Raw genomic sequence first — 57,671 nt, forward strand, 5'->3', positions numbered from 1 at the left:
CTAAAAACTAAATCTAAAACAAAAAAAGCGTTTTCGACAGTAGCCGCACTAGTCAGAATCCATTTAATCAGTAATCTAGATGTGTTTTGGGTAATCGAAAATAGCAGAAGAACTTATGCAAAACGACTAAAGAAAACAAAACCTCCTAATATTCAAATGCAATTCTTCTGAAATATAGGGAGGTAGGTTTTTTATTTTACAAAATAATCCTAGCATTTACTAGGGTTAAAAGGAATTTATTGCCTAAATCTTAGTTTTGTCGGTCGATAGTGAAAGAATTAACAAACTAGGAATAAGTCGTATTTATGACTTGAATGCCAACCAAATTACGTTCATTCAAAAAAATCATAACCTATCTTAACCCAAAAAGAAGTTTTTGAAAAATATTTGCTTACACAAGCTCCTTTTAATCGACACCACGATCACTTTCGTTTTATTTAACGAAAGTCTTTTTTTTAATTTCTCCCTTTTTCACTTGGGTATAAACTCGGTAAAAGTTCGCTTTGCCAGAATTCCTTCGTGTCAACATCCATAATAGTCAGCGGCCCTTTAAAAGCAGCTCCTGTATCAACATTCCAAACGTTGACCATTTTTACAGGCGTGGTTTTACCAATTCTGGAAACTGGCGTGTGGCCAATGTAGATTTCTTCGTATAAAGTCAAGCGTTTTGGATACAATAAATCACTCTTTTTCATCTTTTTATCCAATGCCAATGCGGTTTCCCACAGCGTTCTGTCCCAATAAAAAAGTTCTGGAAAATATTCATAAATCACACCGTTCATATTGGTAAAACCAGCGTGAATAAACAAACGATTCTTTTCGTCGAGATAATAATCCTGTAACGATTTCAGGAATTTAATGTGTTTGTTGATAGTATCGCCACTGGTTTTGCCATACGCCAAAACGGTCGATTCGCCGCCGTGTTTGTACCACAAAGGATTATCCTTGCTTTCATCGAGCCATTTCAATAATAATTGGTCGTGGTTGCCAAGGATAAAAATGCAATTATGCGTTGTTTTCAATTCGATCAAATAATCAATTACTTGGGGCGATTGACTCCAACCATCAACATAATCTCCCAGAAAAATCAAGGTGTCTTTTGGGGTAACTTTGGCTCTTTCCATAATTTGGTGCAAAGCACGCAAACCACCGTGAATGTCGCCTATAACGAGTGTTCTCATTTCTGTTTTGTCTTAAAATAGTTAAACTATGCACTACCCATTTTTCAGTATCTTTGTGGGTTGTCTTTTTATTTTGATACTATTTTCCAATATCCGGTTTTATCGCTTCCTATACGTTCTATTAAGCCTAATTTTTTAAGTTCTTGAATATGTCGTTTTATTGTTGCTACGGAATACCCTGCTTTCGCTGCTAGTTCAGCGTAATTTGAATTTGATTTTTGCTGTAATTGTTGTAAGACACTAACTTTTACAGGGTCATTTACTTCTTTTACAGGGTCATTTACTTCTTTTACAGGGTCATTTTGTGTGTTTTTAGGTTCAATGTAATGAACATGCATCTGTCGATTTTGTAAGGTGTTTTTTTCGCCAAGCATTAGGTTTCCCATAAAAAGAAGCAAAAATTCATTTGTAGCATGAATACCCTTTGTGTGATTTTTGTAATTGGCTCTAACCAAGGAATTGCGAAAATACCACGAATATCGCTCGAACAGTTCATTATTTACTGTAAAGCCGAATGTGCGTAAATATTTGATTAAAAATAGGGCAGTAGTTCGTGTATTTCCCTCTCCAAAAACATGAATTTGCCATAAGTACGTGATGAATTGTGCAATGTGGTCTATCGTTTCTTGTTGGCTTAACCCTTTGTAACTAAACTGTTTTTCTTGCTCAAAATCGTATTCTAACGTAGCTTTTAAACTCTCGGCACTCCCATACAAAACGGTTTCTCCATTTAGAACCCATTCTTGTTTAGTAATATTATAATCACGTATTTTACCTGCAAATTTGTAAATGCCCTGAAACAATCTTCGATGAATATTTAAGTATTCTACTGGTGAAAATGTAAATGTTTGTTCGCCCAACATCTCGGCAATACGTGCCGAAACTTTATCGGCTTCTTCGGTGCGGTCTTCGTTTGTTTGGGTTGGTTGTAGTTTGTAGTAACTGTCTATACGTTGTTTTACCTCTTCAATGGTAATATCGCCTTCAATGTTTTGCTTGGCAGTTTCAATAAGATAGTCAGAGGTCTTTAATCCATCAATTTGTTGCAAACCGATAGCCGTTTTCCAAACTTTTGCTTTTTCGGCTTTGTTTGGTTCACCCTGTCTTACATATTCATCAAAATTATCCATTAGCTATTGCTTTTGTATTGTATGTAGGGTTTATGTTATGGTTTTTTTGGCGATTTTGACTAGTGTTCTCATTGTGTTTTTTTATTGTAAAGTAATAATTTAAATTGTAGTTAAAGGGAGTTTTTTTAATTTTATTCCTAATATAATTCCACTTATTAAAGTTGGTATAAATCCAAAAAATAAAATCCAGAATATTGGTTTAATATAATAGTCAAACAATTCTTTTTTTAAATCATATTCATAACCATTTGGAAGTCCTTCTTTTAAAAAACCTACAGTTGAGCCAATTAAAGCACCAAAAATTAAAATTGCAAAAACCACTAATATTCCTTGAAATAAAGAGAATTTTTTATTCGAATTTTGAATTTTATATAAATTCTGTCCAATCAAATATCCAATGCAATAGAGACCAATTATTCCAATTAATAAATTTATAAAAAGACTAAAAACGAATTTGAAAAATTCCTGTAAGTCAAAGTCGATTATAGATAAAAAGATTAAAGATGCAATAATCAAATTTATTCCAATTGTGATAAAAATTAATTTTGTTGGGGTTTTTAGTTTCATTTTATAAGTCATCAGTAACTATAAATTCACGAATAAACGTTGGTACTTCTACTGCACATCATACTTCATCTTCCTCAAAATCCGTAGTGCTTCTTTAAACGACAAATATACAGAAGTGAAAGGTTTCAAAAGTGATTTTGCGTCAATCAATTTTTGCTTGGCATCTTCAAATCCGTTGAGGTAACAAATCATAAATGTCGATGGCAAATTCTCTAAATCTTTCTGTTCCCGCTCGGTCAAAGAAATTCCTTTTTGAAGTTTGTTGAGCAAAGAAATGTTCGAATTATAAATATGAAACAACATTTTTCGGTTGAATTCCGGTGGTTGAAAAAGGATTTCTCGGTCAATTTTATAATAGCCATTATCGTGAAAATGAAGAGTTTGTTTTTCCAATGGATAATAGCTTGTTTTGTCATTTAAACCTAAAGGAACGTATTCGATAATCGTAAAAGAATCTTCGTCAAAAGTTATTGTCACCACATCCTGAGCGGAATAAAACAGTTTAATTTGCTCGTTTATCAGTTCAATATCAACTCGAGATAGGAAAGTTTTGTCTCGAGATTTTTTTGGAACACCAGCCCAGCAAATGACAAATAATTCCTTGAAAACCTTGTATTTTGGCATCATATCTTTGTGCCGAAAATTCATAAAATCAATCACGCCATCGAGTGTGTATCCAATACTATTTCTGGAATTATTTTCAATACCAATGACGGTTTCCGTATTTTGATAATTTTTCTCAATTTCCCCTTCAACGGGAACGGTATTGCTGCCACGACGAATAAAAACACCTTTGGCTGGAATCGTGTGGATTCCTTTTTTGAAATGCGACGTCTTGCTTTTGGCTTTTATAGTAACTAATCCGATAACTTTATCTTTGGGCAAATTTGGAAAAGGCACGTTTTCGTACTGAATTTTCGGTGGGTTTTCGAGATAAGCATTTACCAAATTTTGAATGTGACTATCATCAAAAAAATCGTCGCCTACAATTTCGTTATCATGATCTTCAACCCCAACAACGATATAGGAGTTATTCGCTGGATTCGAATTGGATAAGGCACAAATATGCTTCAAAAACTTCGCTTTTCCCTCACGAGTATGCAAATTCAACTGCCGTTTTTTGTCATAAAAGCTGCTCTCATCATTGTGAGCCAAAAGGTTTTTAATTAAAAGACGTTTATTGATCATTTTTTATAAATCTGAAATCTTTTAAGGAATTGGATTCCCCGCACTTTCCGTCCAAAAAGCAAACCAATCTTCTAATTCCAGATTAACTTCTGTGGCTTTCATTAAATTAGCAATTCTGTTTTTGTCGGCTGTACCAAAAACGGGTAAAATTCCAGCCGGATGTTTCAAAATCCACGCTAGGAGCAAAACATCAATTTCGACATTGTATTTTGTTGAAAGTTTCGTTGCCAGTTTTTTAACTCGAACAGATTTTTCGTCGATTTTTTTAAAAACAGTTCCCAATGGAGACCAGCACATTGGTTTAACATTATGCGTTTGCATGTGGTCTAAACTTCCGTCGAGCATCGGTTCAAAATGGGTAGTGGAGAACTCAATTTGGTTGTAATTTACTTTCAATTTTGTCTGAATTAAATCAGTTTGGCCCGGAGTAAAGTTAGAAACGCCAAAATCCAGAATTTTACCTTCGGCTTTAAGTTTTTCAATCGCTTCGGCAATCTCGTCGACTTGCATCAGCGGACTTGGCCGGTGCAATAAAAGCAAATCCAGATAATCCGTTTTCAAATTTTTAAGCGATTGTTCTGCTGACCAAATGATGTGAGATTTCGAATAATTATAATGGTGAATTTTAGTGTTTCTATTTTCTGACGGTAATTGTATTCCACATTTCGAAATCAGTTGTATTTTTTTTCTGTCGATTTTGCTTTCGCCAAAAGCGTTGCCAAAAGCAGCTTCGGTGGTATAACCGCCATAAATATCGGCGTGATCAAATGTGGTAATTCCGGTTTCAAGACAGGAATTCATCAGTTCAATCATTTGGTTTTTGTCTAGATTTTTGCCCCAATAACCCCAAGTCATCGTGCCGGCAATTATTTTGGAAAAAGGTGTTTTTTTCATGATTTCATTTTGTTGTTTCATATTCGAGAATCTTCAATTTTAAGGCGTATTTATAAGAAACTTTAAAATTATGAAAATACTATCACAAATCATCCTTAAAATTCAGTGTTTGTGAGAAGTTTTAACCATTTTTTAACATCGTACCTCTAAAAAAAAATTCAATTTGCACCGTCAAAAATAATGAACACAACTTATAGTAATTAAAATACGAAAATGGAAGAAAATACAACGACTTTGGATATTAGGGCAATCAATGAAAAAATAGAAAGAGAAAGTGCTTTTATCGATTTGCTTACTATGGAAATGAATAAGGTAATCGTGGGTCAAAAACATATGATTGAGCGATTATTAATTGGACTTTTAGGACAAGGACACATTTTACTTGAAGGAGTTCCGGGATTGGCAAAAACTTTAGCGATAAACACTTTGTCGCAAGCCGTTCACGGTTCATTCAGCAGAATTCAGTTTACTCCGGATTTATTGCCTGCCGATGTTGTGGGAACAATGATTTACAATATTAAAGCGAATGAATTTTCGATAAAAAAAGGGCCTATTTTCGCTAATTTTGTTCTTGCAGATGAGATAAATCGTGCTCCTGCCAAAGTGCAATCCGCATTATTGGAAGCGATGCAGGAAAAACAAGTTACCATTGGCGACACCACTTTTAAATTAGACAAACCGTTTTTAGTTTTAGCGACTCAAAACCCTATCGAACAAGAAGGAACTTATCCCTTGCCAGAAGCGCAAGTCGATCGTTTTATGTTGAAAACCGTAATTGATTATCCAAAAATGGAAGATGAGAGAATGGTCGTGCGTCAAAACCTAAAAGGAAATTATGAAAAAGTAAATCCAGTAGTTTCAGTAGACCAAATATTGCGTGCGCAAGAAGCGGTTCGTGAAGTTTATATGGACGAAAAAATCGAAAAATACATTCTTGATATCATTTTTGCTACCCGTTATCCTGAAAAATATAAATTGGCTGATTTGAAACCGCTAATCAGTTTCGGAGCTTCGCCACGTGGAAGTATCAATCTTGCCAATGCGGCAAAATGTTATGCTTTTATCAAACGTCGTGGTTATGTAATTCCGGAAGATGTTCGCGCCGTGGTTCACGATGTATTGCGTCACAGAATTGGACTTACTTATGAGGCTGAAGCCGAAAATATTACTTCGGTTGATATTATCAACAAAATCGTAAACGAGATTGAAGTACCGTAAATCAGTTAGTAGATAGCAGATGATAGATGGCAGGACGGCTTGTTAAATGCGACTCTATTTCTGCAATCTGAAACCTGCAATCTGAAACCTGCAATCTGAATCAATGGAAACAAAAGACTTACTCAAAAAAGTACGAAAAATAGAAATCAAAACCCGAAGATTGAGTGATCATATCTTTTCGGGTGAATATCATACGTCGTTCAAAGGGCGCGGAATGACTTTTAGCGAGGTGCGTCCGTATCAATATGGCGACGACATTCGTGCCATTGACTGGAATGTGACAGCCCGTTATAACGAAGCTCACGTCAAAGTCTTCGAGGAAGAACGCGAATTGACGATGATGTTGATGGTCGACATTTCGGGTTCAGAAAGTTTTGGTTCTAAAAACCAATTCAAAAAAGACATCGTGACCGAAATTGCAGCAACAATGGCATTTTCGGCAACTCAAAACAATGATAAAATTGGCTTGATTTTGTTTTCGGACCAAATCGAATTGTACATTCCACCCAAAAAAGGACGTTCACACGTTTTGCGAATCATTCGTGAATTGATAGAATTCGAACCTAAAAGCCACAAAACAGATATTGCCCAAGCCTTAAAATTCTTGTCAAGCACTCAAAAAAAGAAAGCTATCGTGTTTGTAATTTCTGATTTCATTTCTGAAGATTACGAGCATACATTAAAAATAGCTTCGAAAAAACACGATATTACCGGCATTCGAGTCTATGACATTCGCGAAGAAAAAATGCCGAATTTGGGAATGGTTTCCATGCTTGACGCAGAAACAGGTGAAACACAATTAATTAATACAGGTTCAAAATCAGTGCGAATCAATTATGAGAAATACTATCACGAAAAAATGAAATATTTCAAGGAAACATTTAGTAAATCGGGAGCTGGAGTAGTTAATACAAGGGTTGACGAAAGTTATGTAACAAAATTATTGGGCTATTTTAAATCCCGTTAAACTAAACCCGTCAGGTTTTAAACTTTGACGTGTTTAATAGAAAACAAATGAAAATTAAACTTTATTTATTATTACTGCTGCTTACCACCGCTATTTTTGCTCAACAAAAACAAGTGACAACAAGCATTGATACTACCAAAAATAAAATTGGTGCCGAGTTCAAACTGACTTTGAAAACCAATGTCGATACGTTGTCAAAAGTGGTTTTTCCGAAGGCGAAAAGCTTTGGTGCTCTTGAAGTAATTCAGTCGTACCCAATTGACACCATCAGAAAAAATGACCGTTATGAATTAATCAAAAAATACGGTTTGACCCAATTCGATTCTGGAAAATACACGATTCCAAGTATAAAGATTTTAATCAACAATAAAGCATTTTTATCAGATTCGCTTAAAGTTGAGGTTGCAAATATTACTGTGGACACGTTGAAACAAAAAATGTACGACATCAAGGATATTGTTCCGGCAAATGAAGGTATTGGTGATTGGTGGAAATATCTTTTGGTTTTATTGTTGATTGCCGGTTTTGGAGCATTGGTTTATTGGTACATCAAAAAAAGGCAAAAGGAGAAAATAGAAGAAGAAATTTATAAAACTCCAATAGAAAAAGCAACTAGTTTGCTGAACAATTTGGAGAAAAAAGAACTTTGGCAACACGGCGAAGTCAAAGCATATTATAGTGAATTGACCGATATTGTTAGAAATTATATCGAAGAAGCCATTGATATTCCGGCAATGGAAAGCACCACTTCGGAACTGATTGAAGGGTTGAAAACGGCTTCCCAGAAAAAGAAAATGAAACTTTCTAAAGAAACAATTGACAGCCTTTTCGTGGTTTTAAAACAAGCCGATTTAGTGAAATTTGCCAAATCAAAACCATTGGATTTCGAAATTACCGAAGACCGAAAAAAAATAGAAAGAGCAATTGTAACCTTGGATAAATCCATTCCGGTAGTAGTTGAAAATGCAGATGAAATGTTGCTCAACGAAATGCAACGTCAGGAACAATTGAAACGGGAATTAAAAAAACGACGCAACAAACGAATCCTTATTACGGCTGTTTCGGTATTTCTGTTGCTTTTCACAACGACGAGTTATTTCATTATTACCAAAGGATTCGATTATGTAATTGATAATGTTTTTGGAAATTCGTCTAAAGAATTATTGGAAGGCGAATGGATAAAAAGTGAATACGGAAATCCGAGTGTGAGAGTTGAAACACCAAAAGTGCTCAAAAGGGTAGATTTAACCAAAACTCTTCCTAAAAACGGAATGGCATTGATTAAGGAAATGCAATCTTTTGCTTACGGAAGCTTGAGCAGTAATTTTTACATTATGGTTTCTACCTTACAATACAAACAGGAAACACAAATTGATTTATCAAAATCATTGGATGGAGCGTTGCAATCTATGGAATCTCAAGGCGCACAAAATATGATTGTAAAACAAGAAGATTTTGAAACCAAAGAAGGAATCAAAGGGATCAAGGGATATGGAACTTTCTCTAAAATTGATGGTGAAAATAAAAACAGCACTAAATTATATTATGAAGTTTTAATCTTTAGTCAGGAAGGCGGATTGCAGCAAATAATTATAGTTCACGAAGAAGGCGATAAATATGCCAATGAAATTTCAGATCGAATTTTAAGCTCTGTCGAACTTCAAAATACCAAACAATAATGGGAAAATTAAGTTTTTTAAATCCAGAGTTTTTTTGGCTGTTTCTTCTGATTCCAATCGCTGGTGCTTGGTTATTTTGGAAAAGAAACCAACAATCAGCAAGCTTGAAAATAAGTTCAATCCAAGGATTTAAGGATTCAAATTCGCTTTTGGCAAGACTAAAACCGCTTTTGAATGTTTTGAGATTATTGGCGCTAAGCTCGTTAATTGTTGCGATGGCAAGGCCAAGAACAGTCGATGTAAGCAATCAAACTAAAACCACCAGAGGAATTGATATTGTTATGGCAATAGACGTTTCGGGAAGTATGCTTGCTAAAGATTTGAAACCAAATAGAATGGAAGCGCTTAAAGAAGTTGCTGCTAATTTCGTTGAAGAAAGACCAAATGACAGGATTGGATTGGTACTTTATGCTTCGGAAGCCTATACAAAAACTCCCGTAACGAGTGACAAAGCAGTTGTGCTCGAAGCTATAAAAGACATAAAATATGATACCGTTTTGCAAGACGGAACAGGAATAGGAATGGGATTGGCAACAGCCGTAAACAGATTAAAAGACAGTAAAGCCAAAAGCAAAGTGATTATTTTAATGACCGATGGTGTAAATAATGCTGGTTTTATCGAGCCAGAAACCGCTGCAGATATTGCCAAACAATACGGAATAAAAGTATATACTATAGGAATTGGCACAAACGGAATGGCAGATTTTCCATACCAAATGACGCCTAGCGGACAGATTTTATTCCAAATGATGAAGGTAGAAATTGATGAACAATTATTAAAAACCATAGCCAGAAAAACCGATGGACAATATTTCAGAGCAACCAGCAACAGCAAATTAGCCGAAATTTATGCTTCTATCAATAAACTGGAAACCTCAGAAATCAAAGAATTAAGATTTTATGATTATGACGAAAAATTCAGACCGTTTGTATGGTTGGCAGGATTTTTAATTTTGGTTGAATTAGGATTACGAAACACGGTTTACAGAAGTTTTATTTAGACTTAAACACAAAGGGCACAGGGAATCCGCAAAGATCACAAAGGAAACCATATAAAAATCAAAAACAATATGAGCGAGAATGATATATCAAGAATTGTTTTTGAAAGTGCTTTAAAAGTTCATCAAATTTTGGGTCCGGGTTTATTAGAAAGTGCTTATGAAGAGTGCTTATTTTATGAATTAAAAAAATATGAGTTAAAAATTGAAAAACAAAAACTATTGCCTCTGGTTTATGAAGAAATGAAGTTAGACGCAGGTTATAGAATAGATATAATTATAGAAGACAAATTTATTGTTGAGATTAAATCAGTTGAAGCCTTGAACGATGTTCATCTGGCACAACTGTTAACATACTTGAGATTATCAAATTGTAAATTAGGATTGTTAATTAATTTCAATGTTAATTTATTAAAAAATGGTGTTAAAAGAGTAATAAACGGAACTTTATAAATACAGTTTACAATTAACTTTGTGGACTTAGTAAAAAAACTTAGTAACCTTCGTGGTTAAATAAAAATGGAATTAGACGAATCAAAATATTTATACCTTCTTTTTATAGTGCCATTTTTTGTGCTGCTTTTTCTATACAATCAATATTGGAAAAGAAGAAAACAGCGAGAATTTGGTGATTTAGAAATGGTAAAGAAATTAAGCCCTGAAAAATCAGTTTTCAAACCTATTTTGAAGTTGGTGGTAATGCTTTTGGCATTGGTTGGGCTGATTTTCGGATTGGTAAATCCAAAAATTGGAACCAAAATGGAAACCGTGAAACGAGAAGGTATCGACATCGTTTTTGCAATGGACGTTTCTAAAAGTATGCTTGCAGAAGATGTTGCGCCAAACCGATTGGAGAAAAGCAAACAAATAGTATCACAACTTATCAATCAACTGGGCAATGACAGAATAGGAATCGTGGCTTATGCCGGAAGCGCATTCCCGGTTTTACCGATAACGACGGATTACAGCGTGGCAAAAATGTTCCTTCAAAGTATGAATACGGATATCGTTTCTTCGCAAGGAACTTCTCTGGATGATGCTATAAAACTATCGGCAACTTATTTTGACGACAAAAGTAAAACCAGCAAATTATTGATTATGATTTCTGATGGTGAAGACCATTCAGAAGGTGCTGAGGAAGCCGCCGAAGAGGCAAATAAGTTGGGAATGAAAATTATCACCGTTGGTGTTGGAACAGAAAAAGGGGGCACAATTCCTCTGAGAGTAAATGGTATTATCGAAAGTTTTAAAAGAGACAACAACAATGAAGTGGTTATTACAAAGCTAAACAAGGAAGGATTAACCACCATTGCAAAAGCCACAAAAGGAGGATATGTAAACGGGAATAATACCAAAGAAGTGCTGGATTACATAAAAAATGCACTCAATAATATCCAAAAAACTGAATTTGAATCTACGCAAATGGCGGATTTTCAATCGCAATTTCAATGGTTCTTGGGTTTTGCTTTTGCCTTTTTATTTTTGGATATTTTCTTATTGGAAAGAAAGACAAAATGGGTTCAAAAGATGAATTTATTTAACGAAAAAGAATAATGAAAAATTTTATTTTATATATGTTGCTAACACTTTCTTTTGCAGTTTCCGCTCAAGAGAAAGACAAAACTTTGCCAAAAGCGAACGAGGAATTTGCTCAAAAGAAGTTTGTTGATGCCGAAGCCAATTTCAGAATTTCACACTCAAAATTTCCCAAAAGAACTGTTGCTCCTTATAATTTAGGTAATGCAATTTACAAACAAAACCAGATTGCAGAAGCTAGATTTGCTTATGCAACAGCATTGGCCAACACAAAATCAAGATCACAGAAGCATAAAATATACCACAATTTGGGGAATGTTTTTATGAAGGAAAAAAATTATACTAATGCGGTTGAAGCCTATAAAAATGCTTTGCGCAACAAACCTTCGGATGAAGAAACACGATATAATTATGCTTTGGCTAAACAAAAATTAAAAGAAAATCCGCCAAAAAACGATAAGAATAAAGACAAAAATAAGGATAAGGACAAAGAAAAAAAGGATAAGGACAAAAAAGACAAGGACAAAAAAGACGGAAAAAAAGATAAGAAAGACGATAAAGGCGACAAAGACAAGGATAAAAAAGACGAAAAACCAAAGGATGAAGGAAAACCAAAACCAATGCCTGGAGGAATTTCTAAGCAAAGAACAGAAAATCTTTTGGATGCCGTAAACAATGAAGAGAAGAAGATTCAAGACAAAGTAAATGCCCAAAAAGTAAAAGGAAAACCAGTTCAGACAGAAAAAGATTGGTAATTCAATTAGAATAAAACACAATGAAAAAATTTATATTAGCGATAGTTTTAATAGCGTGTAACTCACTTTTGGCTCAAGTACAATTTGAAGCCAAAGTCAGCAAAACAACACTTGGATTAAACGAAAGACTTCGCATAGATTTCGTAATGAATATTGACGGCGACAATTTTAACCAACCGTCTTTTGAAGGATTTAAGATTATTGCCGGACCAAGCCAGCAAGTGAGTCAATCATGGGTAAATGGAAAGAGCTCTTTCGAAAAAATCTATTCCTATTATCTTTTACCAACCCAAAAAGGAAATCTGATTATCAGACAAGCCTCAATTGAATATAATGGTCAAATTTATAAAACATCTCCAATAAAAATCAATGTTACAGCGGCGGTAGAACAGCCAAAAGACCCGAACGACACGCAGATTTCTGCCGATGACAATATTTATCTTGTTGCTGATATTTCTAAAACAAATCCTTATATCAATGAACCCATTACGGTGGTTTACAAGCTGTATTTCAGCTACAATATTGGAATCACGAATTGGAGAGAATTGGACAAACCTAAATACAACGATTTTTGGAGTCAAAATATTGACATCAAACAACTTGTTGGCGAAGAAGGAATGTTTAAAGGCGAAAAATATCGTTTTGTGGTGCTCAGAAAAACAGTTTTATATCCACAAAAATCAGGCAAATTGGTTATCGAACCCTTATCCTTAGATATTGATGTGCAATTGCCAACGAATCGTAGAGATATTTTTGGGCGAGTTGTTGTCACCAATGGTAATAAAAGGGTTTCGGCTGGAGCCAAAACGATTGCGGTTAAAGCACTTCCTGAAGCTGGAAAACCAGCCGATTTTTCGGGAGCTGTAGGAAAATTTGATTTTAAAGTAACGCCATCAAAAACGAATTTAAAAAGCGGGGAAAGTCTTGATTTAGTGGTTAGCGTGTCAGGAAGCGGAAATATGAAATTATTCAATTTACCAAAACCGGTGGTTCCAAATTCATTGGAAATGTACGATGCCGTTCATAACGAAAAAGTAAACACAACTTTATCAGGAATGTCCGGAAAAATCTCGGATAGTTACACGATTATTCCACAATTTAAAGGGGATTATCCAATAAAACCATTGCAATTCTCCTATTTTGATTTGGGTTCAGGAACTTATAAAACCATAAGTTCGCCGGAAATAATGATTAATGTTCTTGAAGGTCCTTTGGCCAATGATCAAGTAGCTTCAACAACACCGGGAAACTCCAAAAATGTAATTTCAAGCAGCGAACAATTCAAATTCATTAAGTTAAAAAGTGATCTTAAATCAATGAATAATGATGATTTCTTAGGGTCGAATTTGTTTTATGGCTTGCTATTTTTGCCATTTTTAATTCTTCCGGCGATTGTGTTATTCAAAAAGAAAAAAGACGCTATTGACAGCGATGTTTTTGGAAACAGAATTAAAATGAACAACAGATTGGCAAAGAAATATTTGTCCGAAGCCAAAAAACAAATCAACAATAAAGAACCATTTTATGTGGCGTTAGAAAAAGCGATGCATAATTTTCTTAAAGCCAAATTGCACATCGAAACATCAGAAATGAGCAAAAGCAACATTCAGGAACTTTTAATATCCAGAAATGCAAGTCCAGAAACAGTAATTGATTTTATAAATCTTACAGAAAACTGTGAAGTAGCTCGTTTTGCACAATCATCAAGTGCAGCAATTCAGCAGGATTTTGATAAAGCGGTATTGATAATTTCGGATTTGGAGAAACAGATTTAAACACACATAACTAACATTGTTATCCGTGTTCCAAAAAAAAATAAATAATGAAAAAGATAATTTTTATATTGCTACTGACAACCCAAGTTTTCTTTGCCCAAAACGGCTTTGAAAAAGGGAATTATTTGTACCAAAAAGGAAGATATGAACAAGCAATTTCTGAATATGAAAGCGTTCTGGCGACAAAAAATCATTCGGCTGAATTGTATTTTAACCTCGGAAACTGCTATTATAAATTGAACAAAGTTGCCCCGGCAATTTACAATTATGAAAAAGCATTAGTGCTCAATCCGGACGATGCCGAAATACAAAACAACTTGAAATTTGCCCAAAAAATGACTATTGATGAAGTAAAAGATATTCCAAAAGTAGGCTTTTCAAAAATGATTCACGATCTAACTTCGACCTTTAATTACAATACTTGGGCGTGGATTTCAGTTGCATTTTCTACCCTATTTTTACTTTTCTTTATTGGATATTATTTTTCTCAAATAGCTTTGTACAAAAGAATATTTTTCTTTGGAATGTTTGGCTTTCTTTTTCTGCTTTTGATTAGTGTTTCTGCTGGAATTTCTGAAAGAAGTGATTTCGAAAATGAAAGACCTGCGATTGTTTTTGCCGAAATGGTTTTGGTAAAAAGTGAACCACAAAAGGCAAGTACAACGGTTTTTACACTTCATGAAGGAACCAAGGTTTTTGTTCAGGAAACTTTAGAAAATTGGAAAAAAATTCAGTTGACTGACGGAACCGAAGGTTGGATTGAGAAATCTGCAATTAAAGAAATTAAATAGGTCCCAGATTTCAGACTGCTATCTGCCATCTGAAGTCTGCTTGCTTTTTTTAAGGTCTTCATACCATTTTTCAATTGAAGGATAAATAAAACCAGCCGTTTTTTGGATTGGACGATAAAACAACGACTTGTCCAATGTTTCTTTTTTGGCAAAGGTATTATTGAAATTTACTTTTTCGAAAAGGTTTAAAAAGATACTGATTATCAATATCGTTTTTAAAAGTCTAAAAAACCCACCGCCTAGTTTGTTTATCACGCCTAATTGCGCAAAATTAGCAACCCTGGTCAGTACTTTTGCCATAATGGAAATCACAATAACAACTAGGAGAAAGGTAATTATAAAGGCTGCTATTTGAATTGTTTTTGGGTTCCAATGAACAATTCCAGAAATAATTTCTGCTGTCAAAATCGAAAATTTCACTGCAAAATAGATCCCCAATAACAAGGAAATCAATGAAGCCAACTCTACAAAAAGTCCATTTCTTAAGCCTTTAAAAATACTAATGGCTAGCAAACAACCCAAAACAATGTCTAAAAAACTCATATAAAAAGAAATAAAGGAAAAGAATAAAGGGCAAAGATAAAAGAATTATGTTGGTATCTTTGCCGAAATGGCTTTTGTGTTTTTATGAACCCATAATTCATAATTCATAATTCATAACTCAATAAAATGTCAAGAGATATACTACTTAAAGAACGCTGGGAACAGCTTGTCAATATACTTTCAAACCAATTTTCACAGGGTGAAGACTTGGATTTGGACGCCATCATTTATTTAATTGGAGTTCAAGAACTTGGGAAAGTGCATAATACTTTCGAAAAAGACGAAAAGCTAAACCTGATGCACATCGCAATTTGCCGATTATTGGAACCTTATGGGTTTTATGAATTTGAATTTTTCGATGAGGAAGGTTGGCCTCATTACAAGGTGAAAGAGGAATTACCGGCACTAAAAGCAGGAGAACAATCGGTTTTAATGAAAGAAGCCATCGTTAATTATTTTATCGAAAAGGAACTAATTGATTGATGATTGTAGATTAACGATTGTAGATGTAAGATTTACTTCAAAAACTTATAACTTACAACCTATAACTTACAACTTTTTCCTAAATTTGCACTCTCAATTATTGGATAAAAATGATAGATAAGATAAAAGAATATATTGGTGAAGCACAAGCTTTTTCGACACAAAATAAGGAAGAACTCGAAGCATTCCGAATCAAATTTCTTGGAAGTAAAGGACTTTTAAAAGACTTTTTTGCTGAATTCAAAAATGTTCCAAACGATCAAAAAAAAGAATTTGGACAGGTAATCAATTTGCTAAAATCCTCAGCGGAGGAAAAAGTAAAATCAATTCAGGAATCTTTGGAAAGTAAAGAAGAAATCAAAGGATTTTACGGTGATTTAACGCGTTCTGCCGAACCTGTAATTATTGGCTCTCGCCATCCGATATCATTGGTTAAAAACCAAATTATCGACATATTTTCGAACGTTGGTTTCAATGTTTCCGAAGGCCCGGAAATCGAAGATGATTGGCATAATTTTACCGCATTAAACCTGCCAGAATATCATCCGGCACGCGATATGCAAGACACGTTTTTCATTCAAACCAATCCCGATATTTTGTTGCGCACCCATACTTCATCCGTGCAAGTGCGTTATATGGAGAACAATAAACCGCCTATTCGTACCATTTCTCCGGGAAGAGTTTTCCGTAATGAAGCCGTTTCGTCGCGTTCGCATTGTATTTTTCACCAAGTCGAAGGATTGTACATTGACAAAGACGTTTCCTTTGCGGATTTGAAACAAACGCTTTTATATTTCACAAAAGAAATGTTCGGAAAATCGAAAATCCGTCTTCGTCCTTCCTATTTTCCGTTTACGGAACCGAGCGCCGAAATAGATATTTATTGGGGTTTAAAAACTGAAACCGATTATAGAATTACCAAAGGAACCGGTTGGTTAGAAATTGGTGGTTGCGGAATGGTCGATCCAAATGTTTTGAAAAATTGCAACATCAATCCAGATGATTACACAGGTTTTGCCTTTGGAATGGGAATCGAAAGAATCGCAATGTTGCTATATCAAATAGGCGATATTCGAATGTTTTACGAGAATGACGTTCGTTTCTTGGAACAATTCAAGGCGAGTATTTAAAAATTTAAGATTGCAGATTTAAACATCTGAAATCAAAAGTCGTTAATCTGAATTCAAAAATCAAATAATGAAATCCGACATCAACATACCCGAAGTAGAAAATGTTTTCATAGCCGCAGTCCAGGAATGGAGTGATGATTTTATGGAAAAAGTTTGGTATGCCTATTTAGTAAACGACAGCGATTATAATCTTGATGGGGTAATGATTGTTTCCAAAGCCTTCGGTACACTTAATGGTGAGATGAAAAAAACATCCCTTTTGCGTCACGCTTATGTAGAAGTTCCTGCGGTTTCAGTGGTAAAAATCGAAATGTTGGAAAAAAGTGTTTTGGCACTCAACAACGAGTTTATGCTAACTTTTTTTAAGGAAGACAAATTATACGATAGAAAATTTATTTTCAGAGCAAATACTATAACTCCGGATTATGTTGAGGAAGTTCCAATTTTGTTTGTGGATGGTGTGATTGTGAGGTAAAAGCCCTTGAATTTACCAATAATGACATTATTAATCCAACTTTTCCGTTAATCTTTCAAATACCTTTTTCGCCGATTTTCCTTCGTATAAAACTTCGTAAACTGCATCTATGATTGGCGTTTTCGCACCATAACCAAGATTGAGATCGTAAGCACTTTTGGTTGCATAATACCCTTCGGCAACCATACTCATTTCCATTTGCGCCGATTTTACGGTATAGCCTTTCCCAATCATATTACCGAACATTCTGTTTCTCGAAAAAACAGAATACCCCGTTACCAATAAATCCCCTAAATAGGCAGAATCATTGATATTTCGCTTCATTTTATGGACTTTTTTGATGAATTTTTTCATCTCTCGGATTCCGTTACTCATCAACACTGATTGAAAATTATCGCCATAACCCAAACCGTGGGCGATTCCGGCTGCAATGGCATAGATATTTTTAAGCATTGCGGCATATTCCGTACCAATAATATCGTCTGAAATCTTAGTTTTAATATAATTACTGGACAAATTTTTGGCAACTATTTTTGCTTTTTCGGCATCGCCACAAGCTATTGTTAGGTAGGATAAACGTTCCAATGCTACTTCTTCGGCGTGACAAGGACCAGTGATTACACCAATATTTTTAAAAGGAATTCCATAAGTTTTATTAAAATGTTCGCCAACAATCAAACTCGTTTCGGGAACGATTCCTTTGATTGCCGAAAAAATAACTTTGTCTTTCAATGAAACCGTTAATTTTTTCAATTCTTCACCCAAAAAAGCGGAAGGAATGGCAAATATGATATAATCAGCATAAGCTACTGCTTCATTTATATCACTTGTGAGTTTAAGTTTTTTAATTTCAAATTCAACAGAACTTAGATAATTTAAGTTGTGATGATGGACTTTTAGATGTTCAATCGCATCTTCATTTCGCATATACCAAGCAATTTCTTTTAGGTTTACACATAGCATTTTAGTAATTGCTGTAGCCCAACTTCCGCCGCCAATTACCGCAAATTTTAAATTATCATTATCGGCCATTTCTTTATTAGATTTAACCAAAAGTACTTAAAAATATACTAATAAAGCAACAAATAGATCACAGAAATTTATTTCAAAACTATCAAAAAAAAATATTTAATTTTTTTATTTCTACACAATATATTTTTTTATTATACGTTGTAATTTATTGGTAAATAGTTTTTTATGAATGGGTAAGAGGATTGAATTAGTTAGTTTTGTTTTAGTATTTTTGTAAAAGGCGTTCTTAAAGGTATTTTAGGGACGCCTTTCTATTTTTTTCTAATTCAATTAATTATTATTTTGACTTCAATTGTTGCAATAATTTTTCTGCAACTAATTTAGAGGATGCTGGGTTTTGACCCGTAATCAATAACCCATCTTCAACGGCATAAGGATGCCAATCGCTCACTTTTGAATACGTTGCGCCATTTTTCTGTAAAACATCTTCCAATAAAAAAGGAACAATATTGGTTAAACCAACAGCTTCTTCTTCAGTATTTGAAAAGCCAGTCACTTTTTTCCCTTTCACTAAAAATTCGCCATTAATTTTTACATTTTTAAGAACACCTGGAGCGTGACAAACAAATCCAACAGGTTTGTTGTTTGTATAAAACGCTTCAATTAATGCGGCTGAATTTGCATCTTCGGCTAAATCCCAAAGCGGACCGTGACCTCCAGGATAAAAAACCGCATCATAATCAGCTTGGTTGATGTCTTTTAATTTCAATGTGTGTTTTAGTTTTTCAAGAAGTACCGTGTCGCTGTCAAATCTTTTTGTGTCTTCTGTCGCTGCCGATGGATCTTCACTCTTTGGATCAATTGGTGGTTGACCTCCCAGCGGCGTTGCAATATCAATTTCAACTCCTTGATCTGCCAAAGCATAATATGGCGCTGCTAATTCTTCTGTCCAAAATCCTGTTTTTTCTCCCGTGTTGCCCAATTTATCGTGACTGGTAACAACAAATAATACTTTTTTCATATCTTTTTTATTTTGTTTTTGTGCAATTGCAATACTACAATTTGCCGTTAATGCTATTATGATAAAGGATGCAATTTTTTTCATAACTGATTTTATTTATGCAAATTTAGGTTGAATATGCTATTTGTAAAAATAATTTAAATTATGTTTGTGATAAATATATTTATAGCATGGTTAATCTAGAATGGTATCGAACCTTCAAATCGGTATACAAAAACGGAAATTTTTCTCTGGCAGCCAAAGAATTATTTATTAGTCAACCAGCAGTAAGCCAACAAATAGCTATGTTGGAAGCGCATGTAGGTTACAAGCTTTTTAATAGAAAGTCCAAGGGGGTGGAACCAACAGAATATGCTAAGTTACTCAATAATTTAATCATCGAAGCCTTAGACCGCTTAGAAAATGTTGAGAATGGATTTCGGGACAAAGCTTTCAATGCCAACAGATTGATTTCGGTTGGGATTTCTAAACATTTAATGAGCATTTTAGGAAGTGCGCTGCTATCCAAGTTTGAATTTATTGATTTTTCCTTCTATGAAAACGACCAGCTTTTTGAATTAGTAGATTCTAAAAAACTAGATTTTGCCATTGTTACCAAACGATATGACACTTTTGATACGATTCAAAAAAAGCTTGGAGATATTAAACAAATCATCGTGGGTTCGAATGCAATTGATACCTCGGAACTGAAATTAAACATTAAAAACAGAGATTTTCTAGCAGTTGAAAATTGGTTAAATAACCAAAAATGGTTCAGTCACGATGCTGGGATTCCGCATATAAAATTGTTTTGGTTACACGTTTTTAATAAAAAAAGACCATCTATGGTTCCTAATTATATTATTCCATCTGAATATGAAATGCTTGAAATTCTTTCGAAAAATAATGGGATTGCTGTTGTTTGGAACATCAATGCGAAAGATTTATTAAAAGAAAAAAAAGTGCAATTAATATGGGATTGCAAGCAAATGCCAAGCACCGATGTCTTTTTATTGTCCGGAAAAAAGGTAGATATAAGTGCTATTTTTGAAAAAATCGAACAGGAGTTAAAAATAATTCTGCTATAATTACTTCTTATAAAAATTATTGTGGTCGATATATTCCCAAACTTTTTCAGGCAAAAGCGGGCGAACATTCTTCTTGTTTTTGATGTTTTCACGAATAAAAGTCGATGAAATTTCTACAATTGGCGCATCAATAATGTGAATCTTTGGATTGTTTTTGAACTCCGAATTTTGTAATTCCGATGAAATGCGGGGATACACATAAATCTCGTGATTTTGCAAAATTATCTCGTGATTTTTCCATTTATGCAACGACTTCAAATTGTCTTCGCCCATAATTAATGAAAAGATATGTTGTGGGTATTTTTCCTGTAAATGTGCCAATGTATTCACAGTGTAATTGGGCTGCGGCAATTTGAACTCAATATCCGAAGGTCTTATTTTTGGATAATCTTCAGTAGCTAGGAAAACCAATTGCAGCCGTTGATAATCATCAAGTAAAGTATCTTTATTTTTCAAAGGATTGTGCGGCGTCACGACCATCCAGATTTGGTCTAAACCAGAATATTCCGCAAAGTGATTGGCAATAATCAAGTGCCCAATATGAATGGGGTTGAATGTTCCGAAATACAATCCTACTTTCATAAACTGAATTTAAATGCAGTAAACTTAATCCTTCAAAAATTCTTTGACCAATTGATAAGCATCTTCTTTGGCGGTATCTAAATCGTAATTCTTGATAATTTTGTCAAATTGCGGAGCGGTTGCCAGTTCTACCGAAGCTTTTGCAATACGCATATTTATTTTATCATCACTTTCGGTAGAGCGTTTTTTAAGTCGAATTTTTAGCTCGTCAATACTGGGTGGTTTCACGAAAACAGCCAATGTTTCTTCCGGAAATTTGTGTTTAATTCGCAATCCACCTGAAACGTCAATATCAAAAATCACATTTTTTCCTTTGGCCCAAATGCGTTCCACTTCGCTTTTTAGTGTTCCGTAAAAATTATCGCGATACACTTCTTCCCATTCTACAAAATCGTCGTTTTTGATGTGCTTTTTAAACTCTTCCAAAGACATAAAGTAATAATCTTTTCCATTCACTTCTTCGCCACGAGCTGGTCGTGTTGCTGCCGAAATCGAAAACTCCAAATTCAAGTCTTCTTTTCCTAATAAATGCCTAACGATGGTGGTTTTTCCCGATCCTGATGGTGCCGAAAACACGATTAATTTTCCTTTTTTCATGGTGTAAAAATGCTATTTTTCAAATAAAGCGACTTGGCTCGATTTGTATCTAATGGTTCATCAAATGGAATTTCTAAAAAATAATCTAGTTGCCATTTTTGTGTTTTTTTAGCCTGTTTGCTTTCCGTCAAATCCCAAATAGGATAGACCCTGACGGCTCGTTTGCCTTCTTTTTTGTCGGTAATAATTCCCCGTTCAACAAGAACCGATTTTGGGAACACAAATTGTCCAAAATTGGCTTCGGTTTTTACGTTTATTACAAACAAGTCAATATCGTCAGAAATTTCGAAAGGCTCAATTTCACTTTTTTCATTTTTCCGTTTCCACAGAGTTACAAATTGCCCTGTTTTTGTTGGAGTAATTTTAGCAGAACGAAACAGAATTTTTAGTTCGTCAATTTCAAATCGATGCGCACAATATTCTGAACTTTCTTTTTCGATTTCAATATTGGTTAACTCAAAATCGCATTTGTCAAACAACAATTCTTTGGTCTCGGACACTATTTTATTCATCGATTTTCCAAATTCTACAACACGTTCAAAACCTGTTCCTTAATTTTCTCCAATTCATCTTTCATCATCACGACCAGTTTTTGCATTTGGGCGTGATTCGATTTGGAACCCATTGTGTTGATTTCGCGTCCCATTTCTTGGGTAATGAAACCTAGTTTTCGACCATTGGCTTCCGTTCCGTTAATGGTTTCTAGGAAATAATCCAGGTGATTTGTCAAACGTACTTTTTCTTCGGTAATGTCTAATTTTTCTAAGTAATAAATCAATTCTTGTTCAAAACGATTTTCGTCCACGTTCACTTTTAACTCAGCAATGGCGGTTTGTAAACGGTCTTTTATAGCCTGGATGCGTTCTGGATCCAGTGCCAAAGCGTCGTTCATATATTGGCGTATGTTGCCAATTCTCAGTTGAAATTCTTTCTCTAATGAAGCACCTTCATCTCTGCGAAAATTTAATATGTTTTGCAAAGCTTCCTCGACAACGGTTTGAATTTGAACCCAGTCATTTTCGTCGATTTCTTCCCGCTCAGTTTTCATTGTATCGGGCATTCTGACAGCCATTTTCATCAATTCGGTTTCATCGGCATCAGCATAAACTTCGCGCAATTGATTGATGTAGGCTTTCACAATTGGCACGTTCACTTTCGTCGAAGTTTGTTCGGCGGTGCTTTCGATAAAAATGGAGAAATCTACTTTTCCTCTTTCGAGTTTTAAAGCGATTTGGTTGCGTAAACCCAATTCCATTTCGCGATAAGTCGAAGGCATTCGCACGCTTAAATCCAAACCCTTACTGTTGAGGGATTTTACTTCTACGGTTATTTTTTTGGTTGGCAATTGCAAAGTAGCTTTGCCAAATCCGGTCATTGATTGTATCATATCATTTTCTAAAAGAGTTCAAAGATAATTAAAAAGAGTTCAGTATTCAGTCGCAGCATTCAGTTATTATCGACCAAAACTTATAAAACTTTCATCACCTGAAGCATATTTTGCTGGCTGTTGCCAATGTAAATTTTGCCGTCAATAATAAAAACCGGCCGACTCAGGAAGGTGTAATGTTCCAGAATGTAGTTCTTGAAATCCGCTTCGGTCAAGGATTTATTTTTTAAATCCATCGATTTGTAAAGTTGTGCTTTTTTACTGAAAAGTGCTTCGTAACTTCCTGAAAGTTCTCGCATTTCTTCTAATTCTTCAACGGTAATTGGGTCTTGTTTGATGTCGTGAAAAACCAAATTATGATCTTTTGGCAACGATTTTATAATTTTTCGACACGTATCGCAGGAAGCGAGATAATATATTTTGTTCATAAACTGAAATTTCTTTGTGCAAAGAAAATCCATTTGCTATGGAAAATGATTATTTTTATCAAAAATTTAAAAAAATGCAACAGACATTTGATATTACCAACACAAGCAGAAAAATAGTTTTCCAGTTTCTGGGGAATCACACTTTAGAACAACTCAACAAAATTCCTGAAGGTTACAGCAATAATCTTATTTGGAATATTGCGCATATCGTTGTGACACAACAATTGTTAGTTTATAAATTATCCGGTTTGCCTATGATGGTTTCTGACGAATTGATACAAAAATATATGAAAGGGACAAAACCGGAACACAATGCCACACAAGCCGAAGTTGACGAAATCAAGTCTTTATTATTCAAGACTATCGATCAAACCAAGGAAGATTTCGACAATAAAGTTTTCAAAAACTATCAGGAATACCCAACTTCAACTGGTTTTGTTTTAAAAAATGCTGAGGATGCAATGATTTTCAACAATTTTCACGAAGGGCTTCATATAGGTATTATGTTGTGTCTTAGAAAATTTTTATAATATCCGATAAAGCTACCAGCCTTCCAAAGTCTGGAAGCTTTAAAAAATTATCTTTACAAAAAAATATTCCAAATGAATTTCAACACTAAAACCATACACGGCGGGCAACATCACGATCCAAGCACTGGAGCAGTAATGCCTCCGGTTTATCAAACGTCAACTTTTGCACAAACAAGTCCCGGAAAACCAATAAATCCCGATTACGAATACAGCAGAGCTTCAAATCCTACACGAACAGCATTGGAAAACGCATTTGCAAGTATCGAAAACGGAACTCGTGCCTTAGCTTTTTCGTCAGGATTAGCGGCCACGGATTGTATTTTGCGCTGTTTCAAATCAGGAGATGAAATCATTGCGATGGACGATTTATATGGAGGAACGTATAGAATGTTTACGCGCATTTATAAAGATTCCGGAATAAAATTCCATTTTGTTGATATGAATGATTTGGAAAAATTCCATTCTTTAATCAACGAAAACACCAAATTAGTTTGGGTAGAAACTCCAACAAACCCGTTGATGAAATTGGCCGATATTCAGGAAATTGCCAAAATTACCAAACAAAGAAATATTCTTTTTGCTGTTGACAATACTTTTGCAACACCTTATTTACAAAAGCCCTTGGATTTGGGTGCAGATATTGTGATGCATTCAGCAACGAAATATCTTGGAGGACATTCTGATGTAATTGCCGGAGCGTTGATTGTAAAAGATGAAGCCTTAGGCGAACAGTTGCATTTTCAACAATTTGCCACTGGAGCCACGTTAGGACCAATGGACAGTTTTTTAGTTTTAAGAGGAATAAAAACATTGCATCTTAGAGTGCAAAGACATTGCGAAAATGGAGAAAAAGTGGTGGGATTTTTAAGTCAACATCCAAAAATAAAAACGGTCTATTATCCTGGATTGCCAAGCCATCCGTATCACGAAATTGCCAAAAAACAAATGAGCGGTTTTGGCGGAATGGTTTCCTTTACTTTTGTTTCGGGTAAAAAAGAAGATTCTATTCGGTTTTTGGAGAAACTAAAAGTTTTTACTTTGGCAGAATCTCTTGGTGGAGTTGAATCTTTGGCAAACCATCCAGCCTTAATGACGCACGCATCGATTCCGGAAGACAAACGAAAAGAAGTGGGAATCACGGATGATTTAGTTCGATTGAGCGTAGGTATTGAAGACATCGAGGATTTGATCGAGGATTTAAAACAAGCATTGGAATAAAAACAAAAGCCCGATTTTATCAAATCGGGCTTTTGTTTTTTAGTTGTATTTCTACTATTGCAGGTAATAAATATAGCCTACATTGAACCAAACTAGCCAGTCGTTTGACTTATTTTCTTTATAAAGGGCGGGATTTGGTTTTAGGCCATCAACCCAATCAGAAAAATAATACTGTAATCTTAAATCCACCATTAAATCCGATAATGGAGCCAATTTATAACGAGTTCCAACACTTGAAACTATTGACCAAACTGCCCCACTTTCGGTGGAAAATCCATAAGGGCGATCATCTGTCGGCGTTAAATATTTAGGAAAAGTTGTTAGTGGTGTTCCCAAAGGCCCTATTGTAGACGAAGCTTTTGCATTGTAAAAACTAAATTGTCCTCCAAGACTTATAAATGGAGCCCAACTTTCTATTGTTTCAGTAAAGTCGCGAATACTCCAAGGAAAAAATTCAAGTTGCATTCCTATATTGGTAACTGAGGTACTTCCGTGCATTGCTTTTAATTGTTCTTTGCCTAGGGAATTTTTACCTTCTATCCATCGGCCAAAATGATCTAACTTCGTTTTATTATATGACAATTCGCTTCTTAATTTGAAGTGATCATTAAAATAAGTATCAGGGGTATAACAATTACATTCGGCTTTATAAGAAAAATTTAAATAGTGAATAATCCCAATTCCATATCCTGTATTACCTGCGTTTGTAGACAAGTCGTGTCGCTCACCATAATCGGACTGGAAAGCTACAGGGCCGGCAATGGCGCCAATTTCGTGTGAAAATCCAAATTGAGCAATAGCTACATTCGAAATCCCAAAAAAGAAAAGGCAGAAAAATGTAATAGATTTTGGAACCATTATAATAGATTACTTTTTTTACAAATATATAAAAACATCAATCATTCCGAATATTATCTAAACAAATATATAATAACGTCAAACATTCTGAATATTATATAAACAATATATAAGGTTTTTTATGTTTTCCCATTAATAGTTTTAATTTTAAATAAAATCATTTCAACATTTACAAAAAGAATAAAAATATGTGAAGAAAACCCAATTTTAGATATAAATATTCTTATATAATGTATATTTGCACACAATTGCGAAATCGTTTTCTTAAAATTATTTTTTGGTTAAGCAAGCGATTAATATTAACCTAGATTGAATAATATATTTCAAAATGGAAGAAAAAATAAATAATTTTATGGCTCAAGTTGAGGCCAAAAATCCAAATGAGCCTGAATTTATTCAAGCTGTTAGAGAATTTGCTGAAACGGTTATTCCTTTTATTGCCGCGGAAAGAAAGTATGACGGCAAGCATTTGCTTCTTAGAATTACAGAACCTGAAAGAACGATAACCTTTCGTGTAACTTGGGTTGATGATAAAGGGGAAATCAGAGTCAATAGAGGGTTTAGAATTCAGATGAATTCAGCAATTGGACCTTATAAAGGAGGAATTAGATTTCATAATTCGGTTAACTTATCAGTACTTAAATTCCTAGCTTTTGAGCAGGTATTCAAAAATAGTTTAACTACACTTCCTATGGGAGGTGGAAAAGGAGGTTCTGATTTTGATCCTCAGGGTAAATCAGATGCAGAAGTAATGCGTTTTTGCCAATCTTTTATGACAGAATTATGTCGACACATAGGGCCGGAAATTGATGTTCCTGCTGGTGATATTGGTGTTGGTTCAAGAGAAATAGGATACCTATTTGGTCAATACAAAAGAATTAGAAATGAATTCACAGGAGTTTTAACAGGAAAAGGAATTGCTTATGGTGGTTCATTAATAAGACCTGAAGCAACTGGATATGGAGTGGTTTATTTCACAGAACAAATGCTTAGGACAATAGGACAGGAAATCAAAGGAAAAACTGTTGCTATTTCTGGATTTGGAAATGTAGCTTGGGGTGTAGCGTTAAAGATAAATGAATTAGGAGGAAAGATTTTGACTATTTCAGGACCAGACGGATATATTTATGATGCTGACGGAATTTCTGGCGAAAAAGTTGATTATATGCTTGAAATGAGAGCTAGTGGAGACAATAGAGCCGAAATGTATGTTGAGAAATATCCAAATGCTGTTTTTCACAAAGGGAAAAGTGTTTGGGAAGTAAAAGCTGATATTGCTATTCCTTGTGCTACACAAAATGAATTGCATGAAGCCGATGCTAAAAAATTAATTGAAAATGGGACTATTTGTATTACCGAGGCAGCTAATATGCCTTGTACTTTAGATGCCATTAAATATATATTGAGCAAAAAAGTTCTATATGCACCAGGAAAAGCGGCTAACGCAGGCGGTGTTGCGGCTTCTGGATTAGAAATGACACAAAACTCAATTCGTTTAAACTGGTCAAGCGAAGAAGTGGATCATAGATTAAAAGATATTATGGTTGGAATTCATAACCAATGCAAAAAATACGGAACTGACGAAACTGGATTTGTTGATTACGTAAAAGGGGCAAACATCGCCGGATTTGTAAAAGTGGCTGACGCAATGCTAGCTCAAGGAGTGGTTTAAATCCTTTTTAATAAATACCAAAATGCCTTCTTTCGAACCTGAGTTATCAGGATTAGATTGAAGGCATTTTTTTTGTGTGTAACAAAATTTCATTACTTTCGTTTGTACTATATTTGTGAACCAATATTTATACAAATAATGAAAAAAAGGGTTTTATATATTTTGCTTCTGATTTTTATGCAAACGGGATTTTCCCAAAACAATTTGTTGTGGCAAGGCTATTTTTCCTATAATGATATTAGGGATGTTTCTCAATCACCCACAACCATTTTTGCAGCTTCTGAAAACGCATTGTTTTCAAAAAACACAAGCACAAACCAACTTAAAACCACCAACACAATTGATGGGCTTTCAGGTCAAACAATATCGGCATTATATTACAGCGTTACATCCAATAAAACTCTTGTAGGCTATGAAAACGGGTTGATGGTTGTAATCAACGAAGCCGATGGCAGTATGCTGAATATTGTAGATATTATCAATAAGCAACTTCCTTCGGACATAAAAAAAATCAATCATTTTATGGAATATAAAGGGATTGTTTATGTTTCCTGTGATTTTGGAATCGTTCAATTCAATTTAGCCACAATGCTCTTTGGCGATACTTATTTTATTGGTAATAACGGAGCTGAAACAATCGTTACGCAAACCACGATCTTTAATGGCTATATTTATGCATCTACAAATGATGGTATCAGAAGAGCAGACATTGCCAATAAAAATTTAATTGATTTTAACCAGTGGATAAAAATTGCCTCAGGAAGTTGGTCATGTATAGAAACTTTCGATACCGAATTAATTGCAATAAATGCCTCAGGATATATTCATAAATACGATTTAGGCTCAAATTCTTTCATAGGATATTTACAACTTTCGCAAGCTGCTGTTGATATGAGAGAGAGTAATAATTATTTGATAGTCACTACAGCAAGCAGTGTATATATTTATAATAAACAATTGGCACTTGTTCGTCAAATAAACAGCAATCAAATATTGGGAAGTATTTCAACTTTCACTTGTGCGACGAGTATTGGAGATGTAATATATATTGGCACGAAAGAAACAGGATTGGTAAATACCACTATTTCTGTTACTTCAGCTTTTGAAAACAGCACTCCCATTGGCCCTTCCAGAAATAATGTATTTGCGCTTCAAGCCACAACTGATGTGCTTTGGGCAGTTTATGGGGACTATTCGGGCAGTTATAATCCATATCCTTTAGATAGTTATGGTATTAGTAAATATAGCGCAACAGGATGGTTGAATATTCCTTATGAAAAAGTTTTTGGAGCCAAATCGATATCCAGAGTTACGGTGAATCCAAATAATGAAAACGAAGTTTATGCCAGTTCTTATTTTTCGGGTTTGCTAAAAATTTTAAATGATGAGCCCAAAACGCTATACAATCAAACGAATAGCGGATTAGAATCTATAACTTTTCTGGGACCTAGCTATATTGATGTTAGAATAAACGGTGCTGCATTCGATAAATCCGGAAATCTTTGGCTGAATAACAGTCTTATTCAAAAGGGATTAAAGGTCTTTAAAACGGATGGACAATGGCAAAGTTTTTCATTGGATGGAATTTTGGATAAAAGCATTGATGCCAGTATGGGTAGAATGATAATAGATAAAAACAGCACCAAATGGTGGTGTACTAATACGGATGGTTTGATAAGTTATAATGAATCTATTAATAAATTTAAAAAAATATCATTCGGCTCAGATAAAGGAAATTTACCAACTACAGATGTCAGAGCAATTGCGGTTGATAATAGAAACCAACTTTGGATAGGAACCACAAAAGGGTTGAGAATATTGTCCAATGTAGGTAGTTTTCAAACCGATGAGCAAATGACTACAAAACCCATCATTATTATAGATAATAATTTAGCCCAAGAATTGATGTATGGTCAATTTATTACTGATATTGTTGTTGATGGAGCCAATAATAAATGGATTGGAACATTAGATTCCGGAGTGTTTTTAGTTTCGCCAAACGGGCAGGAAACCAAGTATCATTTTACTATAAATAATTCTCCACTGCCCAGCAATGCAATAAATGACATTGACATAAACAGTACGACAGGTGAAGTTTTTATAGCCACAGATAAAGGATTAGTTTCCTTCAAAGGAACCGCAACCATAGCTAATGAAGATCTGAATAATGTATATGTGTATCCAAATCCAGTGCGCCCTGAATATGAAGGAACCGTAAAAATAGCAGGATTATTAGATAAAGCCAATGTTAAAATTACCGATATTGAAGGTAATCTTGTCTACGAAACAACTTCCGAAGGTGGAACTATAGAATGGGATACCACTGCTTTTGGAAAATATAAAGTAGCTTCCGGAGTTTATCTGATTTTTGTTGCTGCCCAAGACGGCATAGAAACTAAAGTTAAAAAAGTAATGATTGTTAGGTAAAAATTGGTTGTTGTTTTGAGTTGATGGTTTGTTATTACAACCTACAACTTTAAGCTTTAAACTTTAAACTAAAAAATGCAAATTAAAACCAAAGCCATCGTCATATCTTCCCTCAAATACCAAGATAAAAGCTTGATTGTAAAATGCTTTACGCAATCTAATGGTTTAAAAACCTATTTTGTTCGCGATGCTTTTTCCTCCCGAAAATCAAACCAAAAAATAGCTTATTTCCAGCCGCTGACCATTCTTGAAATCGAGGCCGTTCACAAAAACAAAGGGACATTAGAAAATTTCAAGGAAATCAAAATTGCGACCCCATTTCAAACCCTACATTCGGACATTTTCAAGAGCACGATTGTCATGTTTATTTCTGAAATCTTGCACCATTCCATTCACGAAGAAGAAAAAAATGAACACCTTTTTGCTTTTTTGGAAACGGCGCTGTTTTGGCTCGACAATCACGACGAAACGGCTAATTTCCATTTGATTCTAATGCTCGAAATAACAAAATATCTCGGTTTTTACCCCGATATTTCCGAAATGGAATTTCCTTTTTTCGATGCTAACGAAGGTGTTTTTACTCCTTTTCACAGCATCGGTTCACTCACCGAAAACGAAACGAATTTGTTCAAAAAACTCATTCCGCTAAAATTCGACAACAATCAGAAAACCTTCCACGTGATCGAAAGGCAAATCGTTTTAAAAATCCTGATTGATTACTATACTTTTCATCTCGACGGTTTCAGAAAACCAAAATCCTTGGAGGTTTTAGCAGCCGTTTTTTCTTAAAAAATTCAGCCACGAAGGCACTAAGTAACAAAGATTTAATGCAATTTTTATTCTAAATTAGAAAAGTGTTTTTCTTTTTAAGAAACTTTGCATCCTTGTGCCATTCTGGCAAACAAAAACTCATCACTCATCACTCATAATTCATAACTATTTATTACTTTCGCACCACGATTTAAGAAAAGGATAAAATGAGCATAAAATTTACTGAATACAAAGGACTTAACTTGCCTACAGTCGCATCAGAAGTACTTGATTTTTGGAAAAAAGAAAACATATTCGAGAAGAGTGTAACCACTCGCGAAGGCAACCCACCATTCGTGTTTTTTGAAGGCCCGCCTTCGGCAAATGGACTGCCGGGAATTCACCACGTGATGGCACGTGCGATTAAAGATATATTTTGCCGTTATAAAACCCAAAAAGGGTTCCAAGTAAAGCGTAAAGCAGGTTGGGATACTCACGGTTTGCCTGTGGAATTAGGAACCGAAGCGGCATTAGGCATTACCAAAGAGGATATTGGAAAAACAATTTCCGTAGAAGAATACAACGAAGCTTGCAAAAAAACCGTGATGCGTTACACCGATGTGTGGAACGATTTGACCGAAAAAATGGGCTATTGGGTAGATATGGAAGATCCGTACATCACCTATAAATCCAAGTACATGGAAACCGTTTGGTGGATTTTGAAACAAATCTACAACAAGGATTTGATGTACAAAGGCTACACCATCCAGCCGTATTCGCCAAAAGCGGGAACAGGATTATCTTCACACGAAGTCAACCAACCGGGGAGTTACCGTGATGTTACGGATACAACTGTTGTGGCGCAATTCAAAGCAAAAAATGAAACTTTGCCAAGCGTTCTTCAAGGTTTTGGAGATATTCATATCTTGGCTTGGACGACAACCCCTTGGACTTTACCAAGTAATACAGCTTTGACCGTTGGGTCAAAAATTGATTATGTTTTAGTAGAAACTTTCAATCAATATACTTTTCGACCAACAAAAGTAATTTTGGCCAAAAATCTGGTTGCGAAACAATTTGGAAAAGGATTTTTTGCAAGTACAGAAGCTTCGGATTTTGAAAATTTCAAAGAAGGTGACAACCTGCCTGCCGGCAAGGCAGGAAAAATTCCATACCAAATTATTGCCGAATGTAAAGGTGCTGATTTAGTTGGAATTCGTTACGAACAATTATTGCCATTTACTTTGCCATACCAAAACCCAGAAAATGCTTTCCGAGTAATTTCAGGAGATTTTGTAACTACGGAAGACGGAACAGGAATTGTACATACCGCACCAACTTTTGGTGCTGATGATGCGAAAGTAGCCAAGGAAGCTGTTCCAGAAGTTCCGCCAATGCTGGTTTTGGACGAAAATGGTAATCCAGTTCCATTAGTCAATTTGCAAGGTAAATTCATCGATGGTTTAGGAACTTATTCTGGAAAGTATGTTAAAAATGAATATTACACCGAAGGTGATGCGCCAGAACGCTCAATGGATGTGGAAATTGCCATCCAGTTAAAAGAAGAAAATAAAGCTTTCAAAGTCGAGAAATACGTGCACAGTTATCCACATTGCTGGAGAACGGACACGCCTATTTTATATTATCCGCTGGATTCCTGGTTTATAGAAATTACCAAAGTTCGAGACAGAATGTTCGATTTGAACGAAACTATCAACTGGAAACCAAAATCAACCGGAGAAGGCCGTTTTGGGAATTGGTTGAAAAACGCCAACGACTGGAATTTATCGCGTTCTCGTTTTTGGGGAATTCCGTTGCCGATTTGGCGAAACGAAGAAGGAACAGAGGAGATTTTGGTTGGTTCTGTTGAAGAATTATACAACGAAATCGAAAAGTCTATCGCCGCAGGTTTCCAAAAAGAAAACCCTTTCAAAGGTTTCGAAATTGGAAATATGGACGAAGCAAATTATGATTTGGTTGATTTGCATAAAAATGTGGTCGACGAAATTACCTTGGTTTCTGCTTCCGGAAAACCAATGAAACGGGAATCCGATTTGATTGACGTTTGGTTTGATTCCGGTTCAATGCCTTATGCGCAATGGCATTATCCCTTTGAAAACAAAGATAAAATTGACGAAAATAAAGATTTCCCTGCTGATTTCATTGCCGAAGGTGTCGATCAAACCCGTGGTTGGTTTTACACTTTACACGCAATTTCGACTTTGGTTTTTGACAAAGTAGCTTATAAAAATGTAGTTTCAAATGGTTTGGTTTTGGACAAAAACGGACAAAAAATGTCTAAACGTCTAGGAAATGCCGCTGATCCATTCGAAACATTAAATGAATATGGTCCTGATGCCACGCGTTGGTACATGATTTCCAATGCGAATCCTTGGGACAACTTGAAGTTTGATTTGGAAGGAATTGCGGAGGTTCGTCGTAAATTCTTTGGAACATTGTACAACACTTATTCTTTCTTTGCGCTGTATGCCAACATCGATAAATTCACGTATGCCGAAGCAGAAATTCCGTTAAACGAAAGACCGGAAATCGATCAGTGGATTATTTCCGAATTGAATACCTTGGTAAAAGTGGTTGATGAGGCGTATGCAGATTATGAACCGACGAAAGCTGCTCGTGCCATTTCAGAATTTGTGGGGGAAAACTTGAGTAATTGGTACGTTCGTTTGTGTCGTCGTCGTTTCTGGAAAGGCGAATATGCACAAGACAAAATTGCGGCTTATCAAACCTTATATACGTGTTTATTGACTATAAGCAAACTGGGTGCGCCAATCGCTCCATTCTTTATGGACAAGCTTTACAGAGATTTAACATTGGCAACACTATCGGAAAAATTTGACTCTGTACATTTGGCAGAATTTCCAAAATATGTTGGAAACTTTGTTGATAAATTGTTGGAGAGCAAAATGCAGAAAGCACAGACCATTTCATCACTCGTTTTATCTCTTCGAAAAAAGGAAATGATAAAGGTGCGTCAGCCATTGCAAAAGATAATGATTCCGGTACTTGACAAGGGTTTTAGAGCTGAAATTGAAGCTGTTACTGACCTCATAAAAGCTGAAGTAAACGTCAAAGAAATCGTGCTTTTGGATGATGCTTCGGGGATTTTGGTGAAACAAATTAAACCTAATTTTAAAGCACTTGGACCCCGCTTTGGAAAAGATATTGGATTGATTTCCAAAGAGATACAGAGTTTATCTCAAGAACAAATCAGTCTGTTAGACAAGGCAGGAAGTATAGATATTGTTATTTCGGGAAATAGCATAACTTTATCATTGGAAGATGTAGAGATTTCTTCCCAGGATATTGAGGGCTGGCTGGTTGCCAACTCGAACGGAATAACGGTTGCGCTGGATATTACGATTTCTGAGGAATTAAAAGAAGAAGGAATTGCCAGAGAATTGGTAAACAGAATTCAGAACATAAGAAAAGATTCGGGATTTGAAGTTACAGATAAAATTAAAGTACATTTGAAAAAGAATTCCGAGTTGGAAAAAGCTGTGAAGGCAAATGAAGCATATATTAAATCAGAAACATTAACTGAAACATTACTATTTGAAGATTTCATAATTGACGGAATTGAAATAGAATTCGACGAGATAAAAACCAAAATATCAATTACAAAATAACCAGAAAATGACAGATGAAATTGCAAGATACTCAGACGCTGACTTAGCCGAGTTCAAGGAATTAATACTTAAAAAAATACAAAAAGCGCAAGCAGACCTGGATTTGATAAAGAGTGCTTATATGAACGATTTAAATAATGGAACTGATGACACTTCGCCTACTTTCAAAGCATTTGAAGAAGGAAGTGAAACCATGTCCAAGGAAGCTAATTCACAGTTGGCAATCCGTCAGGAGAAGTTTATTCGTGACTTGAAAAATGCCCTTTTCCGTGTAGAAAACAAAACTTACGGGACTTGTAAAGTAACAGGTAAACTAATCAGCAAAGAAAGATTATTGATAGTTCCTCACGCCACAATGAGCATCGAAGCAAAAAACCTGCAACGATAATTCATAAATCATAAAGCAATTAACGCTCCGTTTGGAGCGTTTTTTTTAGAAAATAGCATTACTTTTGCAGCATTAAAATTTACAAAATGACATTACGAAAAGCGTATCTGATAGTTTTTATCATCTTACTAGTTGATCAACTTTCTAAAATATACATCAAAACTAATTTTATTTACGGCGAAAGCGGACAAATCGACGTCACCGGTTGGTTCAAAATCATATTGATAGAAAACGAAGGAATGGCTTGGGGAACAGTGATTCCGGGGATTTACGGAAAATTGTTTCTTACTATTTTTCGTCTCGTTGCCGTTACGGGAATAGGCTATTGGCTTTGGGATTCTGTCGAAAGAAAACACAGTTCAAATTATTTGATTATAGCAATTTCTCTGATTCTTGCAGGTGCTTTTGGCAACATTATCGACTCTGTTTTTTATGGGGTAATTTTCGATGACAGCTATGGTCATTTGGCTACTTTATTCACGGACAAACCTTATGGAACTTGGTTTCACGGAAAAGTGGTTGATATGTTGTACTTCCCATTATTCGAAGGAAACTGGCCAGAATGGTTCCCAATTTGGGGTGGACAACACTTTAAATTCTTCAATGCGATTTTCAACATTGCCGATATGGCGATTTCTACAGGCGTTGGTATTTTAATTGTATTCAACAGAAAAGCATTTCATCATCAGCATTAGGAGCTTTTTCCTGCTTTACACTCTATCTTTTTCTTTTTAAAGGAAAAAGAAAAAGGATGCCGTTTCAATCAGGGCTAGGAGATTGGGATAACTTATAGAAATTGACTAAAAATAGCTTGATTAATTTTCTATTTTTTATATTCAACAAAATAGACTACGACTGTCATTATTGGAATTAAAAAAGGAAGTCCACACGAAAACCAAAAACCACAATTAAATAAACGTTTTCTGAATTTTTCACTATTATTTTTATTAAAGTTTTTGTCTGACCAATGTCCAAGATTATAAAAAGTATTAGCAATTCCAATCATCATTAAAAAGCCAATCGCTTGAAATAAAATTGTAAAAAGTGTTATTTCATATTCCTTGTTATAAGGTAAGATTAAGAACTCTCCTAAAATTGCATAACAAATAAATGAAAGAATACCGGAAATCATTAATCCTTTATTGTATTTAATTCTTTGTTTTGCCCACCATTCTATACTTGGCAAACTTGTTTTATCTAACATTAACTTAAGGTATTTGGTTATTATTTAACGAATATAATTTAAAACCTATAAACCTCATTCGGAGTCACGCAATAATCCAACTTCACATCGTTTTCAAAAACATCTTCAATCAGTTCTTCGGGTTCAAAGAAAGAAAGCCCAATTTTGATGGTTTCGGGTTTGCATTCGGTTAAGAATTTATCATAAAACCCTTTGCCGTAACCTGCGCGATGTCCCGTTTTATCAAAAGCCAAGAGAGGCACAAAAACCACATCGATTTTGCCGGTTGGAACTTCCAAGCCATCAATAGGTTCTGGAATATTGTATTCGTTTTTCTTGATTTTGGTATTGTCCGTCAAAAGAAAGTGAGTCAAATTGCATGTTCCGAAATCACATTTTGAAATCACGATTTCTTTGTCTTTTCCAGAAAGCAAATGCAAAATAAATTCGGTATTAACTTCTTTATGTTCTGTAATAGGTAGAAAAATATGGAAATAAATTTTCTCCCAAATAGGCAACGTCAACACTTTATTGGCAATAGCCAAACTCAAATCGTCGATTTCAGCATCGCTCAACTCTTGCCTTTTGCCTTTATACTTTTGCCTTAACTCTTTTTTAAGCATTGATAGTTGCTTTCAACTCGTTTATAAATGAAGTCAAATGTTGCACTTCTACGTGATCCATTAGCACAACTTTGTACCATTTATTATTTTTATTGTGTTGCTCGGGAACCAAATCAAATTTTACGGCAATTTCTTCCGGGATATATTCAGAATGGATGGTTACAATATTCATAAAAGGTTCTCTGAAATATTTGATGTTCAATTCGTCTAGTTCGTGGCACAAAAACTGGGTTCGCATTTGCAAAACACTCACTTTTTCGAACCATCCAAAAGGCCCATAGGTAAACAAAATCATCCAAACCGCAACAGCATTGGCGCCAGAACGACTTCCGCAAAGGGTTAAATCCATTCCTTCAATATATTCAGCTTCCTTGGTCAAAACGTTTTCAATGAGTCCTTTTCGGCAAATAAAAACCCCAGTTCCATAAGGTGATTGCAACATTTTATGAGCGTCAATCGTGATGGAACTTATCTTTGGATTACTGAAATTAATGGTCGATTTCTGGTTGCTAAACGGATAAACAAAACCGCCGTAAGCACCGTCAATATGGAGTTTGTACTCGGCATTGAGTTTTTCTAAAATCGAAGTATAATCTTCGGGATTGTCGACTGAGCCAAACATTGTCGTTCCCATATTGGCAATGGCAATAAAATATTTTTTTCCGTTTTGTTTCGCTTTGATAATTTCATTTTCCAATGCCTTTTTGTCAATTTCTCTTTTTTCGAAAGAAACAGGGATTTTCAACCAATCCAGCATCAAAACATTGGCTCCTTTCGGAATGGAATAATGGGTGTCTTCGGAAGCTAAGATGGCGATTTCATCTAATTTTGCACCTTTTTGATGCATAAAAAAATTGCGATACATCCACATAGCTTGAATGTTTGCTTCGGTTCCGCCAGGCGAAATATAGCCGTCAAATGAATCAGGTTCCGCCTTGAATATATCAACTGCAATGACGTTCAAAACTTCGCGTTCCATTTCTTGGGTTCCCTTAAAAGCTTTCTCGGAAGTCCCCAAAGTGTGACAACCAATATGATTGGGGTTTGCCACATAGGTTTTCAAGGTTGGCGCATCTTGCAAAAAAGGCGCATCGTCATAAAATACTTTTCCATCCAGTTTGGAGGCCGGATAACCAAGGGAAGCATCTTTGGAGAAATTTACATTTTCTGCCAAGGCTCTTTCTATTCTATTTTTTCGTTCTTCTTGCGAGAGTTTTTTCCAGTAAATCATATAAAAAATATTTTTCACAAATATAATTTTATAAATCTTCATAAATGTGAAAATCTGTAGGTTTTCTGAATTTGGAACTTGAAGTTTTTCAGTTAACTTTGTTAAATGAACAACCCAACTCTCGAACTTCAAATTCAAACCTTGCCTGACGGTCCCGGTGTGTATCAATATTATGATAAGGAAGGGAAAATTTTATATGTGGGCAAAGCCAAAAACCTAAAAAAGAGAGTTTCTTCTTATTTTAATAAAATTCACGATACGGCCAAAACGAATGTGCTGGTCAAGAAGATTGTAACCATAAAACACATCGTTGTTCCTACCGAAACTGATGCGCTTTTATTGGAAAATAATCTTATAAAGACGCTCCAACCAAGATATAATGTTTTGTTGCGGGACGACAAAAGTTATCCTTGGATTTGCATCAAAAAAGAACCTTTTTCGAGAATATTTTCCACCCGAAGATTGGTCAAAGATGGCTCGGAATATTTTGGTCCTTATACGAGTTTTAAGACGGTTCATACTATTTTAGATTTAATAAAAGAATTGTATCCACTGCGGACTTGCAATTATGATTTGTCCAAATCGAATATCGAAAGCGGGAAATTCAAGGTTTGTCTGGAATATCATATTGGCAATTGCAAAGGTCCTTGCGAAGGTTTTGAATCTTTAGAAAATTACCAAAAACAAGTGGATGCTATTCGGGAAATTCTCAAAGGAAATTTCAAAGAATCAATGAAGGATTTCAAAAAAGTGATGACCGATTTAGCAAGTAAAATGCACTTTGAAGAAGCCCAAAAAATAAAAGAAAAAATTGAAGTGCTCGAAAATTATCAATCGCGTTCGACGATTGTAAACCCAAAAATCACCAATATCGATGTGTTTTCGATCGTCTCTGACGAAAGCGCCGCCTTTGTGAATTTTCTTCAAATTTCCCACGGTTCGATTATTCGTTCGCACACCATGGAAATTAAAAAAAAATTGGACGAAACCGATGATGAGTTATTGGAGTTGGCGATTATTGAACTCAGGGAGCGTTTTCATTTATTGTCGAAAGAAATAATAGTTCCGTTTGCTGTTGAAGTTGGTGAAAACATAAAAGTTACTGTTCCACAATTAGGTGACAAAAAGCAAATTCTGGATTTATCCATTCGCAACGCCAAGTTTTACCGAATAGAACAATTGAAACAACTGCAAATTGTGGATCCGGATCGTCACGCCAACCGAATTATGGCACAAATGCAAAAGGATTTACGATTGCCGGTTGAACCTCGACACATTGAATGTTTTGACAACTCGAATATACAAGGAACCAATCCCGTAGCGGCTTGTGTGGTTTTTAAAGATGGAAAGCCCAGTAAAAAGGACTACCGACATTTCAATATTAAAACGGTCGAAGGACCGGATGATTTTGCTTCGATGACCGAAGTGGTCTACAGAAGATACAAGCGATTATTGGATGAAAATGAACCTTTGCCACAGCTCATTATTATTGATGGAGGGAAAGGACAATTGTCATCAGCTTTGAAAAGTATTGATGAATTGGGGTTGCGCGGAAAAATCACTATAATTGGCATTGCCAAAAGATTGGAAGAATTATTTTATCCGGGCGATTCGATTCCGTTGTATTTGGACAAAAAATCGGAAACTTTGAAAGTCATTCAGCAATTGCGAAATGAAGCGCACCGTTTTGGGATTACTTTTCATAGGGATAAAAGAAGTAAAGCGGCGCTTAATTCTTCGATAGAAAGCATCCCGGGAATTGGCGAAAAAACGATGCTGGCGTTAATTCAACATTTCAAAAGTGTTAAAAGATTAAAACTAGCCACCGAAAAAGAAATTTCGGACGTTATAGGTATGTCGAAAGCCAAAAAAATTACGGACTTTTACAAAATGAACAGCGAATCAAAATGAAAAATTTTATAGTATTCTTTTTTCTTGTTTTCACATTTCTCCCGTCTTTTTCGCAAGACACCATCAAAAGACCAAAAATTGGATTGGTTCTTAGTGGTGGCGGTGCAAAAGGATTTGCACATATTGGTGTTCTTAAAGTATTGGAAGAGGCAGGAATAAAAATTGATTTTATTGGTGGAACTAGTATGGGAGCTGTTGTTGGCGGACTTTATGCTTCTGGATATAATGCAACTCAAATAGATTCAATTGTTACGGTGACTAATTTCGACAACTTATTAATTGATTATGTTCCGCGTTCTTCTAAAAGTTTTTATGAAAAAAGGAATGATGAGTTATATGCTTTGATACTTCCGTTTAATAAATTTAAAATTGAAATACCACAATCGCTTTCAAAAGGGATGTTTAACTACAATTTATTTAACAGGCTAACTTTGCATGTAAGGCATTTAAGAGATTTTAACCAATTGCCAATTCCTTTTTTATGTATCGCCACTGACATTGAATTGGGGAAGGAAGTGGTTTTAAATAAAGGAGTTTTGGCGCAAGCTTTATTTGCCAGTTCAGCATTGCCATCTGTATTTTCGCCAGTAGTAATCGACGGGAAACTTTTAGTTGATGGCGGTGTTATCAATAATTATCCAATTGAAGAGATTAGGAAACTTGGAGCGGACATCATCATTGGTGTTGATGTACAAAGCGGACTGCGGGACAGGGCACAACTTAAAGATGCCACAAAGATTTTATTTCAAATCACGAATCTTCAGATGATTGAAAAAATGAAGATGAATTCGATAAAAACAGATATTTACATAAAACCGGACATTAAGGATTTTGGGGTAGTATCTTTTGAAAAAGCGAAAGAAATTATTTTAAGGGGAGAAGACGCCGCATTCTCTGTTTACGAAGAGATTGATAAATTATCGGATAAGTCAAATCCGTATAAAAAACCAAAATTAAAAATTGAATCGGATAGTTTACACATTGTAAACGTTGTTTGTGATAATTTAGACAATTATTCAAAAGCTTATATCGAAGGGAAATTAAAATTCAAATCAGGAGCTAAAATCAGGTACAAAGATTTAGAAAAAGGAATCAATAATCTTGATGCAACACATAATTTTGGAACAGTAACGTATTCATTGGAACAAAATGGATTGGGAGACGACTTGATTCTTAACTTGATTGAAAACCCTGTAAAAACCTATTTAAAATTTGGACTACATTATGACGGACTCTATAAAAGTGCGGTTTTGGCAAATATCACGAATAAAAAGATGCTTTTTAAAAACGATGTTGCTTCGTTCGATTTAATAATTGGTGATAATGTGCGATATAATTTAGACTATTATATTGATAATGGATATAATTTGAGTGTTGGGTTTAAATCACAGCTGAATCAGTTCAATAAAAATGTTACCAAACAAATCAGTAATTTGCCTCTTACCCAATTAGTAGATGTGAATTCTATAAATATTAATTTTCTGGACTTAACAAATCAGCTTTATTTCCAATCTATCTTTGCCCAAAAATTTCTAATAGGTGCGGGTTTTGAACATAAATATCTGAATATAAATTCCGAAACCCTTGCTTCCGCAAACCCAGTATTTGACATAAGTAATTACGGCAGTGTTTTTGCTTATATGAAATACGACTCTTTTGACAATCAATACTTCCCTACAAAAGGATGGTATCTTACAAGTGACATACATAATTATTTGTTTTCTTCTAATTATACCGGAAAGTTCAATCCTTTTTCAATTGTTAAAGCTGATGCAGGATTTGCAGTCAAAATTTTAAAAAAAGCCACATTCAAGTTTCAAACGGAAGCGGGTTTCTCCATTGGAGACCAAAGCGTTCCTTTTTTTAACTTTGTTTTGGGCGGTTATGGGTTTATCCCTATAAATAATTTCAGACCTTTTTATGGATATGATTTTTTGAGTCTTGCCGGCAATAGTTATTTAAAATCCTCTGCAACGGTTGACTACGAAATTTTTAAGAAAAATCATTTGAACTTTACCGCTAATTATGCAAACATAGAAAACAATTTTTTTAATTCTCTTGACTGGATTTCCCTGCCAAAATATTCAGGATATGCAGTAGGTTATGGTATGGAAACAATAATTGGACCTTTGGAAATTAAATATACTTGGTCTCCGGAAACCAATAAAGGATATACTTTGTTTAGCATTGGGTTTTGGTTTTAATTTAGAATTTGAAACTCTTTTAACCCAAAACGATGAAATAAAAATTACGAAGAAGGTTGAAAAAGCAGTTTTTTTTTATACAATATGAAAAAATAACCAACAAACAGTATTTGTCTTTGCATGCAATGTGTTAAACTTTATTTTTTTTTAAAACATTCTTGATTTATAAAATACCTTTGCACTCGCAAAAAGGGAAGGGGTGGTTTCCTTCCTGATTTCGTATAAATTTCATAATTTATATTTTTTGGTTAGTTAATAGCATGAATTCTCAGTCATTATTTGACTGAGTTTTTTTGTTTTAATATATTTGGAACAAAATTTGCTTTTGCAGTTATAAATAGTCCAAATAGAACAATGAAAAAAATAATTTTATTATTAATATTTATTACTGCTGTAAGCTTTAAATCTCCAAAAGAAGATTCATATACCGTTGGCGAATGGTTTAGATTTCGAATACATTATGGGTTTGTAAATGCTGGTTACGCCACTTTGGAAGTTAGAGACGCCAGTATAAACGACAAAAATGTTTTTCATGTTATTGGCCGGGGGTACACTACTGGAGTGTCCAAACTTTTTTTTAATGTAAATGACTTATATGAAAGTTACATTGATAAGGAAACAGGGAATCCATATCAGTTTGTCAGAAAAATCAACGAAGGAGGCTACACAAAAAATCAAGAAGGATTTTTTAATCATTCAGAAAACAATATTCTCGTAAAAGATTATAAACACGCTACAGAAAAAACTGTTTCGATCCCCAAAAACAGTCAGGACATTCTGTCGTCTTTTTATTATTTGCGAAATTATCAAAATATTGACAAAATGAAACCGGGAGAATTCGTGGCAATTGATATGTTTTTGGATGATACAATCACTAAATTTAGGTTAAAGTTTATAGGACGTGAGGATATTACAACTAAATTTGGGCTTATTTCAACAATGATTTTTAGACCATTGGTTCAAACCGGGCGCATTTTCAAAGAAGAAGAAAGTTTAACTGTTTGGATTTCAGACGATGACAATAAATTACCTATAAGAATAAAAGCAAATCTTCTTGTGGGTTCAATTAAGGCAGATTTAGAAGCTTTCAAAGGATTAAAATACACTTTTAAAGTAAAAATAAAATAATAACAATTGATATTCGGTATTCATTTTAACCGTAAAAGAGTTTGAATGGCAACTATAATTCATTCAAAAATTGTGACTGTATGAAAAGAAAAATAATTGAATAATATATCCAATTTGAAAAAAGTATTTCTATTTATTATTGTTTCATTTTCAGTGTTTTCTTGTAAACAATCTGATTCAGTAAGCATAATTCCAGATCAAAAACCACTTCCTGAAATTAATAATTTTGGGTTTAATCTCAATGATTTTAATGTTTTTCACGATACCGTTCAAAGAGGTGATACCTTTGGGAGTATAATACAAAATCAAAATCTTGGAGACAAACAGGTTTATGATATTATCGAAAAAGTAAAAGACAGTTTTGATGTAAGAATTGTTAGAGTTGGAAAACCATTTACTTTTTTAAGGTCAAAAGACCGATATAAAAAACTAGAGGCATTCGTTTATCAGCCTGATAGAGGAAGTTATTATGTTATTGATTTAAGGGACTCGGTTACAGTCTACAAAAAAACCAGGCCTATCAGAACCAAACAAAGAACAATCACCGGAAAATTAGAGGGTTCCTTGTCAGAAGCATTAAGCAAGCAAGGTGTTGATGTGGCTTTGGCCAATAGATTGACCAAAGTGTATGCCTGGTCAATTGACTTTTTCAAGTTAAAAAAAGGAGATAAATTTGGCATCACTTTTACAGAAAGATATATTGATGACACCATTTACGATGGTGTTGATAGTTTAAAAGCTGCATTTTTTGAATATAAAGGGAAATTAATATACGCCTTTCCATTTGCTCAAAATCCAAATTCAGAAAAATTGGATTATTATGATGATGAAGGAAAAGCACTTAAGAATTTTTTCCTAAAAGCACCACTCAAATTTGTGAATATTACATCTCATTTTACGCAACATAGGTTTCATCCCGTACAAATGATATGGAAAGCGCACAAAGGAACCGATTATGCTGCGCCAACTGGAACGCCAATTATGACAACTGCTGCCGGAATTGTGGAACAAACGGGTTATACGGCAGGAAACGGAAACTTTGTTAAAGTAAAACACGATAAAACTTATTCTACGCAATATTTGCATATGTCAAGGATATTGGTTCGTAAAGGACAAAGAGTTGCTCAGGGAAGCATTATCGGGAAAGTAGGAAGCACAGGTCTGGCAACGGGGCCTCATGTTTGTTACCGATTTTGGAAAAACGGAGTTCAAGTGGATGCGCTAAAATTAAAATTGCCCAATTCTCAACCTATGGACAGGAAAAACTTACCCCGATTCATGTCGCAAATGCAACCTTTAAAAAGAGAATTAGACAGCATCGCCAATTTATAATTCTAAAAACAGTTATTTAACTGCTTTCAACGAAATAAAATAGCATTGTTTATTTTACAAACTAAATAGTGTAAATTTGCACCTTCAAAAATAAAATTAACAATGGCATTACAAAATACAAACCCCACTACCACATTAGCTTGGCAAAAACTTCAGAAACATTTTAACGAAATGCAAAATGCTTCTATGTCAGTAATGTTTAATGAAGACAATACAAGAACATCACAATTTCATTTGCTATGGAATGATTTTTTAGTAGATTATTCTAAGAATATCATCAACAAGGAGACGATGGATTTGTTACTTGAATTAGCAAACGAAACACAGTTAAAAGACGCAATTGCTAAATATTTTGATGGTGATATCATCAATCAAACCGAAAACAGGGCAGTTTTACATACTGCATTGCGCGCTAAGGAAACTTCAATTATAAAAGTTGACGGAGAAAATGTAATTCCAGAAGTTTTCGAAGTTAAAAACAAAATTAAAACTTTTACAAATGAAGTTTTAATCGGAGACAGAAAAGGATATACAGGAAAACCATTTACGGATATCGTTAATATTGGTATTGGCGGTTCAGATCTAGGTCCGGTGATGGTTGTAGAAGCTTTAGAATATTATAAAAATCATTTAAACGTTCATTTTGTGTCAAATGTAGATGGTGATCACGTAAATGAAGTCATTAAAAAACTTAATCCAGAAACTACACTTTTTGTTATTGTTTCCAAAACATTTACAACTCAGGAAACATTGACTAATTCTGAAACCATTAGAGAGTGGTTTTTGAAATCAGCAAAACAGGAAGATGTTGCGAAACATTTTGTTGCGGTTTCAACCAATATTCAGAAAGTAACCGAATTTGGAATTAATCCTGAGAATGTTTTTCCAATGTGGGATTGGGTTGGTGGACGATTTTCATTGTGGAGCGCCGTTGGACTTTCCATAAGTTTGGCTGTTGGGTTTGATAATTTTGATAATTTATTAGCTGGTGCAAATGAAATGGATGAACATTTCAAAACTGCCGATTTCGATAAAAACATTCCTGTAGTTTTGGCCTTGTTGAGTATTTGGTACAACAATTTTTTCGGATCTGAAAGTGAAGCGTTGATTCCATACACACAATATTTACAAAAATTGGCTCCTTATTTACAGCAAGGAACTATGGAAAGCAATGGAAAAAGTATAGGGCGTGACGGAAAACCTGTCGATTATCAAACAGGAACTATTATTTGGGGCGAACCAGGCACTAATGCGCAACATGCGTTCTTTCAATTGATTCATCAAGGAACCAAGCTGATCCCAACGGATTTTATTGGATTTGTAAAGCCATTGTATGGAAATGAAGACCATCACAGCAAATTGATGTCGAACTTTTTTGCACAAACCGAAGCATTAATGAATGGTAAAACAAAGGAAAAAGTTCAAGCTGAATTCGACAAACAGGGACTTACTGAAGAAAAAGCAAAATTTCTTTTACCATTTAAAGTCTTCAGCGGAAACAAACCAACGAATACAATTCTAATACAAAAATTGACTCCAAAGACTTTGGGTTCTTTGGTTGCATTATATGAACATAAGATTTTTGTTCAGGGAATTGTTTGGAACATTTTTAGTTATGATCAATGGGGAGTTGAACTTGGCAAGCAATTGGCCAATTCAATTCTTGATGAAATACAGTCTAAAAGGGTAAATTCCCATGATAGTTCAACAGCGTTTTTATTGAACCACTTTTTGAAGAATAAATAATCAGTATTTTTGATTTATTGTTTTGGATATTGCCCTGATTTTTTATAAATCGGGGTTTTTTTATGTTAAAAATTGTGAAAAAGTTTAGTTTTGCTTCATTAATCTTGATTTACATGGCTTGTATCTCTTTGTAAGTTTATAAAATTAACAACTAAAATTATATTAAATCATTTTATTTATTATTTTTTTATGAAATAATTATAAAATTCTTTTTTAAAAAGCAAGTCTCTAAAAAGTACCTATCCTTAACGTTATCTTAACTTTTTGTAGAAGGAATGTTATACTTTTGCAAAAATAAATTAACTAAACAAAAAACAAAAATGAAAAAAGTTACATTCCTTTTTATTTTTTTTCTGTCCGTTGTTAGTTATTCCCAAGTTACAACTTCAGGAATTTCTGGAACGGTAAAGTCAAATTCAGGAGAAAGACTCGTTGGCGCAAGTGTTGAAGCAATTCACCAACCAACAGGTACAAAGTATTTTGCCACAACTGATGGAAAAGGTGGATTTTCAATCCCAGCCATTAAACCAGGGGGACCTTATGTTGTTAAGGTAACTTATGTGGGATTTAAACGCACTGAAATTACAGATATTAATGCTCCATTGGGGAACGATGTGAATTTAAATGTTGTTGCTGAAAGCGAATCAAGTGAACTAAAAGAAGTTGTTGTTAATAAAACAAATTCCAATAGTATTATTTCAAAAGATAAGTCGGGGGCATCGCAACAATTCTCTAACAGACAAATCAATTCGATTCCGGTGTTAGGATCTAGATCTATCAATTCGATCACGAAATACAATGCAAATGCAGGCGCTGGAGGATCTTTTGGAGGTCAGGATTCCAGATTAAACAATTTTACAATTGATGGATCTGTATTTAACAATGGCTTTGGTTTAGGTAATGATGCACAAGCTGGAGGAAGGACAGGATCAACTGCCATTTCCCTTGATGCAATAGATCAACTACAGGTAAATGTAGCTCCTTTTGATGTGCGTCAATCTGGTTTTACAGGTTCTGGAATCAATGCCGTAACAAGAAGTGGAACAAATGAATTTGAAGGATCGGTATATAATTCATTTCGTAATAACGGAAAAAATTATGTAGGGACTAGAGCTGGCGATGTGACAATTAAACCATCAAATTTTAGCGAAAAAATTTGGGGAGCTCGATTCGGAGCGCCAATTATTAAAAACAAATTATTCTTCTTTGGAAATTTTGAAAATGTAGACGGTGTGAAGCCTGCCCATACTTGGACTTCAACTGGCTCTGCTCAACCATCAGGACAAATTTCTGCACCTACATTTGCTCAATTACAAGACCTTTCTGATTTTGTGCAACAAAAACTAAATTATACTACTGGTCCATGGGAAAATTATGATGCCGTAAATACATCGAGAAAATACTTGGTTAGATTAGACTGGAATATCAATGATAATAATAAATTATCTGTTAGATATGTACACCATGATTCTTCGGCAGACCAAGTAATTTCTAATTCGTATGTTGGGAATAGTCTTGGAAACAGGATTGGAGTAAATGCACTTGCATACAAAAATAGTGGTTATGTTATTCAAGATAATACTCGTTCAGCTGTTGTAGAATTAAATAGTAAATTATCCGAAAAATGGCATAATAATTTTATTGGAGGTTATGATAAACAGCTTGAAAATAGAGGTTTACAAGGAACTTTATTTCCTACTATTGACATCAAATCTTCTGCGGCAAGCACAAATGATTTTATCACTTTAGGTTTAGATCCTTTTACGCAAGGAAACAAATTAGATTATTCTACTTTACACTTTACGGATAATATTACAGGTTTTTTTGGTAAACATACTCTTGTTTTTGGTGCTAATTTTGAAAATTTCAAATCTAACAATTCTTTTTTCCCAGGATCTAACGGAGCTTATACTTTTAACTCAATAGCTGAATTTAAGGCTGCTGTGAACGAATCAGTAGCGAATAATTTTAAGCCAACCACCACTAATTTGCCGGCTGCTTTTCAATTTAGATATTCAGCATTGCCGGGAAATGCAGAGCCACTTCAAATATTAAAAACTACTAAGGTAGATGCGTATGCACAGGACAACATTAAAGTAAGTGATAAATTAAAAGTAACTGTAGGAATTCGTGCCTCAAGAGTTTCTTTTGAAAACACGGCACTTGAAAACCCTGTGGTAAATGCATTAACTTTCGCTGGTGGAGAGAAACTAAGCACAGGAACGATAGCAAAAACTCAAATTTTGCTTGAGCCAAGAGTTGGTTTTAATTTAGACTTAAAAGGAGATGCTTCAACTCTAATTCGTGGAGGATCAGGTATTTTTACAGGTCGCCCTCCTTTTGTATTCCTCTCTAATGCTATTGGTAACAATGGGGTTCTTACAGGTTTTATTGATGCAAGAAATACTGGAGCAATTACAACAGGTAATGGAACGATTCCTTATGGATTTACTCCAAATCCAGGACAATATTTTACACCTGCAACAGCAACTTTGCCAACAACATTGGATTTAGCGTTTACAGATAGGAATTTTAAATTTCCACAGGTTTGGAAAACAGATTTAGCTGTAGACCAAAAACTACCTTTTGGTTTTGTGGGTACTATTGAAGGGATTTATAGTCAAAACTTAAATGCGATTAATTACCGTAACGCTAATCTAGATGTACCAGTAGCAGCTTCAACATTTATAGGTGCAGATCAAAGACCAATATATGCCAGAACTGATAATGGAGTTCGTGTTAATGATAATGTCTCTAACGCAATCGTACTTGATAACACTAATAAAGGTTATTTTTATTCAGCAACTTTTAAATTAGAATATCCTTATAAAAATGGAATTTGGGGTTCAATTGCATATACGCATTCTGGAGCTTATGATTTATTGTCAGCAGGATCTGTTGCCGCAAGTTCTTGGACAGCTGCAAGATCTGTAAATGGTAATAATGATCTTCCGTTAACCGCTTCTAATAACAATACACCTAATAGGTTAGTTGGAATTATAGGTTACAAAATTAAATATGGAGGAACTTATGGTGGTGCAACTTCAATTAATCTGGGTTATATAGGAGAACAAACAGGAACTTTTTCTTATGCCTATAGTGGAGACTTGAATGGAGATAGAGTGTCTAATAATGATTTGCTTTATGTGCCTAATACGAGCACTGAAACTAGATTTCAGCCACTTACGGTTGTTAGTAAAGGAGTAACTACAGTTTATACCGAGTTGCAACAACAACAAGCCTTTGATGCTTACATCAATCAAGACAAATATTTATCAACAAGGAGAGGTCAATATGTCGAAAGAAACGGTGCAATACTACCAATATTACACAAAATAGACCTTTCGATAACGCAAGATTTTTTCATTAAAATCAAAGGGAAAAACAACAGCTTTCAATTTAGAGCTGATATACTAAACTTTACAAATTTAATAAATAAAGATTGGGGAGTTTCTCAAAGAGCTACTAATTCTAACGTGTTGAATTTTAGAACAGTAACTGCTAACGTTCCTTATTTTCAATTGGCAACTCAAACTGATGCCTCAGGAAATGCTTTCTTAATAAAAGATACATTCCAAAAAAATGCTTCTGTATTTGATGTTTGGCAAGCACAATTTACGTTAAGATATATTTTTGGTAAATAATTTAATAAGTTATTAGCTATTCAAAAACCTCACTTGATTTTGTCAAGTTGAGGTTTTTTTTATGCCTTTTTTTATTTATATTTGTTGAAACAAAAAAATATTTTATGTACGAAATCATTCAAAAATTGCATTCTGGCTGGGCCTATATGGCCTTTTTATTATTAGTAATTGCGGTAGTCAATTCATTCATTGCTTTATTTTCCAAAAAAGAGTTTACTGAAAAAGACCGAAAAATTGCACTATTTGGTTTGGCAGCAATACACACTCAATTGTTGATTGGTATAATTGTTTATTTTGTTTCTCCATTAGGCTTTGCTTCTCTTGGTCAAATGAATGATGCAGCGCTTAGGTTAACTTCGTTAGAACATCCATTAATGAATATAATTGGGATTACTTTGATTACTATTGGTTGGATGAAACATAAAAAATTGACAACAAGCGAATCAAAATTCAAGACTTTTTCTATTTATTACGGTCTAGGATTAGTGATAATTTTGAGTAAAATTCCTTGGGGATTGTGGTTTTAAAAAACAAAGAGAAGTCCTGAAAAGGACTTTTTTTATCTAGGTATGGTTTTTGCTAAATGGAGTTTAACTAAAAGTTTAAAATGAAATCGAAGATTATTCCATCCGTTCCCTTTTAGGCTCGGGTTACGAATACCACAAAAAAATTTTAAAATTGTGAGTAAAAAATTAACAACACTTTTTCTTTCAATAACCATTGCTGGTTTAGCAATAAGTCAAACCGTGGTTTCAGATAGGCATAAATCTTCTATCCAAAAGGACAGCATTAAAAAAAGCAAAATTCTTGTTGAACAAGAGATTGTTTCTGATACTTTAGTTATTGAAACCGGAAAGTTTAAATTCTACAAAAAAGGCGCTCATGCCTCTTATTATGCTGATAAATTTAACGGTAAAAGAACAACAAGTGGAAAAAGATTCGATAATAACAAATATACTGCGGCGCACAAAAAATTCCCTTTTGGAACGAAATTGAGAATTACTAACGAAGCCAATGGGAAATCAGTAATTGTAGAAGTAATCGATAGAGGACCTTTTGTAAGATCAAGAGAAATTGACCTTTCAAAACGTGCTTTTATGGAAATTGCAAACAATAGATCATCTGGAGCAATAATGGTGACAATGGAGGTGCTTCAAAAATAATTATTTCCAATTCATAAAAGGATTCTTGCTCAAATATGAATTATAGTATCTATTGTCATTAGTGACTTCTTTGCCTAGCCAAGAAGGTTTTTCAAAAGTTTCAGTTTCTGAGCCAAGTTCGACTTCGGCAACGGTTAATCCTTCATTTTCTCCATAAAACTCATCAACTTCAAAGATGTGACTTCCTATTTTAACCTCAAAACGGGTTTTGTCGATAACACCTTTTTCGCACAACAGCATTAATTTTTGTGCTTCATCAACCGGAATTTCCTTTTCCCATTCAAAACGCGAAATGCCGGACTCATTAGAAGCTCCTTTTATGGTCAGAAATCCTTTATCTCCTTTTATTCGAACTCTAACAGTGCGTTCAGGAATTGAGTTCAAATAACCTTGTGTAATTCGGCTTTTTGCAAAAGCTTCTTTTTTATAATCTTCAGATGCGACTAAAAACTTTCTTTCTATTTCTATCATTTTGTCATTGCGATGAACGAAGCAATCTTTTGAAGATTTTCGTCTGATTTATTTTTATTATTCACGACATCAAATGTATAAAAAAATCTTCGGGTATCTTTGAGTAATAGTTTTTACATAAATTTGCCTTATGTCAGAAATGAATCCAAATAGAAAAATCATCCACATTGATATGGACGCTTTCTTTGCCTCAGTTGAACAAATGGATAATCCTGCTTTGCGGGAAAAACCAATTGCCGTGGGTGGTGCCGAAAATCGTGGTGTAGTTGCAGCGGCAAGTTATGAAGCCCGAAAATTTGGAGTTCGAAGCGCCATAAGCGGTGTTTTGGCCAAAAAGTATTGTCCTGATTTGATTTTTGTGAAACCCAGATTTGAACGTTACAATGAAATTTCTAATAAAATTCGAAAAATATTTAACGAATACACGGATTTGGTTGAGCCACTTTCGCTTGATGAAGCATATCTTGATGTCACTGTAAACAAAAAAGGTAATCCAAGCGCAACTTTATTGGCACAAGAAATCAGATTACGCATTCTCAACGAGGTGGGTTTAACTGCTTCGGCAGGGATATCAGTCAATAAATTTGTGGCAAAAATTGCCAGTGATTTCAACAAACCTAACGGTCAGAAAACGGTAAATCCAGGTGAAGTTATTCCATTTTTGGAAGAATTGCCTATCCGCAAGTTTTATGGCGTGGGGAAAGTCACCACCGAAAAAATGTATCAATTGGGGATTTTCACGGGATTGGAATTAAAAAGCAAATCCTTGGAATTTTTGGAGAAACATTTCGGGAAATCGGGTAATTTCTATTACAATGTGGTGAGAGGCATTCACAACAGTGAAGTGAAATCGGACAGAATTACAAAATCAGTGGCGGCAGAACATACTTTTGACATTAATTTGTCGTCCGAAATTTTTATGATGGTACAATTGGAAAACATCGCAACTTCTTTGGAAAAACGCTTAAAAAAATACAATATAGCTGGAAAAACGGTTACTTTAAAAATAAAATACAGCAATTTTACCCAACAAACCCGTAGTAAAACCTTGCCTTATTTTATTTCCGACAAAGGATTGATTCTAGAATCAGTGAAGGAATTGTTGTATCAAGAACGGATGAAAGACTCGGTTAGATTGCTTGGAATTTCTTTGAGCAATTTAAACACCGAAGAGAAAAAGACGGTTGTGGTTCAGTTGAAATTTGCATTTTAGAACTGGTATGAAAATTAGTTTTTAAACAATTACCCCCGCTCCCGCACGAATCCTTTCGTGTGGTTTGTGATTTGAATAAAAAAACCACGCTGAAAAGCGTGGTTATAAGACTTAAAAAGTTTTTAATTTATTTTCGGCTGTTTAGTTTAGATAACAATCTCAAAAACTCAATGTACAACCATACCAAGGTTATCATTAAACCCATCGCCCCAAACCATTCCATATATTTGGGCATTTTTTGTTCCACTCCTTTTTCGATTCGGTCAAAATCCAAAAACAGATTTAATGCAGCTATTACAATCACAAAAACACTGATACCGATGCTCATCATCGAATTGCCGTAATGAACAGGGACAAAACTGGTAAATATGGAGAACAGCCAAGAAATCAGGTAATAGGTGGCAATAGCTAGCGTTGCCGCTACAACAACCGATTTAAACTGCTCCGTAACTTTTACGATTTTAAATTTGTACAATCCTAAACAGACAGCAAATGTTACAAATGTGGCGCCAACGGCTTGAATCACAATTCCTGGGTATTTAGTTTCGAAAATGGCCGAAACTCCCCCAATAAATAAACCTTCAAACAAGGCATATCCCGGTGCTAAAATTGGTGAATATTGAGGTTTAAAAGAAGCAATTACAACTAAAATTAATCCCACTATTGCGCCTCCAAAAGCCGGAACTATAGGGTTCATTCCGTTAAAAGTCATCCACCAAATAACGATTGCAGATGCTGAAAGCAATAAAAACAAGATTAAAGTTTTATTGATTGTTCCAGACAAAGTCATTTCTTGGTTGTAATCAATAAGTGTTGCGTGATGCACTTCGTCATTTTTCGAAGCTGTTGTAGCTGAAAAAGATTTATTGTTTAAAAACGGATTATTCGATTTGAAAGCCATACTATTTTAGATTTGTTTTTACCAAAGATATAGTAAAAAACAAAATAAGTCCAAAAAAAAAATCCGCCTTGTTTAATTTCTAAACAGGCGGATTTGTTTGGGTATAGAAATTTTACTATAAAATTTCGGAAACTCTCAATGTGTTTACCATTCCTTTGTCCTTTAATGGCATTGCTGCTAAATTAATTAGAAATTCACCTTTGGTAACATATCCTTTTTCTCTTGCGATTTCATTAACATCAGCAATGGTTTCATCAGTGCTTTTCATCTTATCATAAAAATAAGATTTTACACCCCATAATAAATTGAGTTGTGTAAGGATTCTTTTATTGGAAGTAAAAACAAGAATATGGGCTGATGGTCTCCAAGCCGAAATCTGGAACGCAGTATAACCACTATTAGTCAATGTACAAATGGCTTTTGCTTCGATAATATTTGCCATAGTTGCTGCATGATGACAAATCGTTTTTGTGATAAAACGGTTTGTTCTTACTTGAGGGGTATTCTGTGGCACTTTAATAAGTGGAGAATCTTCAACAGCTTCAATGATTTGAGTCATTTTTTCAATAACCTGAACAGGGTAAAGACCAGTAGCTGTTTCTCCTGAAAGCATAACGGCATCTGCGCCATCCATTACAGAGTTTGCAACATCATTTACTTCGGCACGTGTTGGTGTCAGGCTGGTAATCATGGTTTCCATCATTTGTGTGGCAACAATTACCGGAATTCGAGCAGTTTTTGCTCTAAGAATTAATTCTTTTTGTACAAGCGGAACTTCTTGCGCTGGAAGTTCAACACCTAAATCACCACGAGCAACCATCAAAGCATCACAATATGCGACAATTTTATCGATATTCTCTAGTGCTTCCGGCATTTCAATTTTAGCAATAATAGGAATTTTATGTTCGGAATGTTTTGCAATTAATTCTTGTAAATCCTGAAGATCTCTTGGTGTTTTTACAAATGAAAGTGCGATCCAGTCTACATTTTGCCCAATAGCAAAAATAGCATCGGCAATATCTTTCTCTGTCAAAGCAGGAAGTGATATTTTTGTATTCGGAAGATTTACCCCTTTTTTAGATTTTAATTCACCACCTTGAATTACTCTGGCAATAACTTCTGTTTTTTTGTCGGTTTCAACAATTTCGAAAATAAGTTTTCCGTCATCGAGCAAAATACGTTCTCCAGGATTTACATCGTTTGGAAAATTTTGGTATTTCATAAAGACTTTTTTGGCAGTTCCAATGATCTCTTCGGCAGTTGTAAACGTAATTAAATCGCCATCATTTACGGTCACACCATCTTCCATAATGCCTACACGCAGTTTTGGGCCTTGTAAATCACCAAGAATTGCAGTGGTATAGCCAAACTCCTCATTGAGTCCTCTGATAAGAGCAATTTTTGTTTTTACATCATCATAATCAGCATGCGAAAAATTGATTCTAAACACGTTTACACCTGCTTCGATCATGTCTTTTATGATTTCACGCGTACTACATGCAGGTCCAAGTGTGGCTACAATTTTTGTTTTTTTGTTTGTTGACATTGACTTTAAAAAATTAAATTATTTTTTGATTTTACTTTATTTGTTTCGACTTTATAAACGGTCGATATGCTGTCGATTGTGTTTAATAGAAGCTGAATTTCTGTCACATTCAATCCTTCTTCTATGTTTTCTATTTTTAAAAAGTAATCAACTTTTTTAAATTCCGGAAGTAAATATACTTTTGTTGAAACTTCCAGGCTTATATTCGAAAATAGATTTTGGCTATTCTCATTTTTTTGTTGAACCACTTCATTTTTATTCTGAATCAAATTCCATGAAATTGCTTTTTCGGTATCGTAATAATAAAATCTTGAGAATTTTGTCTCTCCTTCTTTTATATTAATTTGAATCTCATTCTTGTTTTTGCATAAATTTATTGGAAGCTTTTGATTGATAAAATAGGCTAATCTATAGTCTTCTAATGAAGTATGAATAGCAATAAGATGATAATCTATCTCGTCAAATTCGCCAAAATCTAATTTATGAATAGCCATTTCAAGAAAAAAATAAGGTGTAAATATAGTATTTCTATTGAATCATTGCCCTCACAAAACCGATGTTTTTACTATTTTAAAAACGAAAACGTTATAGTGTAGCTAAATTTCAGCTATTTATTATCGATTTTTTTTTGAAAAGCAAAATAGGCACGTTGAGATGCTTTTTCTTCAGCTTTCTTTTTTGAGGTTGCCCTGGCTTTTGCAATTACCTTATCGTCGATGCTTAGTTTTACACCAAAAAACCGTTGCCCATCGATTCCGTTATCCTCAAAAATGTCATAATAAAATTGTTTCTTTTCTTTTTGGCACCATTCGATAAGCAGACTTTTGTAACTGATCACTTTTCCCTCAAGTCTGGCAATATCCACATAAGGAACAATGACTCTTTTTTGAATAAATTTTTCGCAGTATTCATAGCCTCGATCAAGATAAATTGCCCCTATTAAAGATTCAAAAAGATTTCCGTGGATGTTATCTCCAAAATGTTGTAAGGGAACTTTGCTTTCTACGAATCGAACAAGATTTAAATCTTTCCCCAGTTCGTTTAAATGTTCTCTACTTACAATTTTTGAACGCATTTTTGTCAAATAACCTTCATCGCCGGCAGGTGCTTTGTTAAACAAATGCGCTGCAATGACGGAACTTAGCATAGCATCTCCAAGAAATTCTAATCGTTCGTAATTAATGGCATTTCCTTTATCGTCTTGTTTATTAGAGGAACGATGCGTGAATGCTTTTTTGAAATAATCCAGATTAATTGGTACAAACCCTAGTATTTCACTCATAGAATCAAAAAAAATCCCGTCTTCAAGAGAACGGGATTTCGAAAATATTTTTCTGATTATTCCCATTGTAATTAGAAGTCTAATCTTTTAACTAATATACAAGCATTGTGTCCACCAAAACCAAAAGTGTTGCTCATCAGAACATTTACATCTCTTTTTTGGGCCACATTAAAAGTAAAGTTTAGTTTAGCATCAATGTTTTCATCATCGGTAAAATGATTTATAGTAGGAGGAATAATTCCGTGTTTTATCGAAAGGATAGACGAAATAGTTTCTATTGCACCAGCTGCTCCAAGTAAATGGCCAGTCATTGATTTTGTAGAATTCAAATTCATGGTATAAGCATGTTCTCCAAAAACATGTAAAATCGCTTTTGATTCTGCTAAATCACCCAGTGGTGTCGAAGTTCCGTGCATATTTACACCATCAACATCTGTTGGTTTTAATCCTGCATCTCTCAAACAGTTTAGCATTACATTTTTTGCACCTAATCCTTCCTGATGAGGGGCTGTAATATGATAAGCATCTGCAGACATTCCGCCTCCGCCAATTTCGCAATATATTTTTGCTCCACGAGCTACGGCATGTTCATATTCTTCCAGAATTAAAGCACCAGCGCCTTCGCCTAAAATAAAACCATCGCGGTCTTTATCCATTGGTCTTGAAGCGGTTTTTGGATCTTCATTTCTTGTTGAAAGAGCATGCATCGCATTAAATCCGCCCATTCCTGCAATTGTTACTGCAGCTTCTGAACCACCTGTTACTATTGCATCAGCATGACCCAAACGAATGTAATTGAAAGCATCAATAATAGCATTTGTTGAAGAGGCACAAGCCGAAACGGTTGTGAAATTCGGACCTCTAAAACCGTATTTTATAGAGATATGACCACCAGCTATATCAGCAATCATTTTTGGTATAAAGAAAGGATTGAATCGTGGTGTTCCGTCTCCTTTGGCAAAATCAAGCATTTCATTTTGAAATGTTTCTAGTCCTCCAATTCCTGAACCCCAAATAACTCCAATTCTATCTTTATCTAATTTTTCTAAATCAAAACCGGCATCTTTTACAGCTTCTTCTGCAGTAACTATTGCATATTGTGCATATCGATCCATTTTTCGGGCTTCTTTTCTGTCGATAAAGTCTTCAGCATTGAAGTTTTTCACTTCACAAGCAAATTGTGTTTTATGCTTTGAAGCGTCATAATGAGTAATTGTTGCGGCTCCACTAACGCCA

53 protein-coding genes (1 of these 53 running past the window's edge) are annotated in these 57,671 nt (G+C 34.6%); 30 read left to right on the forward strand and 23 right to left on the reverse strand.

Annotated features, from left to right (window positions below; all coding sequences use genetic code 11):
- Positions 1-455 precede the first annotated feature (455 nt).
- The 5 genes from IR213_RS01865 to IR213_RS01885 form a co-directional block, all read right to left on the reverse strand.
- A complete protein-coding gene (locus tag IR213_RS01865; RefSeq protein ID WP_194310616.1) occupies positions 456-1,181 on the reverse strand; it encodes a metallophosphoesterase family protein in 726 nt (241 codons plus the stop codon).
- Between the two features lie 68 nt (positions 1,182-1,249).
- Entirely contained in the window at positions 1,250-2,311 is a 1,062-nt protein-coding gene (locus IR213_RS01870; protein ID WP_194310617.1) for a Fic family protein, read from the reverse strand.
- Positions 2,312-2,410: 99 nt separating this feature from the next.
- Complete coding sequence (locus IR213_RS01875; RefSeq protein WP_194310618.1) at positions 2,411-2,878, reverse strand: hypothetical protein; 468 nt, start codon at positions 2,876-2,878, stop codon at positions 2,411-2,413.
- 48 nt (positions 2,879-2,926) lie between these two features.
- The gene (locus IR213_RS01880) at positions 2,927-4,066 is read right to left on the reverse strand and encodes an ATP-binding protein (protein ID WP_194310619.1); all 1,140 of its coding nucleotides are present in this window, start codon (positions 4,064-4,066) and stop codon (positions 2,927-2,929) included.
- A 21-nt stretch (positions 4,067-4,087) separates the two neighbouring features.
- On the reverse strand, positions 4,088-4,960 hold the full coding sequence (locus IR213_RS01885; protein WP_194310620.1) for an aldo/keto reductase: 873 nt from the start codon (positions 4,958-4,960) through the stop codon (positions 4,088-4,090).
- A 213-nt stretch (positions 4,961-5,173) separates the two neighbouring features.
- Here IR213_RS01885 and IR213_RS01890 point away from each other — a divergent pair, with 213 nt between their 5' ends.
- From IR213_RS01890 to IR213_RS01930, 9 genes are all read left to right on the forward strand, one after another.
- On the forward strand, positions 5,174-6,178 hold the full coding sequence (locus tag IR213_RS01890) for an AAA family ATPase (RefSeq protein ID WP_194310621.1): 1,005 nt from the start codon (positions 5,174-5,176) through the stop codon (positions 6,176-6,178).
- A gap of 103 nt (positions 6,179-6,281) precedes the next feature.
- The gene (locus IR213_RS01895) at positions 6,282-7,145 is read left to right on the forward strand and encodes a DUF58 domain-containing protein (protein ID WP_194310622.1); all 864 of its coding nucleotides are present in this window, start codon (positions 6,282-6,284) and stop codon (positions 7,143-7,145) included.
- A 47-nt stretch (positions 7,146-7,192) separates the two neighbouring features.
- Positions 7,193-8,824, forward strand: a complete 1,632-nt coding sequence (locus IR213_RS01900) for a hypothetical protein (protein ID WP_194310623.1) — start codon at positions 7,193-7,195, stop codon at positions 8,822-8,824.
- Entirely contained in the window at positions 8,824-9,825 is a 1,002-nt protein-coding gene (locus IR213_RS01905; RefSeq protein ID WP_194310624.1) for a vWA domain-containing protein, read from the forward strand. The genes IR213_RS01900 and IR213_RS01905 overlap by 1 nt, the downstream gene beginning before the upstream one ends.
- 69 nt (positions 9,826-9,894) lie before the next feature.
- The gene (locus tag IR213_RS01910; protein WP_194310625.1) at positions 9,895-10,275 is read left to right on the forward strand and encodes a GxxExxY protein; all 381 of its coding nucleotides are present in this window, start codon (positions 9,895-9,897) and stop codon (positions 10,273-10,275) included.
- Between the two features lie 66 nt (positions 10,276-10,341).
- The gene (locus IR213_RS01915; RefSeq protein WP_194310626.1) at positions 10,342-11,376 is read left to right on the forward strand and encodes a VWA domain-containing protein; all 1,035 of its coding nucleotides are present in this window, start codon (positions 10,342-10,344) and stop codon (positions 11,374-11,376) included.
- The gene (locus IR213_RS01920) at positions 11,376-12,113 is read left to right on the forward strand and encodes a tetratricopeptide repeat protein (RefSeq protein WP_194310627.1); all 738 of its coding nucleotides are present in this window, start codon (positions 11,376-11,378) and stop codon (positions 12,111-12,113) included. The genes IR213_RS01915 and IR213_RS01920 overlap by 1 nt, the downstream gene beginning before the upstream one ends.
- Positions 12,114-12,133: 20 nt before the next feature.
- Positions 12,134-13,888: a BatD family protein gene (locus IR213_RS01925; protein ID WP_194310628.1), complete on the forward strand. Its 1,755-nt coding sequence runs from the start codon at positions 12,134-12,136 to the stop codon at positions 13,886-13,888.
- 47 nt (positions 13,889-13,935) lie between these two features.
- Positions 13,936-14,679 carry a tetratricopeptide repeat protein gene (locus IR213_RS01930; protein WP_194310629.1) on the forward strand — a complete coding sequence of 248 codons (744 nt, stop codon included), beginning with the start codon at positions 13,936-13,938 and terminating at the stop codon, positions 14,677-14,679.
- 18 nt (positions 14,680-14,697) lie between these two features.
- Here the strand turns inward: IR213_RS01930 and IR213_RS01935 are convergent, their stop codons facing one another.
- Positions 14,698-15,222 (reverse strand): CvpA family protein, encoded by a 525-nt coding sequence (locus IR213_RS01935; RefSeq protein WP_194310630.1) that lies wholly within the window; start codon positions 15,220-15,222, stop codon positions 14,698-14,700.
- A 126-nt stretch (positions 15,223-15,348) separates the two neighbouring features.
- Here IR213_RS01935 and IR213_RS01940 point away from each other — a divergent pair, with 126 nt between their 5' ends.
- From IR213_RS01940 to IR213_RS01950, 3 genes are all read left to right on the forward strand, one after another.
- Complete coding sequence (locus IR213_RS01940) at positions 15,349-15,705, forward strand: hypothetical protein (protein ID WP_194310631.1); 357 nt, start codon at positions 15,349-15,351, stop codon at positions 15,703-15,705.
- 110 nt (positions 15,706-15,815) lie between these two features.
- Complete coding sequence (gene pheS / locus IR213_RS01945; RefSeq protein ID WP_194310632.1) at positions 15,816-16,835, forward strand: phenylalanine--tRNA ligase subunit alpha; 1,020 nt, start codon at positions 15,816-15,818, stop codon at positions 16,833-16,835.
- Positions 16,836-16,902: 67 nt separating this feature from the next.
- Positions 16,903-17,310 carry a hypothetical protein gene (locus IR213_RS01950; RefSeq protein ID WP_194310633.1) on the forward strand — a complete coding sequence of 136 codons (408 nt, stop codon included), beginning with the start codon at positions 16,903-16,905 and terminating at the stop codon, positions 17,308-17,310.
- Positions 17,311-17,340: 30 nt separating this feature from the next.
- Here the strand turns inward: IR213_RS01950 and IR213_RS01955 are convergent, their stop codons facing one another.
- Both IR213_RS01955 and IR213_RS01960 read right to left on the reverse strand, forming a co-directional pair.
- Positions 17,341-18,342: an NAD(P)H-dependent glycerol-3-phosphate dehydrogenase gene (locus IR213_RS01955; protein WP_194310634.1), complete on the reverse strand. Its 1,002-nt coding sequence runs from the start codon at positions 18,340-18,342 to the stop codon at positions 17,341-17,343.
- Between the two features lie 277 nt (positions 18,343-18,619).
- Positions 18,620-19,387 carry a type 1 glutamine amidotransferase domain-containing protein gene (locus IR213_RS01960; RefSeq protein ID WP_194310635.1) on the reverse strand — a complete coding sequence of 256 codons (768 nt, stop codon included), beginning with the start codon at positions 19,385-19,387 and terminating at the stop codon, positions 18,620-18,622.
- Positions 19,388-19,473: 86 nt separating this feature from the next.
- On the opposite strand from IR213_RS01960, the gene IR213_RS01965 reads away from it, so the two are divergent.
- A complete protein-coding gene (locus IR213_RS01965; RefSeq protein WP_194310636.1) occupies positions 19,474-20,370 on the forward strand; it encodes a LysR family transcriptional regulator in 897 nt (298 codons plus the stop codon).
- Here IR213_RS01965 and nadD read toward each other — a convergent pair whose 3' ends face one another.
- The 5 genes from nadD to IR213_RS01990 form a co-directional block, all read right to left on the reverse strand.
- Positions 20,371-20,952 (reverse strand): nicotinate (nicotinamide) nucleotide adenylyltransferase, encoded by a 582-nt coding sequence (gene nadD, locus IR213_RS01970; RefSeq protein ID WP_194310637.1) that lies wholly within the window; start codon positions 20,950-20,952, stop codon positions 20,371-20,373. It abuts the gene before it with no gap.
- Positions 20,953-20,976: 24 nt separating this feature from the next.
- Entirely contained in the window at positions 20,977-21,549 is a 573-nt protein-coding gene (gmk, locus tag IR213_RS01975) for a guanylate kinase (RefSeq protein ID WP_194310638.1), read from the reverse strand.
- Positions 21,546-22,061, reverse strand: a complete 516-nt coding sequence (locus tag IR213_RS01980) for a MepB family protein (RefSeq protein ID WP_194310639.1) — start codon at positions 22,059-22,061, stop codon at positions 21,546-21,548. Before IR213_RS01980 ends, gmk begins: the two co-directional genes overlap by 4 nt.
- Before the next feature lie 14 nt (positions 22,062-22,075).
- Positions 22,076-22,936: a YicC/YloC family endoribonuclease gene (locus IR213_RS01985; RefSeq protein ID WP_194310640.1), complete on the reverse strand. Its 861-nt coding sequence runs from the start codon at positions 22,934-22,936 to the stop codon at positions 22,076-22,078.
- A gap of 80 nt (positions 22,937-23,016) precedes the next feature.
- Positions 23,017-23,364, reverse strand: coding sequence for an arsenate reductase family protein (locus IR213_RS01990; protein ID WP_194310641.1), 348 nt, complete (start codon positions 23,362-23,364; stop codon positions 23,017-23,019).
- Between the two features lie 74 nt (positions 23,365-23,438).
- Here IR213_RS01990 and IR213_RS01995 point away from each other — a divergent pair, with 74 nt between their 5' ends.
- Both IR213_RS01995 and IR213_RS02000 read left to right on the forward strand, forming a co-directional pair.
- A complete protein-coding gene (locus IR213_RS01995; RefSeq protein ID WP_194310642.1) occupies positions 23,439-23,894 on the forward strand; it encodes a DinB family protein in 456 nt (151 codons plus the stop codon).
- A gap of 72 nt (positions 23,895-23,966) precedes the next feature.
- On the forward strand, positions 23,967-25,112 hold the full coding sequence (locus tag IR213_RS02000; RefSeq protein WP_194310643.1) for a cystathionine gamma-synthase: 1,146 nt from the start codon (positions 23,967-23,969) through the stop codon (positions 25,110-25,112).
- Between the two features lie 54 nt (positions 25,113-25,166).
- Here the strand turns inward: IR213_RS02000 and IR213_RS02005 are convergent, their stop codons facing one another.
- Positions 25,167-25,970: a THC0290_0291 family protein gene (locus IR213_RS02005; protein WP_194310644.1), complete on the reverse strand. Its 804-nt coding sequence runs from the start codon at positions 25,968-25,970 to the stop codon at positions 25,167-25,169.
- A 328-nt stretch (positions 25,971-26,298) separates the two neighbouring features.
- Between IR213_RS02005 and gdhA the strand changes: the two genes are divergently transcribed.
- The 6 genes from gdhA (at position 26,299) to IR213_RS02035 (ending at position 35,552) form a co-directional block, all read left to right on the forward strand.
- A complete protein-coding gene (gdhA, locus tag IR213_RS02010) occupies positions 26,299-27,642 on the forward strand; it encodes an NADP-specific glutamate dehydrogenase (protein ID WP_194310645.1) in 1,344 nt (447 codons plus the stop codon).
- Between the two features lie 138 nt (positions 27,643-27,780).
- Positions 27,781-30,069 carry a type IX secretion system anionic LPS delivery protein PorZ gene (porZ, locus tag IR213_RS02015; RefSeq protein WP_194310646.1) on the forward strand — a complete coding sequence of 763 codons (2,289 nt, stop codon included), beginning with the start codon at positions 27,781-27,783 and terminating at the stop codon, positions 30,067-30,069.
- A 75-nt stretch (positions 30,070-30,144) separates the two neighbouring features.
- Positions 30,145-30,858 (forward strand): DNA repair protein RecO, encoded by a 714-nt coding sequence (gene recO, locus IR213_RS02020; RefSeq protein ID WP_194310647.1) that lies wholly within the window; start codon positions 30,145-30,147, stop codon positions 30,856-30,858.
- A gap of 188 nt (positions 30,859-31,046) precedes the next feature.
- Entirely contained in the window at positions 31,047-34,469 is a 3,423-nt protein-coding gene (gene ileS, locus IR213_RS02025; RefSeq protein WP_194310648.1) for an isoleucine--tRNA ligase, read from the forward strand.
- 7 nt (positions 34,470-34,476) lie between these two features.
- Complete coding sequence (locus IR213_RS02030) at positions 34,477-34,857, forward strand: TraR/DksA family transcriptional regulator (protein ID WP_194310649.1); 381 nt, start codon at positions 34,477-34,479, stop codon at positions 34,855-34,857.
- A gap of 86 nt (positions 34,858-34,943) precedes the next feature.
- Positions 34,944-35,552 carry a lipoprotein signal peptidase gene (locus IR213_RS02035; RefSeq protein ID WP_194310650.1) on the forward strand — a complete coding sequence of 203 codons (609 nt, stop codon included), beginning with the start codon at positions 34,944-34,946 and terminating at the stop codon, positions 35,550-35,552.
- A gap of 128 nt (positions 35,553-35,680) precedes the next feature.
- Here IR213_RS02035 and IR213_RS02040 read toward each other — a convergent pair whose 3' ends face one another.
- From IR213_RS02040 to IR213_RS02050, 3 genes are read right to left on the reverse strand one after another with little or no spacing between them, the layout of a single operon-like run.
- Positions 35,681-36,061, reverse strand: coding sequence for a hypothetical protein (locus tag IR213_RS02040; RefSeq protein WP_194310651.1), 381 nt, complete (start codon positions 36,059-36,061; stop codon positions 35,681-35,683).
- A gap of 38 nt (positions 36,062-36,099) precedes the next feature.
- A complete protein-coding gene (locus IR213_RS02045) occupies positions 36,100-36,663 on the reverse strand; it encodes a 5-formyltetrahydrofolate cyclo-ligase (protein ID WP_194310652.1) in 564 nt (187 codons plus the stop codon).
- Positions 36,656-37,894 (reverse strand): aminotransferase class I/II-fold pyridoxal phosphate-dependent enzyme, encoded by a 1,239-nt coding sequence (locus IR213_RS02050; RefSeq protein ID WP_194310653.1) that lies wholly within the window; start codon positions 37,892-37,894, stop codon positions 36,656-36,658. Before IR213_RS02050 ends, IR213_RS02045 begins: the two co-directional genes overlap by 8 nt.
- Positions 37,895-37,999: 105 nt before the next feature.
- Here IR213_RS02050 and uvrC point away from each other — a divergent pair, with 105 nt between their 5' ends.
- The 8 genes from uvrC to IR213_RS16525 all read left to right on the forward strand — a co-directional run bounded on the left by uvrC (position 38,000) and on the right by IR213_RS16525 (position 51,022).
- Complete coding sequence (uvrC, locus tag IR213_RS02055; RefSeq protein ID WP_194310654.1) at positions 38,000-39,805, forward strand: excinuclease ABC subunit UvrC; 1,806 nt, start codon at positions 38,000-38,002, stop codon at positions 39,803-39,805.
- Positions 39,802-42,009, forward strand: coding sequence for a patatin-like phospholipase family protein (locus tag IR213_RS02060; RefSeq protein WP_194310655.1), 2,208 nt, complete (start codon positions 39,802-39,804; stop codon positions 42,007-42,009). Before uvrC ends, IR213_RS02060 begins: the two co-directional genes overlap by 4 nt.
- A 354-nt stretch (positions 42,010-42,363) precedes the next feature.
- Entirely contained in the window at positions 42,364-43,137 is a 774-nt protein-coding gene (locus tag IR213_RS02065; RefSeq protein WP_194310656.1) for a DUF3108 domain-containing protein, read from the forward strand.
- A 114-nt stretch (positions 43,138-43,251) separates the two neighbouring features.
- Entirely contained in the window at positions 43,252-44,469 is a 1,218-nt protein-coding gene (locus IR213_RS02070) for a peptidoglycan DD-metalloendopeptidase family protein (protein ID WP_194310657.1), read from the forward strand.
- Positions 44,470-44,571: 102 nt separating this feature from the next.
- Positions 44,572-46,215 (forward strand): glucose-6-phosphate isomerase, encoded by a 1,644-nt coding sequence (gene pgi / locus IR213_RS02075; protein ID WP_194310658.1) that lies wholly within the window; start codon positions 44,572-44,574, stop codon positions 46,213-46,215.
- A gap of 320 nt (positions 46,216-46,535) precedes the next feature.
- On the forward strand, positions 46,536-49,859 hold the full coding sequence (locus tag IR213_RS02080; RefSeq protein ID WP_194310659.1) for a TonB-dependent receptor: 3,324 nt from the start codon (positions 46,536-46,538) through the stop codon (positions 49,857-49,859).
- A gap of 104 nt (positions 49,860-49,963) precedes the next feature.
- A complete protein-coding gene (locus IR213_RS02085) occupies positions 49,964-50,386 on the forward strand; it encodes a hypothetical protein (protein ID WP_194310660.1) in 423 nt (140 codons plus the stop codon).
- A gap of 153 nt (positions 50,387-50,539) precedes the next feature.
- A complete protein-coding gene (locus IR213_RS16525) occupies positions 50,540-51,022 on the forward strand; it encodes a septal ring lytic transglycosylase RlpA family protein (RefSeq protein ID WP_194310661.1) in 483 nt (160 codons plus the stop codon).
- On the opposite strand, the gene IR213_RS02095 is transcribed toward IR213_RS16525, so the two are convergent.
- A complete protein-coding gene (locus IR213_RS02095; protein WP_194310662.1) occupies positions 51,023-51,493 on the reverse strand; it encodes a CYTH domain-containing protein in 471 nt (156 codons plus the stop codon). It lies immediately after the preceding gene.
- Between the two features lie 130 nt (positions 51,494-51,623).
- Between IR213_RS02095 and dinB the strand changes: the two genes are divergently transcribed.
- Positions 51,624-52,706, forward strand: coding sequence for a DNA polymerase IV (dinB, locus tag IR213_RS02100; protein ID WP_194310663.1), 1,083 nt, complete (start codon positions 51,624-51,626; stop codon positions 52,704-52,706).
- A gap of 127 nt (positions 52,707-52,833) precedes the next feature.
- On the opposite strand, the gene IR213_RS02105 is transcribed toward dinB, so the two are convergent.
- The 5 genes from IR213_RS02105 to fabF all read right to left on the reverse strand — a co-directional run.
- The gene (locus tag IR213_RS02105; protein ID WP_194310664.1) at positions 52,834-53,607 is read right to left on the reverse strand and encodes a Bax inhibitor-1/YccA family protein; all 774 of its coding nucleotides are present in this window, start codon (positions 53,605-53,607) and stop codon (positions 52,834-52,836) included.
- 115 nt (positions 53,608-53,722) lie between these two features.
- The gene (gene pyk, locus IR213_RS02110; protein WP_194310665.1) at positions 53,723-55,153 is read right to left on the reverse strand and encodes a pyruvate kinase; all 1,431 of its coding nucleotides are present in this window, start codon (positions 55,151-55,153) and stop codon (positions 53,723-53,725) included.
- A 5-nt stretch (positions 55,154-55,158) separates the two neighbouring features.
- Positions 55,159-55,647: an IPExxxVDY family protein gene (locus IR213_RS02115; RefSeq protein ID WP_194310666.1), complete on the reverse strand. Its 489-nt coding sequence runs from the start codon at positions 55,645-55,647 to the stop codon at positions 55,159-55,161.
- A 113-nt stretch (positions 55,648-55,760) separates the two neighbouring features.
- Positions 55,761-56,501: a ribonuclease III gene (gene rnc / locus IR213_RS02120; RefSeq protein WP_194310667.1), complete on the reverse strand. Its 741-nt coding sequence runs from the start codon at positions 56,499-56,501 to the stop codon at positions 55,761-55,763.
- 5 nt (positions 56,502-56,506) lie between these two features.
- Positions 56,507-57,671 carry the 3' portion of a beta-ketoacyl-ACP synthase II gene (gene fabF, locus IR213_RS02125; protein ID WP_194310668.1) on the reverse strand. It continues 89 nt past the right edge of the window, so the window shows 1,165 of its 1,254 coding nt (coding positions 90-1,254); its start codon lies off the right edge, out of view — the gene reads right to left on this strand; its stop codon occupies positions 56,507-56,509.

The sequence above is a fragment of the Flavobacterium soyangense genome, from assembly GCF_015277675.1.
Lineage (GTDB): Bacteria > Bacteroidota > Bacteroidia > Flavobacteriales > Flavobacteriaceae > Flavobacterium > Flavobacterium soyangense.

Bases quoted from the DNA above. Each gene is read 5' to 3' on its own strand.
- IR213_RS01895 (WP_194310622.1), top strand. From the start codon at position 6,282: ATGGAAACAAAAGACTTACTCAAAAAAGTACGAAAAATAGAAATCAAA.
- IR213_RS02050 (WP_194310653.1), bottom strand. From the start codon at position 37,894: ATGATTTACTGGAAAAAACTCTCGCAAGAAGAACGAAAAAATAGAATA.
- IR213_RS01905 (WP_194310624.1), top strand. From the start codon at position 8,824: ATGGGAAAATTAAGTTTTTTAAATCCAGAGTTTTTTTGGCTGTTTCTT.
- ileS (WP_194310648.1), top strand. From the start codon at position 31,047: ATGAGCATAAAATTTACTGAATACAAAGGACTTAACTTGCCTACAGTC.
- IR213_RS02105 (WP_194310664.1), bottom strand. From the start codon at position 53,607: ATGGCTTTCAAATCGAATAATCCGTTTTTAAACAATAAATCTTTTTCA.
- recO (WP_194310647.1), top strand. From the start codon at position 30,145: ATGCAAATTAAAACCAAAGCCATCGTCATATCTTCCCTCAAATACCAA.
- nadD (WP_194310637.1), bottom strand. From the start codon at position 20,952: ATGAAAGTAGGATTGTATTTCGGAACATTCAACCCCATTCATATTGGG.
- IR213_RS02030 (WP_194310649.1), top strand. From the start codon at position 34,477: ATGACAGATGAAATTGCAAGATACTCAGACGCTGACTTAGCCGAGTTC.
- IR213_RS01870 (WP_194310617.1), bottom strand. From the start codon at position 2,311: ATGGATAATTTTGATGAATATGTAAGACAGGGTGAACCAAACAAAGCC.
- IR213_RS02060 (WP_194310655.1), top strand. From the start codon at position 39,802: ATGAAAAATTTTATAGTATTCTTTTTTCTTGTTTTCACATTTCTCCCG.
- IR213_RS01885 (WP_194310620.1), bottom strand. From the start codon at position 4,960: ATGAAAAAAACACCTTTTTCCAAAATAATTGCCGGCACGATGACTTGG.
- IR213_RS01995 (WP_194310642.1), top strand. From the start codon at position 23,439: ATGCAACAGACATTTGATATTACCAACACAAGCAGAAAAATAGTTTTC.
- IR213_RS02095 (WP_194310662.1), bottom strand. From the start codon at position 51,493: ATGATAGAAATAGAAAGAAAGTTTTTAGTCGCATCTGAAGATTATAAA.
- porZ (WP_194310646.1), top strand. From the start codon at position 27,781: ATGAAAAAAAGGGTTTTATATATTTTGCTTCTGATTTTTATGCAAACG.
- pyk (WP_194310665.1), bottom strand. From the start codon at position 55,153: ATGTCAACAAACAAAAAAACAAAAATTGTAGCCACACTTGGACCTGCA.
- IR213_RS01865 (WP_194310616.1), bottom strand. From the start codon at position 1,181: ATGAGAACACTCGTTATAGGCGACATTCACGGTGGTTTGCGTGCTTTG.
- IR213_RS01935 (WP_194310630.1), bottom strand. From the start codon at position 15,222: ATGAGTTTTTTAGACATTGTTTTGGGTTGTTTGCTAGCCATTAGTATT.
- IR213_RS01910 (WP_194310625.1), top strand. From the start codon at position 9,895: ATGAGCGAGAATGATATATCAAGAATTGTTTTTGAAAGTGCTTTAAAA.
- IR213_RS01920 (WP_194310627.1), top strand. From the start codon at position 11,376: ATGAAAAATTTTATTTTATATATGTTGCTAACACTTTCTTTTGCAGTT.
- IR213_RS02035 (WP_194310650.1), top strand. From the start codon at position 34,944: ATGACATTACGAAAAGCGTATCTGATAGTTTTTATCATCTTACTAGTT.
- IR213_RS01940 (WP_194310631.1), top strand. From the start codon at position 15,349: ATGTCAAGAGATATACTACTTAAAGAACGCTGGGAACAGCTTGTCAAT.
- IR213_RS02005 (WP_194310644.1), bottom strand. From the start codon at position 25,970: ATGGTTCCAAAATCTATTACATTTTTCTGCCTTTTCTTTTTTGGGATT.
- pheS (WP_194310632.1), top strand. From the start codon at position 15,816: ATGATAGATAAGATAAAAGAATATATTGGTGAAGCACAAGCTTTTTCG.
- IR213_RS01990 (WP_194310641.1), bottom strand. From the start codon at position 23,364: ATGAACAAAATATATTATCTCGCTTCCTGCGATACGTGTCGAAAAATT.
- IR213_RS01915 (WP_194310626.1), top strand. From the start codon at position 10,342: ATGGAATTAGACGAATCAAAATATTTATACCTTCTTTTTATAGTGCCA.
- IR213_RS02040 (WP_194310651.1), bottom strand. From the start codon at position 36,061: ATGTTAGATAAAACAAGTTTGCCAAGTATAGAATGGTGGGCAAAACAA.
- gmk (WP_194310638.1), bottom strand. From the start codon at position 21,549: ATGAAAAAAGGAAAATTAATCGTGTTTTCGGCACCATCAGGATCGGGA.
- IR213_RS02085 (WP_194310660.1), top strand. From the start codon at position 49,964: ATGTACGAAATCATTCAAAAATTGCATTCTGGCTGGGCCTATATGGCC.
- IR213_RS01880 (WP_194310619.1), bottom strand. From the start codon at position 4,066: ATGATCAATAAACGTCTTTTAATTAAAAACCTTTTGGCTCACAATGAT.
- IR213_RS01960 (WP_194310635.1), bottom strand. From the start codon at position 19,387: ATGAAAAAAATTGCATCCTTTATCATAATAGCATTAACGGCAAATTGT.
- IR213_RS01965 (WP_194310636.1), top strand. From the start codon at position 19,474: ATGGTTAATCTAGAATGGTATCGAACCTTCAAATCGGTATACAAAAAC.
- IR213_RS01985 (WP_194310640.1), bottom strand. From the start codon at position 22,936: ATGATACAATCAATGACCGGATTTGGCAAAGCTACTTTGCAATTGCCA.
- IR213_RS01950 (WP_194310633.1), top strand. From the start codon at position 16,903: ATGAAATCCGACATCAACATACCCGAAGTAGAAAATGTTTTCATAGCC.
- IR213_RS01980 (WP_194310639.1), bottom strand. From the start codon at position 22,061: ATGAATAAAATAGTGTCCGAGACCAAAGAATTGTTGTTTGACAAATGC.
- uvrC (WP_194310654.1), top strand. From the start codon at position 38,000: ATGAACAACCCAACTCTCGAACTTCAAATTCAAACCTTGCCTGACGGT.
- IR213_RS02080 (WP_194310659.1), top strand. From the start codon at position 46,536: ATGAAAAAAGTTACATTCCTTTTTATTTTTTTTCTGTCCGTTGTTAGT.
- IR213_RS01890 (WP_194310621.1), top strand. From the start codon at position 5,174: ATGGAAGAAAATACAACGACTTTGGATATTAGGGCAATCAATGAAAAA.
- IR213_RS01875 (WP_194310618.1), bottom strand. From the start codon at position 2,878: ATGAAACTAAAAACCCCAACAAAATTAATTTTTATCACAATTGGAATA.
- IR213_RS01900 (WP_194310623.1), top strand. From the start codon at position 7,193: ATGAAAATTAAACTTTATTTATTATTACTGCTGCTTACCACCGCTATT.
- IR213_RS02115 (WP_194310666.1), bottom strand. From the start codon at position 55,647: ATGGCTATTCATAAATTAGATTTTGGCGAATTTGACGAGATAGATTAT.
- rnc (WP_194310667.1), bottom strand. From the start codon at position 56,501: ATGGGAATAATCAGAAAAATATTTTCGAAATCCCGTTCTCTTGAAGAC.
- dinB (WP_194310663.1), top strand. From the start codon at position 51,624: ATGTCAGAAATGAATCCAAATAGAAAAATCATCCACATTGATATGGAC.
- gdhA (WP_194310645.1), top strand. From the start codon at position 26,299: ATGGAAGAAAAAATAAATAATTTTATGGCTCAAGTTGAGGCCAAAAAT.
- IR213_RS01925 (WP_194310628.1), top strand. From the start codon at position 12,134: ATGAAAAAATTTATATTAGCGATAGTTTTAATAGCGTGTAACTCACTT.
- IR213_RS02000 (WP_194310643.1), top strand. From the start codon at position 23,967: ATGAATTTCAACACTAAAACCATACACGGCGGGCAACATCACGATCCA.
- pgi (WP_194310658.1), top strand. From the start codon at position 44,572: ATGGCATTACAAAATACAAACCCCACTACCACATTAGCTTGGCAAAAA.
- IR213_RS02045 (WP_194310652.1), bottom strand. From the start codon at position 36,663: ATGCTTAAAAAAGAGTTAAGGCAAAAGTATAAAGGCAAAAGGCAAGAG.
- IR213_RS01930 (WP_194310629.1), top strand. From the start codon at position 13,936: ATGAAAAAGATAATTTTTATATTGCTACTGACAACCCAAGTTTTCTTT.
- IR213_RS01955 (WP_194310634.1), bottom strand. From the start codon at position 18,342: ATGGCCGATAATGATAATTTAAAATTTGCGGTAATTGGCGGCGGAAGT.
- IR213_RS02065 (WP_194310656.1), top strand. From the start codon at position 42,364: ATGAAAAAAATAATTTTATTATTAATATTTATTACTGCTGTAAGCTTT.